Annotated in this window: 53 protein-coding genes and 4 tRNA genes (2 of these 57 only partly in view); 45 read left to right on the top strand and 12 right to left on the bottom strand. The window is 54.3% G+C overall.

Annotated features, from left to right (window positions below):
- From argS to C5F52_RS21975, 8 genes are all read left to right on the top strand, one after another.
- Positions 1–1,270, top strand: partial view of an arginine--tRNA ligase gene (argS, locus tag C5F52_RS21940; protein WP_104800490.1) — the 3' portion only. The gene continues 440 nt to the left of window position 1, outside the view; the window shows 1,270 of its 1,710 coding nt (coding positions 441–1,710); the start codon falls outside the window, past its left edge; the stop codon is at positions 1,268–1,270.
- A gap of 20 nt (positions 1,271–1,290) precedes the next feature.
- On the top strand, positions 1,291–1,977 hold the full coding sequence (locus C5F52_RS21945; protein ID WP_104800491.1) for an SPOR domain-containing protein: 687 nt from the start codon (positions 1,291–1,293) through the stop codon (positions 1,975–1,977).
- 18 nt (positions 1,978–1,995) lie between these two features.
- A complete protein-coding gene (locus C5F52_RS21950) occupies positions 1,996–2,652 on the top strand; it encodes a thiol:disulfide interchange protein DsbA/DsbL (protein ID WP_104800492.1) in 657 nt (218 codons plus the stop codon).
- Between the two features lie 75 nt (positions 2,653–2,727).
- Positions 2,728–3,285, top strand: coding sequence for a lipopolysaccharide transport periplasmic protein LptA (gene lptA, locus C5F52_RS21955; protein ID WP_236657963.1), 558 nt, complete (start codon positions 2,728–2,730; stop codon positions 3,283–3,285).
- Complete coding sequence (gene lptB, locus C5F52_RS21960; RefSeq protein WP_104800494.1) at positions 3,282–4,064, top strand: LPS export ABC transporter ATP-binding protein; 783 nt, start codon at positions 3,282–3,284, stop codon at positions 4,062–4,064. Before lptA ends, lptB begins: the two co-directional genes overlap by 4 nt.
- Positions 4,065–4,066: 2 nt before the next feature.
- Positions 4,067–5,638: an RNA polymerase factor sigma-54 gene (locus C5F52_RS21965; protein WP_104800495.1), complete on the top strand. Its 1,572-nt coding sequence runs from the start codon at positions 4,067–4,069 to the stop codon at positions 5,636–5,638.
- Between the two features lie 8 nt (positions 5,639–5,646).
- Positions 5,647–7,074, top strand: coding sequence for a class I SAM-dependent RNA methyltransferase (locus tag C5F52_RS21970; RefSeq protein WP_104800496.1), 1,428 nt, complete (start codon positions 5,647–5,649; stop codon positions 7,072–7,074).
- Complete coding sequence (locus tag C5F52_RS21975; protein ID WP_104800497.1) at positions 7,071–7,529, top strand: putative toxin-antitoxin system toxin component, PIN family; 459 nt, start codon at positions 7,071–7,073, stop codon at positions 7,527–7,529. The genes C5F52_RS21970 and C5F52_RS21975 overlap by 4 nt, the downstream gene beginning before the upstream one ends.
- Positions 7,530–7,573: 44 nt before the next feature.
- On the opposite strand, the gene C5F52_RS21980 is transcribed toward C5F52_RS21975, so the two are convergent.
- The 3 genes from C5F52_RS21980 to C5F52_RS21990 are packed head-to-tail and all read right to left on the bottom strand — an operon-like array spanning position 7,574 to position 9,467.
- Complete coding sequence (locus C5F52_RS21980) at positions 7,574–8,089, bottom strand: CinA family protein (RefSeq protein WP_104800498.1); 516 nt, start codon at positions 8,087–8,089, stop codon at positions 7,574–7,576.
- Positions 8,086–8,574 carry a phosphatidylglycerophosphatase A gene (locus C5F52_RS21985; RefSeq protein ID WP_104800574.1) on the bottom strand — a complete coding sequence of 163 codons (489 nt, stop codon included), beginning with the start codon at positions 8,572–8,574 and terminating at the stop codon, positions 8,086–8,088. Before C5F52_RS21985 ends, C5F52_RS21980 begins: the two co-directional genes overlap by 4 nt.
- Positions 8,568–9,467 carry a LysR family transcriptional regulator gene (locus C5F52_RS21990; RefSeq protein ID WP_104800499.1) on the bottom strand — a complete coding sequence of 300 codons (900 nt, stop codon included), beginning with the start codon at positions 9,465–9,467 and terminating at the stop codon, positions 8,568–8,570. Before C5F52_RS21990 ends, C5F52_RS21985 begins: the two co-directional genes overlap by 7 nt.
- A 356-nt stretch (positions 9,468–9,823) precedes the next feature.
- Here C5F52_RS21990 and C5F52_RS21995 point away from each other — a divergent pair, with 356 nt between their 5' ends.
- The gene (locus tag C5F52_RS21995; protein WP_104800500.1) at positions 9,824–10,225 is read left to right on the top strand and encodes a tautomerase family protein; all 402 of its coding nucleotides are present in this window, start codon (positions 9,824–9,826) and stop codon (positions 10,223–10,225) included.
- Here C5F52_RS21995 and thiL read toward each other — a convergent pair.
- Positions 10,222–11,211 (bottom strand): thiamine-phosphate kinase, encoded by a 990-nt coding sequence (gene thiL / locus C5F52_RS22000; protein ID WP_104800501.1) that lies wholly within the window; start codon positions 11,209–11,211, stop codon positions 10,222–10,224. The two genes, C5F52_RS21995 and thiL, sit on opposite strands and share 4 nt — an antisense overlap.
- An 11-nt stretch (positions 11,212–11,222) precedes the next feature.
- Complete coding sequence (apaG, locus tag C5F52_RS22005) at positions 11,223–11,615, bottom strand: Co2+/Mg2+ efflux protein ApaG (protein ID WP_104800502.1); 393 nt, start codon at positions 11,613–11,615, stop codon at positions 11,223–11,225.
- A 55-nt stretch (positions 11,616–11,670) separates the two neighbouring features.
- Here apaG and rpe point away from each other — a divergent pair, with 55 nt between their 5' ends.
- The 3 genes from rpe to C5F52_RS22020 all read left to right on the top strand — a co-directional run bounded on the left by rpe (position 11,671) and on the right by C5F52_RS22020 (position 15,240).
- Entirely contained in the window at positions 11,671–12,360 is a 690-nt protein-coding gene (gene rpe / locus C5F52_RS22010) for a ribulose-phosphate 3-epimerase (protein WP_104800503.1), read from the top strand.
- 27 nt (positions 12,361–12,387) lie between these two features.
- Positions 12,388–12,783: a YkvA family protein gene (locus C5F52_RS22015; protein ID WP_104800504.1), complete on the top strand. Its 396-nt coding sequence runs from the start codon at positions 12,388–12,390 to the stop codon at positions 12,781–12,783.
- A 105-nt stretch (positions 12,784–12,888) separates the two neighbouring features.
- Positions 12,889–15,240 (top strand): TonB-dependent receptor, encoded by a 2,352-nt coding sequence (locus C5F52_RS22020; RefSeq protein WP_104800505.1) that lies wholly within the window; start codon positions 12,889–12,891, stop codon positions 15,238–15,240.
- Here the strand turns inward: C5F52_RS22020 and C5F52_RS22025 are convergent.
- Genes C5F52_RS22025 through C5F52_RS22045 form a run of 5 tightly spaced genes read right to left on the bottom strand, consistent with a single transcriptional unit; the run spans position 15,233 to position 20,444 of the window.
- Complete coding sequence (locus tag C5F52_RS22025) at positions 15,233–15,874, bottom strand: response regulator transcription factor (RefSeq protein ID WP_104800506.1); 642 nt, start codon at positions 15,872–15,874, stop codon at positions 15,233–15,235. The two genes, C5F52_RS22020 and C5F52_RS22025, sit on opposite strands and share 8 nt — an antisense overlap.
- Entirely contained in the window at positions 15,871–16,755 is an 885-nt protein-coding gene (locus C5F52_RS22030) for a sensor histidine kinase (protein WP_104800507.1), read from the bottom strand. The genes C5F52_RS22025 and C5F52_RS22030 overlap by 4 nt, the downstream gene beginning before the upstream one ends.
- Positions 16,752–17,315 carry a cytochrome b gene (locus C5F52_RS22035; RefSeq protein WP_104800508.1) on the bottom strand — a complete coding sequence of 188 codons (564 nt, stop codon included), beginning with the start codon at positions 17,313–17,315 and terminating at the stop codon, positions 16,752–16,754. Before C5F52_RS22035 ends, C5F52_RS22030 begins: the two co-directional genes overlap by 4 nt.
- Positions 17,316–17,328: 13 nt before the next feature.
- Positions 17,329–18,276 carry a beta-propeller fold lactonase family protein gene (locus C5F52_RS22040; RefSeq protein ID WP_104800509.1) on the bottom strand — a complete coding sequence of 316 codons (948 nt, stop codon included), beginning with the start codon at positions 18,274–18,276 and terminating at the stop codon, positions 17,329–17,331.
- A gap of 35 nt (positions 18,277–18,311) precedes the next feature.
- The gene (locus C5F52_RS22045) at positions 18,312–20,444 is read right to left on the bottom strand and encodes a TonB-dependent receptor (protein ID WP_104800510.1); all 2,133 of its coding nucleotides are present in this window, start codon (positions 20,442–20,444) and stop codon (positions 18,312–18,314) included.
- 214 nt (positions 20,445–20,658) lie between these two features.
- Between C5F52_RS22045 and C5F52_RS22050 the strand changes: the two genes are divergently transcribed.
- From C5F52_RS22050 to C5F52_RS22080, 7 genes are all read left to right on the top strand, one after another.
- Positions 20,659–22,731 (top strand): 4Fe-4S binding protein, encoded by a 2,073-nt coding sequence (locus C5F52_RS22050; RefSeq protein ID WP_236657964.1) that lies wholly within the window; start codon positions 20,659–20,661, stop codon positions 22,729–22,731.
- Positions 22,728–23,729: an FAD:protein FMN transferase gene (locus C5F52_RS22055; protein WP_104800512.1), complete on the top strand. Its 1,002-nt coding sequence runs from the start codon at positions 22,728–22,730 to the stop codon at positions 23,727–23,729. Before C5F52_RS22050 ends, C5F52_RS22055 begins: the two co-directional genes overlap by 4 nt.
- A gap of 303 nt (positions 23,730–24,032) precedes the next feature.
- The gene (locus tag C5F52_RS22060; protein WP_104800513.1) at positions 24,033–25,742 is read left to right on the top strand and encodes a PQQ-dependent methanol/ethanol family dehydrogenase; all 1,710 of its coding nucleotides are present in this window, start codon (positions 24,033–24,035) and stop codon (positions 25,740–25,742) included.
- Positions 25,743–25,829: 87 nt separating this feature from the next.
- Positions 25,830–26,168, top strand: a complete 339-nt coding sequence (locus tag C5F52_RS22065; RefSeq protein ID WP_104800514.1) for a c-type cytochrome — start codon at positions 25,830–25,832, stop codon at positions 26,166–26,168.
- Positions 26,168–26,986, top strand: a complete 819-nt coding sequence (locus C5F52_RS22070; RefSeq protein WP_104800515.1) for a tetratricopeptide repeat protein — start codon at positions 26,168–26,170, stop codon at positions 26,984–26,986. Before C5F52_RS22065 ends, C5F52_RS22070 begins: the two co-directional genes overlap by 1 nt.
- A 160-nt stretch (positions 26,987–27,146) precedes the next feature.
- On the top strand, positions 27,147–28,667 hold the full coding sequence (gene adh / locus C5F52_RS22075; protein ID WP_104800516.1) for an aldehyde dehydrogenase: 1,521 nt from the start codon (positions 27,147–27,149) through the stop codon (positions 28,665–28,667).
- Between the two features lie 70 nt (positions 28,668–28,737).
- The gene (locus C5F52_RS22080; RefSeq protein WP_104800517.1) at positions 28,738–29,121 is read left to right on the top strand and encodes a DUF779 domain-containing protein; all 384 of its coding nucleotides are present in this window, start codon (positions 28,738–28,740) and stop codon (positions 29,119–29,121) included.
- A gap of 14 nt (positions 29,122–29,135) precedes the next feature.
- Here the strand turns inward: C5F52_RS22080 and C5F52_RS22085 are convergent, their stop codons facing one another.
- A complete protein-coding gene (locus tag C5F52_RS22085; RefSeq protein ID WP_104800518.1) occupies positions 29,136–31,160 on the bottom strand; it encodes a sigma-54-dependent Fis family transcriptional regulator in 2,025 nt (674 codons plus the stop codon).
- A 269-nt stretch (positions 31,161–31,429) separates the two neighbouring features.
- Here C5F52_RS22085 and pedF point away from each other — a divergent pair, with 269 nt between their 5' ends.
- From pedF to C5F52_RS22110, 5 genes are all read left to right on the top strand, one after another.
- Positions 31,430–31,864, top strand: a complete 435-nt coding sequence (gene pedF, locus C5F52_RS22090) for a cytochrome c-550 PedF (protein WP_236657971.1) — start codon at positions 31,430–31,432, stop codon at positions 31,862–31,864.
- A gap of 124 nt (positions 31,865–31,988) precedes the next feature.
- A complete protein-coding gene (locus C5F52_RS22095; protein ID WP_161499750.1) occupies positions 31,989–32,756 on the top strand; it encodes an ABC transporter substrate-binding protein in 768 nt (255 codons plus the stop codon).
- Between the two features lie 88 nt (positions 32,757–32,844).
- On the top strand, positions 32,845–33,975 hold the full coding sequence (locus tag C5F52_RS22100; RefSeq protein ID WP_104800575.1) for a Re/Si-specific NAD(P)(+) transhydrogenase subunit alpha: 1,131 nt from the start codon (positions 32,845–32,847) through the stop codon (positions 33,973–33,975).
- Between the two features lie 13 nt (positions 33,976–33,988).
- Positions 33,989–34,312, top strand: a complete 324-nt coding sequence (locus tag C5F52_RS22105; protein ID WP_104800521.1) for an NAD(P) transhydrogenase subunit alpha — start codon at positions 33,989–33,991, stop codon at positions 34,310–34,312.
- The gene (locus C5F52_RS22110; protein ID WP_104800522.1) at positions 34,309–35,760 is read left to right on the top strand and encodes an NAD(P)(+) transhydrogenase (Re/Si-specific) subunit beta; all 1,452 of its coding nucleotides are present in this window, start codon (positions 34,309–34,311) and stop codon (positions 35,758–35,760) included. The genes C5F52_RS22105 and C5F52_RS22110 overlap by 4 nt, the downstream gene beginning before the upstream one ends.
- Positions 35,761–35,766: 6 nt before the next feature.
- On the opposite strand, the gene C5F52_RS22115 is transcribed toward C5F52_RS22110, so the two are convergent.
- Positions 35,767–36,390: a hypothetical protein gene (locus C5F52_RS22115; protein WP_146100139.1), complete on the bottom strand. Its 624-nt coding sequence runs from the start codon at positions 36,388–36,390 to the stop codon at positions 35,767–35,769.
- 237 nt (positions 36,391–36,627) lie between these two features.
- Here C5F52_RS22115 and C5F52_RS22120 point away from each other — a divergent pair, with 237 nt between their 5' ends.
- The 21 genes from C5F52_RS22120 to rsmB all read left to right on the top strand — a co-directional run.
- Positions 36,628–37,350: a phosphoglycolate phosphatase gene (locus tag C5F52_RS22120; protein WP_104800524.1), complete on the top strand. Its 723-nt coding sequence runs from the start codon at positions 36,628–36,630 to the stop codon at positions 37,348–37,350.
- A gap of 216 nt (positions 37,351–37,566) precedes the next feature.
- Positions 37,567–39,078, top strand: coding sequence for an anthranilate synthase component I (gene trpE, locus C5F52_RS22125; RefSeq protein ID WP_104800525.1), 1,512 nt, complete (start codon positions 37,567–37,569; stop codon positions 39,076–39,078).
- On the top strand, positions 39,075–39,644 hold the full coding sequence (locus C5F52_RS22130; RefSeq protein WP_104800526.1) for an aminodeoxychorismate/anthranilate synthase component II: 570 nt from the start codon (positions 39,075–39,077) through the stop codon (positions 39,642–39,644). Before trpE ends, C5F52_RS22130 begins: the two co-directional genes overlap by 4 nt.
- A 9-nt stretch (positions 39,645–39,653) precedes the next feature.
- The gene (gene trpD / locus C5F52_RS22135; protein WP_104800527.1) at positions 39,654–40,703 is read left to right on the top strand and encodes an anthranilate phosphoribosyltransferase; all 1,050 of its coding nucleotides are present in this window, start codon (positions 39,654–39,656) and stop codon (positions 40,701–40,703) included.
- Between the two features lie 28 nt (positions 40,704–40,731).
- Positions 40,732–41,523: an indole-3-glycerol phosphate synthase TrpC gene (gene trpC, locus C5F52_RS22140; RefSeq protein WP_104800528.1), complete on the top strand. Its 792-nt coding sequence runs from the start codon at positions 40,732–40,734 to the stop codon at positions 41,521–41,523.
- Between the two features lie 9 nt (positions 41,524–41,532).
- The gene (locus tag C5F52_RS22145) at positions 41,533–42,330 is read left to right on the top strand and encodes a uracil-DNA glycosylase (RefSeq protein ID WP_104800576.1); all 798 of its coding nucleotides are present in this window, start codon (positions 41,533–41,535) and stop codon (positions 42,328–42,330) included.
- 60 nt (positions 42,331–42,390) lie between these two features.
- A tRNA-Tyr gene (locus C5F52_RS22150) sits at positions 42,391–42,476 on the top strand.
- A gap of 63 nt (positions 42,477–42,539) precedes the next feature.
- Positions 42,540–42,613, top strand: a tRNA-Gly gene (locus C5F52_RS22155).
- 39 nt (positions 42,614–42,652) lie between these two features.
- Positions 42,653–42,727: transfer RNA gene (locus C5F52_RS22160), tRNA-Thr, on the top strand.
- 37 nt (positions 42,728–42,764) lie between these two features.
- The gene (tuf, locus tag C5F52_RS22165) at positions 42,765–43,955 is read left to right on the top strand and encodes an elongation factor Tu (protein ID WP_104796798.1); all 1,191 of its coding nucleotides are present in this window, start codon (positions 42,765–42,767) and stop codon (positions 43,953–43,955) included.
- Between the two features lie 24 nt (positions 43,956–43,979).
- Positions 43,980–44,053 (top strand) — tRNA-Trp (locus C5F52_RS22170).
- A gap of 99 nt (positions 44,054–44,152) precedes the next feature.
- Positions 44,153–44,536, top strand: a complete 384-nt coding sequence (gene secE / locus C5F52_RS22175; RefSeq protein ID WP_104800529.1) for a preprotein translocase subunit SecE — start codon at positions 44,153–44,155, stop codon at positions 44,534–44,536.
- Positions 44,536–45,132, top strand: coding sequence for a transcription termination/antitermination protein NusG (gene nusG / locus C5F52_RS22180; protein WP_104800530.1), 597 nt, complete (start codon positions 44,536–44,538; stop codon positions 45,130–45,132). Before secE ends, nusG begins: the two co-directional genes overlap by 1 nt.
- A gap of 112 nt (positions 45,133–45,244) precedes the next feature.
- Positions 45,245–45,676, top strand: coding sequence for a 50S ribosomal protein L11 (gene rplK / locus C5F52_RS22185; RefSeq protein WP_104800531.1), 432 nt, complete (start codon positions 45,245–45,247; stop codon positions 45,674–45,676).
- 1 nt (position 45,677) lies between these two features.
- A complete protein-coding gene (rplA, locus tag C5F52_RS22190; protein ID WP_104800532.1) occupies positions 45,678–46,373 on the top strand; it encodes a 50S ribosomal protein L1 in 696 nt (231 codons plus the stop codon).
- Positions 46,374–46,636: 263 nt separating this feature from the next.
- Complete coding sequence (gene rplJ, locus C5F52_RS22195; RefSeq protein ID WP_104800533.1) at positions 46,637–47,137, top strand: 50S ribosomal protein L10; 501 nt, start codon at positions 46,637–46,639, stop codon at positions 47,135–47,137.
- 39 nt (positions 47,138–47,176) lie between these two features.
- The gene (gene rplL, locus C5F52_RS22200) at positions 47,177–47,548 is read left to right on the top strand and encodes a 50S ribosomal protein L7/L12 (RefSeq protein WP_104800534.1); all 372 of its coding nucleotides are present in this window, start codon (positions 47,177–47,179) and stop codon (positions 47,546–47,548) included.
- Positions 47,549–47,806: 258 nt separating this feature from the next.
- Entirely contained in the window at positions 47,807–51,919 is a 4,113-nt protein-coding gene (gene rpoB / locus C5F52_RS22205) for a DNA-directed RNA polymerase subunit beta (RefSeq protein WP_104800535.1), read from the top strand.
- A gap of 28 nt (positions 51,920–51,947) precedes the next feature.
- Positions 51,948–56,174: a DNA-directed RNA polymerase subunit beta' gene (gene rpoC, locus C5F52_RS22210; protein ID WP_104800536.1), complete on the top strand. Its 4,227-nt coding sequence runs from the start codon at positions 51,948–51,950 to the stop codon at positions 56,172–56,174.
- A gap of 74 nt (positions 56,175–56,248) precedes the next feature.
- On the top strand, positions 56,249–56,806 hold the full coding sequence (locus C5F52_RS22215) for a LemA family protein (RefSeq protein WP_104800537.1): 558 nt from the start codon (positions 56,249–56,251) through the stop codon (positions 56,804–56,806).
- Positions 56,803–57,267: the start of a 16S rRNA (cytosine(967)-C(5))-methyltransferase RsmB gene (gene rsmB / locus C5F52_RS22220; protein ID WP_104800538.1), read on the top strand. It continues 876 nt past the right edge of the window; the window shows 465 of its 1,341 coding nt (coding positions 1–465); it begins with the start codon at positions 56,803–56,805; the stop codon falls past the right edge of the window. The genes C5F52_RS22215 and rsmB overlap by 4 nt, the downstream gene beginning before the upstream one ends.

Genomic DNA, 57,267 nt, shown 5'->3' on the forward strand with positions numbered 1-57,267 from the left:
GATTTGTAATTTGTTTGCCACCCAAGGCTTCAACGTTTACCGCGAGTTTTATTACAACGACGCGGGCGTGCAGATCAACACCTTGGCCAAGAGCACGCACTTTCGCGCTCAAGGCATCAAGCCTGGCGATGCCAGTTGGCCGGTGGACCCCGAGAACCCAGAGAGCAAAGCGTTCTACAACGGCGACTACATTCAAGACATCGCCACCGATTTCTTGGCGGGCAAAACTGTCAAGTCCGACGACCGCGAATTCACCGCCAGCGGCGATGTGAGCGATGTCGACGGCATGCGCGAATTTGCCGTGGCCTACCTGCGCCACGAGCAAGACCTCGACTTGAAAGCTTTTGACGTCAAGTTCGATAACTACTACCTCGAAAGCAGTCTGTACACCAGCGGCAAAGTAGCCGATGCGGTGAGCCGTTTGCAAGCTGCTGGTAAAACCTACGAGCAAGACGGCGCGTTGTGGCTCAAGTCCACCGACTACGGCGACGACAAAGACCGTGTGATGAAAAAGACAGACGGCACGTACACCTACTTTGTGCCGGACGTGGCCTACCACATCACCAAGTGGGAGCGTGGTTTTGCCAAGGTGGTCAACATCCAAGGCACAGACCACCACGGCACGATTGCCCGCGTTCGCGCAGGTTTGCAAGCGGCCAATGTGGGCATTCCCGAGGGCTACCCCGACTACGTGTTGCACACCATGGTGCGCGTGATGCGCGGTGGCGAAGAAGTGAAAATTTCTAAGCGCGCCGGCAGCTACGTGACCCTGCGCGATTTGATCGAGTGGACCAACAAAGACGCGGTGCGTTTCTTCTTGCTGAGCCGCAAGCCCGACACCGAGTACACCTTCGACGTGGACTTGGCCGTGCAAAAGAACAACGACAACCCCGTGTACTACGTGCAATACGCGCATGCCCGCATCTGCTCGGTGTTGCGCGCATGGGTCGACAAAGATGGCGGCGATGTGGCGACGCTCAAAGACGTGGACTTGTCTGCGCTCGAAAGCCCACAAGCCCAAGCTCTGATGTTGCAACTGGCCAAGTACCCCGCCATGCTCAGCGCAGCATCGGCCGACTTTGCGCCACACGATGTGACCTTCTACTTGCGCGACCTCGCGGCCAGTTACCACAGCTACTACGATGCCGAGCGCATTTTGGTGGACGACGAAGCGGTCAAAAAAGCGCGTTTGGCGCTGGTGGCTGCCACTGCGCAGGTGCTGCACAATGGCTTGGCGGTGTTGGGTGTGTCAGCCCCCGCCAGCATGTAAATACGACGGAGATTTTGAGCATGAATCAGCAACGCGGGAGCACTTTGGTGGGCTTCATCATTGGTTTGGTGGTGGGCCTGGCCGTGGCCTTGGGCGTCGCGGTGTATGTGACCAAAGTGCCCATACCGTTCATGAACAAAGGCCAAACGCGCTCTGCCGACCAAGATGCAGCGGAAGCTGAGAAGAACAAAGACTGGGACCCGAACGCGCCGTTGTACGGCAAGAAGGGCAGCAAGTCAGGCGACAAAACCGACGAGCCGAAGACTGAACCTAAGCCAGACGCTGCGGTCAAAGTCGATCCTAAGAGCGCAGACCCTTTGGGTGATTTGGTTAAGTCGAAAACCGCCGAGCCTAAACCAGAGGCCAAAGCCAAGCCTGAGGTGAAAACACCTGAGGCCAAGCCCGCAGAAACCAAAGCGCCTGAGCCCAAAGCTGCTGAACCCACCGCTGAGGCTAAAGCAGCCATTGCAGATCCGTTCATTTACTTCGTTCAAGCCGGTGCTTACCGCAGCAATGAAGAAGCCCAAGCACAACGCGCCAAAACTGCATTGCTGGGCTTAGACGCCAAAATCAGCGAGCGTGACCAAGGTGGTCGTACGGTTTACCGCGTGCGTGTGGGCCCACTCGACAAAGTCGAAGCCGAACGCGTGCGCGCCAAACTCGAAGCTGCGCATATTGATTCCGCCATGGTGCGGGTGCAACGTTAAACACCAAGAGGTCAACCTATGAAACGACGTGATTTTTCTTTGGCTGCCATCAGTGCCGCTACTGTGACTGGTTTGCCTTTGGCTGCACAAGCCCAAGGCCCTGGGGCTAAAAAACCTGTCGAAGGTACTGACTATTTGTCGCTCGACAAGCGTGTGCCCACCGATGTGGGTGCAGGCAAGATTGAGTTGATCGAGTTCTTTTGGTACAGCTGCCCGCACTGCAATTCTTTTGAGCCTCAGTTTGCTGCTTGGGTCAAGGCGGCGCCCAAAGATGTGGTGGTAGTGCGTGTGCCTGTGCGTTTCCGTGACGACTTTGAGGCGCAACAACGTGCGTACTACGTGTTTGAGTCGCTCAACATGGTTGACGCCATGCACGGCAAGTTGTTCCACGCCATTCATACCGAGCGTCAGCAGCTCAATACAGCACCCGCATTGGCGGCTTGGGCCAATAAAAATGGTTTACCTGAGAAGAAGTTCCTTGACACCTTCAACAGCTTTGGCGTGGCCACCAAGGCACGTCGTGCGACTCAGTTGCAAGAGGCGTTCAAGGTTCAAGGCGTGCCCGCTTTAGGCGTGGCTGGTCGTTTTTACACAGACGGCTCATTGACCCAAACCATGGACCGTGCCTTGCAGGTTGCCGAGTATTTGATTGGCGAAGTGCGCCGCGGCCGCTAACGCCTGCCAAGTCAGCACGGAAATTGCTATCTTGATGGTTAGAATGCCATCAACTTAACGAGCAATATTCGTGCCTTGACTTCATTTGCTTCTTTCTTACTCACGTTACTGATGGCCATCGTGCCGGTAGCGGCGTCCGCAGAAAAAGCAGACCGTGAGAAACCCACCAACATTGAGGCCGATCATTTGGTGCACGACGAGCTGAACCAAGTCAGCATCTTCACGGGGCGTGCTGTGTTGACCCGAGGCACCATGGTCATGCGCGGTACCCGCATTGAAATGCACGAAGACGCCGACGGTTATCAATTTGGCGTCATCCTTCCCGAAGCTAACAAGCGTGCTTTCTTTCGTCAAAAACGTGAAGGCAACGATGAATTCATGGAAGGCGAAGCCTCACGCATCGAGTTCGATGGCAAGGCGGATCGCATCAAACTCATTGACCAAGCCGAAGTGCGTCGCTACCGTGGCGCTGTGTTGAACGACACGATGACCGGCAAGCTCATCATTTATGAAAACCTGACCGATGTGTTCACCATTGACGGTCAGGGGCGCGAAGAAGGTGGCAAGGCCAGCAGTGGTCGCGTGAAAGCCGTCTTGTCACCGCGCAGCAAAGCATTGGATAAAAAACCGTGATCGAAACGCTTTCACCTGCACACCCTGTTGACACGACGGAGAGTCGCTTAGAAGCACGTCATTTGCAAAAGTCTTATGGCAGCCGCAAGGTGGTGCACGACGTGTCCATCTCGGTGAAAAAAGGCGAAGTGGTGGGGTTGCTGGGCCCCAACGGCGCAGGCAAGACGACCTCGTTCTACATGATCGTGGGTTTGGTGCGTGCGGATGGTGGCAGCATCACGATTGATGGTCAGCCCGTGGCGCATTTGCCGATTCACCGCCGCTCGCGTTTGGGTTTGAGTTATTTGCCGCAAGAAGCCTCCATCTTTCGCAAGCTGAATGTGGAAGACAACGTGCGCGCGGTGCTGGAGTTGCAACGCGACGAAAACGGCAAGCCGCTGCAACATGACGAGATTGAAAAACGTTTGACGTCTCTGTTGCAAGAGTTGCGCGTAGACCACTTGCGTGCCTCGCCCTCTGTGGCGCTGTCGGGCGGTGAACGTCGGCGCGTGGAAATTGCACGTGCTTTGGCGACCAACCCCCGCTTCATTTTGTTGGATGAGCCGTTTGCAGGTATTGACCCGATTGCGGTGATTGAGATTCAACGCATCATTGGTTTCTTGAAGGCGCGTGGCATGGGTGTGCTCATCACTGACCACAACGTGCGCGAAACCCTGGGCATTTGCGACCACGCCTGCATCATCAGCGACGGCCGTGTGCTGGCGCAGGGTACGCCGCGCGAAATCATCGAGAACGCGGATGTGCGACGCGTGTATCTCGGCGAACATTTCCGAATGTGATCATGAAGCAAGGCTTATCACTCCGTGTCTCCCAACATCTGGCGCTCACGCCCCAGTTGCAGCAGTCGATCCGACTGTTGCAGTTGTCGACGTTGGAGCTGAGCCAAGAGATTGAGCAAATGCTCGACGAGAACCCGTTTCTCGACAAAGAGTTTGAAGAAGCCCCGCGCGAAGAGTTCGGCCTCGATAAAGCCGATACACCGAGCCGCGACGAAGAGGTTGAGCCCATGCGCGAAGTGCCGTCGATGGACGGCGGCATGTCTGAAATCAGCGTAGACAACACGGCCAGCGATACCGAACCCAGCGTGGACGGCATTGCTGAAAGTTGGGATGGCGATGGCAGTGTGGAGTTTTCTGCCGACGATTCCGAGTGGGGCGGCGATGCACCCGCCAGCAATAACAACAACACCGCTGACAGTGACACCGCCGACGCCACTGAGTTGGCGCGCATGCAAGAGTCGCTCACCTCGCATTTGCACCGCCAAGCGCTGTCGCTGCGCCTCAGCCCCACCGACACCGCTGCGCTGCGCTACTTGATTGAAAACCTCAACGACGATGGTTATCTTGAAGACACCTTGCGCAGCTTGGCCGAAGGTTTGGGCGGGGACGACGAAGAGCAAATCGAAGAGCTAGAACATCGCTTTCAAGTGGCCTTGTCGTTGTTGCAAAGCCTCGAGCCCGTGGGTGTGGGCGCGCGCGATTTGGCCGAGTGCTTGACGCTGCAACTCAAAGCGCTAGAGCCCAAGGGCGAAGAAGCTTTGCAGATTCGCGACACCGCCATTCTCATGTGTAAGCAGCCGATGGAGATGTTGGCCAAGCGCGACTTCAAACGTTTGGCGGTCATCGTGGGCGACAGCGAAACCAACGTCAAAGTAGCGATTGCTCTCATTGGTCGGTTAGAGCCTAAGCCCGGCCGCCGCTTTGCTGACGTAGAGCGCCATGTGGTGGTGCCCGATGTGTTGGTGACCCGCGTGGGCAAATCCACCATCGCACCCAAGTTCAAGGTCGCGCTCAACCCCGATGTGATGCCGCGTTTGCGTGTGCACGACATTTACGCTAACGCCCTCAAAGGCGGCAAGGGCGATAACCACGCGGGCTTGCAACAGCGTTTGCAAGAAGCGCGTTGGTTCATCAAAAACATTCAGCAGCGTTTTGACACCATCTTGCGCGTGAGCAATGCAATTGCCGAGCGCCAGAAAAACTTCTTCATCCACGGCGAACTCGCCATGCGCCCTATGGTGCTGCGCGAGATTGCCGAAGAGTTGGGGCTGCACGAGTCCACCATCAGCCGTGTGACCACCAACAAATACATGAGCACGCCTTTTGGCACGTTTGAGCTCAAGTATTTCTTTGGTTCGGGGCTAGAGACCGACAGCGGCAATAACGCCTCCAGCACAGCGGTGCGCGCGCTCATCAAGCAATTTGTGGCGAGCGAGAACCCCAAAAAGCCGCTGTCGGATAATCAGCTCTCCGAAATGCTCAAAGAGCAAGGCATTGAGTGCGCACGCCGCACCGTGGCCAAATACCGTGAGGCGTTGCGTATTGCGCCCACGACATTGCGCAAAGCGCTTTAAAGAATCCTATGAATCAATTACATCTCTTCTTGCCCTGTGCGGCAGGCGTTGAATCCTATTTGGCCGAGGAAGTGCGTCGCATCACTGGCGTGGGTGACGACGACTTGCGCGCCTTTCGTGCGGGTGTGATGGTGCGCGCCTCGTGGCGCGATGTGTTGTTGCTCAACCTGCACAGTCGCTTGGCGCAACGCGTGCTGGTCGAGTTGTCGCACACCATGTATCGCCAAGAACAAGACTTGTATCGCGCTGCGGGCGAGGTGGCGTGGGAGCTGTGGTTCTCGCCCAAAGAAACCTTCAAGATTGAAATCACCGCGCAGCACAGCCCGTTGAAGAGCTTGAACTTTGCGGCACTCAAAATCAAAGATGCGGTGGCCGATCGCTTCCGCCACAAGTTTGGCGTGCGCCCTGATGTCAACACGCAGTGGCCCGATGCACGCATCTACGCCCACCTGACCACAGAGAGCTGCACGCTCTACATCGATACCTCGGGCGAGCCTTTGTTCAAACGCGGCTGGCGCGCTGACAAAGGCGATGCGCCGTTGAAAGAAACCCTCGCTGCAGCCATGTTGGCTGCGAGCGGCTGGAGCCAAGGCGATGGCACCGCCGCCAACCCCGATGGCCTCGTTGCCCAAGGTGTGCCGCTGTATGACCCCTGTTGCGGCAGCGGCACCATTGCGATTGAAGCGGCACAAATTGCCTGCAACATCGCGCCGGGCTCGATGCGTAAATTTGGTTTTCAAAAACTCATCCCTTACCAAGAGCACGTGTGGCACGGCTTGCTAGACAACGCTCGTGCACAAGAGTGCGAGCCACGTGCTGAAGTGTTTGGCAGTGATGTGGCCTTCCGTATGGTCGACTTCGCGCAACGCAACGCCGAGCGCGGTGGCGTTGCCCATGCCGTGCAGTTGCGCGGTGGTGACGCATTGCAACGTATGCCCCCCAGCGATGTGCCGGGCGTGATGTTGGTTAATCCACCCTATGGCGAACGTATCGAAGCCGCTGGTATTGCGGGTGCAGCCCGCCGTGCGCGCTACTCACCGCCCACCGAATATGTGTCGCCCTACGAAGATGTGAATCAAAACGGCGATGCCGGTTTTGATGACGAAGCGCATGGTGGTGGAAATAGCAACGGCATGCTGCGGGACGACGTGCCGCGCTTTGGCGCACGCGACATTGCACAGACTGAAGACGGTGGCGATTTCTTTGCGCAGCTCGCCAGCCACTGGAAGAAGAACTACGCCGGTTGGACCGCATGGATGTTGACGCCTGACCTCAAGCTGCCAAGCCGCATGCGCTTCAAGGAGTCACGCCGCGTACCCATGTGGAACGGGCCGATTGAATGCCGCATGTTCCGCTTTGACTTGCGTGCGGGTTCGATGCGTAACAAGCCAAATGATGCTCAGCCCACCGAGGGCAACGGGCCAGCGCAGCCGTGAGCGTCGCGTTGACTGCGGGTGAGACTGCAGCACCTGTGCGTGTGGTGCTCGACACCAACATCGTGCTCGACCTGTGGCTTTACAAAGATGTGGCTACGCCTGCATTGCTTGAGGCGCTTGAAACAAAGTCGGTGCAATGGCTGGCCACGCAAGTCATGCGTGACGAGCTTGAGCGCGTGTTGGCCTACACCCACATCGTCAAGCGCTTGGCGTTCAGTCAACTCACGGCTGAAAATATCTTGGCGCAGTTTGATGCACATGTGCAGCTCATGCCTATCGCCGCCAAAGCACTTTATGTGTGCAAAGACGGCGATGACCAAAAATTCATCGACTTGGCAGCACAACACCAAACTCAACTCATCAGCAAAGACAAAGCGGTGTTGACCATGCGCAACCGCATGGCGCGCTTGGGTGTGGCGGTGGGTAAAGCGTTTCCTGCTGCATTGCCTGCTTAAAAAGACGACAACGCTTTAAGCGCCATGTGAAGCGCGTGCATGTTTCAGTGCTGTTGCAGCAAATCCAGCAAAGTTTTTAATGCATGCTGTGTGGCCGCTTCGCGCACGGCAGCACGGTCACCGCTGAAGTGCATCACCTCGGTTTTGACCCATGCTGTTTCTGCCCCCAGTGTGGGGCCCGCATCACTGGGTGTCGCCCATGCAAACCAAACTGTGCCCACGGGCTTTTCGGTTGAGCCGCCTGTAGGTCCAGCCACGCCAGTGACAGCCAATGTCACTTGCGCATGTGAGCGGCGCATCGCACCCAGCGTCATGGCTTGCGCCACAGCTTCGCTCACTGCGCCATGCTCAGCAATCAAGGCCGAGTCCACGCCCAGCATGTCGTGCTTGGCTTCGTTGGAGTAGGTGACAAAGCCGCGTTCAAACCAATTGCTTGAGCCTGATAAATCAGTGCAGTTGGCGGCGATCATGCCGCCTGTGCAGCTCTCCGCCGTGGCCAACATCCAGCCGTGTTGTTGCAGCACGTCGGCCAGTTGCTCTGTCAAAGAATGTGAACTCATAGCGACCTCCAAATGGCGATGACCAACAAGGTACAAAACGCAGCCACCAAGTCATCAAAGATGATGCCCCAGCCTCCGCGCCAACCAAACCCTTTGAACAAGCTGTCGGCCCAACGTACAGGGCCAGGCTTGGCTGCATCAAAGTAGCGGAACAACACAAACGCGCTCAGTTGGCCCCAAAACGTCGTGGGCGTCACCAGCCACAGCACCAACCAAAACGCAATCACCTCGTCCCACACAATCGCGCCGGGATCAGCCACGCCCATGTGCTGTGCGGTGATGGTGCAAGCCCACCAACCGACCAGCGTGGACGCGGCAATCAGCACGCCCATTTGTAGCGGGGTCAGCCAAATTTGCAAGAGCAAAAACACGGCCCATGCCCATAAGGTGCCTGCTGTGCCTGGTGCCAAACGCGACAAGCCTGAGCCTGCGCCAAGCGCGATGAAGTGCGCTGGGTGTGAGAGTAGAAAGCGGCGGTTCAGCATGTCGGTGATGTGTTGTGCAGCCACTGAGCCCAGTGGTCAATACAGGCGCGAATTTTAGGCAGGCGGTGGCGCCCGGCGAGCATAAAGGCACTCAAAGGAATGGGTGCCTCGTCCACCTCCTCAGGCAGGATGGCAACAAGTTTCCCCTGTAAGACCAAGGGTGTTGCAACGACCGAGGTGATGCGTGCAACGCCTAGGCCTGCGATGCACATAGAGGCAACCGTGGCGGTGTTATCTGCACTGAAAGGACCTTCGGCGTGAATAGGTGTCGAATTCTTGAATTGCCACACATTCAAGTGCTCGTGTTGGCTGTTGGCAATTAGGGCGTGATGCCTTAACTCGTCCACAGATAAAGGGATGCCTCGTTGTTTGATGTAGTTGGGGCTTGCATAGAGGCGTCGTGTCAGTTGGCCGATACGGCGCACAACAAACGTGTCAGAGTGAGGCTCTCCCGTACGGATGGCGATGTCAATGCCATCACGTGCCATATTAACCAGGGCGTCATCCACGCGAAAGTCCACACGCAAATTCGGATGAGCAACGTGCAGAAGCGGCAAGCTGTCGACCAGCAAATGCTGAGCAATGACCGCACTCATGCTGACGCGTACCAAGCCCGAAACTTTTTCGCGTACTTGTCCGAACTCAGCATCCATTGCATCCACTTCACCCAAGATGCGTATGGCGTAGCTTTGCAGAATTTCCCCTTCGGGGGTGAGCGATAAACCGTGCGTTGTTCGAAGCACCAGCTGCGTGCCGTAGGCTGCTTCGATGCGTTGTAGTCCGCGTGAAATTTGACTAACCGGTGCATTGCGCTCGCGGGCGACAGCTGACAACGTACCCAGCGCAGACACGCGTGAAAACAGCCGCAAATCGTCAAAGCTCAAGTCAATCATGTGTGCATGGTAATGGAGTGGCCTTGCAGTTTGTGCAACACCAATTTGCGCTCGGTGGTGTTTCGCGCAAGGAGGTGAAAACCTAAAGTTATCTCACCGATTCATCAAATGGAGAACTGAGATGCGTAATCCCCCAGCAGGCTATGAGCCCCTCGACCGTGCCGCTTTGATTGCCCAGGCCAAGCAACAGGCGCGTCACTTGCGTCGCCAAGCTGTTCCGAATTTTTGGGAGGATGTGGATGCAAGCTGTGCAAAAGCAACAAGAAGTTTGTCACTGTTTTTGAGTCGTTTGGCTCGACACCATCAGTCACGCGTATCCATGTGCACGGACAGTTCAAAGGCAAAGGTGGTTTGAGATGCCCATTTTGACCCTCAAGCTATCCGCCCATGCGCAGCTCACCGATGCCCAAGCTTTGGCGCGAGCGTTGACCGCGCTCAGCACGCAAGTGCTGCATAAACGCTCGGATGTGACCTCTGTGATCTTTGAACGTATCTCCGCAAATGACTGGTGGGTGGGCGGTGAAGTGTCAGCTCAAGTGCTGATGCAGCTAGACATTCGCATCACGCACGGGACGAACTCAACCACCGAGAAAGCTGCGTTCGTTGCAGCTGCGTTTGCTTTGTTGCCGCTGCATTTGGCGCAGGGCCAGCGGTTGCATGCCACCAGCTACATCAGTGTGCAAGAACTGGCGGCTACGGATTGGGGCTATGGTGGTTACACGCAGCAACAACGCCGCGAGATGGCACAGACGCTTTAAGCAAAGTGATCAAACGACGCAAAGCGTTTGGCAATGGGCTGACCTTGCGGGTCCAGTACCACCAAGCCTTGCTCTTGCATGATGCGACCAATACGCGTGACGGGCGTGTGGGTTTCCCATGCAGCAGCGTGCACCAGTTCGCGTTGGTTCACCGGTGCGGTGAAGCACAGCTCGTAATCGTCACCACCCGAGAGCGCGAACTCTAGGCGTTTGTTCCAAGGCAAGTCAGCCATGACGGTGGAGATACCTGCGGCTAAGCGTGCTTCGCCAAAGTGGCCAGCGGTTTGCAGCCATGTGGTGTCAATTTGTGCGCCCACGCCTGAGCGTTTGAGGATGTGACCTAGGTCGCCCAACAAACCATCGCTCACATCAATGGCAGCATTGGCCACGGCGCGAAGTGCAGTGCCTAGTTCGACGCGTGGTGTGGGTTGCTCCATACGCAAACGGGCTTGCTCAAAAGCCTCGCCCGAAAGCGTGTGCGTGCCGCGAAACACTTCGAGTGCCAAGCGGGCGTCGCCCACGGTGCCGCTGATGTAAATGTCGTCGCCCACTTGTGCGTTTTGGCGCAGCAGCGCGTCGCCGGGGGGCACTTCGCCAAACACCGTGATGCAAATGTTTAGCGGGCCTTGCGTGGTGTCGCCGCCCACCAGCTCGCAGCCGTGGGCGTCTGCCAAACGCAACAAACCCATGGAGAAGCCAGCCAGCCATGCTTCGTCCACGCGGGGCAGCGACAGGGCGAGGGTGAAGGCCAAAGGCTCTGCGCCCACGGCTGCCAAATCGCTCAGGTTCACTGCCAAGGCTTTGTGACCCAAGCGGGTTGGGTCGACCGTGCTTAAAAAGTGGCGGCCTTCCACCAGCATGTCGCTAGACACTGCCAGTTGCATGCCTTCGGTGGGGCGGAGCAGCGCACAGTCGTCGCCCACGCCCAGTGCGGCTTTGTGTGTGGGGCGCTTGAAGTAGCGCTCGATCAGGTCAAATTCACCCATGGTGTGTGGCCTCAGTGCAGCTTGCGACTGCCTGGCTCATCGCTGAGCGCGTCGAGCACAAACATGGGAATGTCCACATCAAACTTTTCACCGTCTTCGGCCACGCAAAAGTAGCTGCCGTGCATGGTGCCTGTGGGCGTGCGCAGGCGGGTGCCGCTGGTGTACTCAAATTGTTCACCCGGCTGCAGCAAGGGTTGGTGGCCTACCACGCCTAAGCCTTTGATCTTTTCGTGCGTGCCGTTGGCATCGTTCACATTCCAAGTACGCGATATGAGCTGTGCCGCCACATTGCCCACGTTGGTGATGGTGATGGTGTAAGCGAAGGTGTACAAACCGCCGTCTGGGTCGGACTGCTCAGACAGGTATTGCGGGTGGACTTCGACTTGGAATTTGTAACGCAGCATGGGGTGATTTTGGCCTAAGCTGAAAACCCTGCTGAAGGGGTGAAATAATCACCCCATGACTAGCCCACGCACCCCATTCAATATCGCTCCCTCCATCTTGTCTGCCGATTTCGCCCGTTTGGGCGACGAGGTGAAAAACGTCATCGCCGCAGGCGCTGATTGGATTCACTTTGACGTGATGGACAACCACTATGTGCCCAACCTCACGTTCGGCCCCATGATCTGCCAAGCTTTGAAGCCACACGCCAAAACGCCTGCTGGCGTGGCTGTGCCGATCGACGTGCATTTGATGATTTCGCCGGTCGACGCTTTGGCCGCTTCGTTTGCCGAAGCTGGCGCGGACTACATCAGCTTTCACCCCGACGCGAGCGCCCATGTGCACCGCAGCATCCAAGCCATCAAGAGCAAAGGCGTGAAAGCCGGTTTGGTGTTCAACCCCGCCGAGCCGTTGGACGTGTTGGAGTGGACGATTGACGAGATTGACCTCATCCTCATCATGAGCGTCAACCCTGGCTTTGGTGGTCAAAGCTTCATTGACTCAGCTCTGCGCAAAGTCGAGATGGCGCGCAAGTGGATTGAGCGCAGTGGCAAAGACATTCGCCTTGAGGTGGATGGCGGCATCAAGCCCGACAACATTCGCCAAGTGGCCGATGTTGGTGCAGACACTTTTGTGGCGGGCAGTGCTATTTTTGGCAAGCCCGACTACAAGGCGGTGATTGACCAGATGCGTGTGGCCTTGGCCTAAGCGCAAGGCATACCACGCATTGTTGATATGACTGATCCAGCGCCGCCACAAGCTTCGGTTGTCAGTCGGCTGAAGACATGGGCGCGTGGCATCAAGCGCGATGTGGTGACGGTGTATTTTGCTGCTCGCGATCCTCAAGCCCCCATGCTGGTGCGTATCTTGGCTGGCTTGGTGGCGGCCTATGCGCTCAGCCCGATAGACCTGATTCCAGACTTCATCCCCGTACTGGGTTATTTGGATGATTTGCTCATCGTGCCATTGGGCTTGTTGTTGGTCATGCGACTGATGCCAAAAGAGGTGATGGCGAATGCTCGAGCCAAAGCGGACACCGTGTTGGCCAAGCCGCGCAGCTGGCTGGCGGCTGTGTGCTTTGTGGCAATCTGGTTAGTGCTCGGGTTTTACCTAGTGCTTTGGCTGTGGTGAGCGGGATTAATTCCCTACAAATTTTGAGACGAACTGTCTAAATTAAGAACCATGTTTTGAAGGTGCAACACCTTCACTGTTTGGCTTTGATTTTGAAAAGTTCGTATGCAAAATATCCGCCCCACATTAGTTTCATTGGCAGTTCTGGCTGTCTGTACAAGTACAGGAGCCCTGGCGCAAGCGGTTGAACAGTTACCGGTGGTGACGGTTGTTGGCACGATGCCAATCCCTGCGATTTCTCAGCCTTTGTCGGAGATTCCATCGGCCGTTCAAACTGCCAACAGCTCGGATCTCGCGAATAGCCAAGCTTTGGATTTGTCTAGTTTCATGAACCAGCGCATGGGCGGTGTGTATGTGAACGAGGTGCAAGGAAACCCACATCAAATGGATGTGAACTACCGTGGCTTCACAGCCTCCCCCTTGCTTGGCACGCCTCAAGGCTTGTCTGTGTACATGGATGGTGTGCGCATGAACCAACCCTTTGGCGACGTGGTGAGCTGGGATTTGATTCCAAGATCCGCCATCAGCAGCATGACCTTGATGCCTGGCTCAAACCCGTTGTTTGGCCTCAACACGCTGGGTGGCGCACTGGCTGTGCAAACCAAGTCCGGTCTCACGCATGCAGGGACTGCTGTGCAAACCACGATCGGCTCGCACCAACGTCGTGCTGTCGAGTTGGAGCATGGTGGGCGCAATGACAAAGGCTTGCATTGGTTTGTCACGGGTAATGTGTTTAACGAAGATGGCTGGCGCGATGCTTCGCCCTCACGCGTACGCCAAACCTTTGGCAAGCTGGGCTGGAAAGATGGCCCGACCGATGTCGCTTTGACGCTGAGCCATGCCAACAACGCACTCACCGGAAACGGTCTGCAAGAACAGCGAATGCTCGCCAACGACTACCGCAGCATCTACACCAAACCCGACGAAACGCATAACCGGTCTACGTTGCTTAACTTCACGGGTAAGCATGTGATCAATGACAACACCTTGTTTGCTGGCAATGCGTATTACCGCTCGATCAGCACGCGAACGCTTAATGGCGATGTGAATGACGACGCGTTGGAAACCGCTCCGGGCCTGTTGGGCGGCGGCGTATTTCCAAATTCCGCATGCCTTGCTGCTGCGGATGATGACGATGCAGAGCCAGTTTGTACTGGCTTGCTCAATCGCAGCACAACCAAGCAAAAAAACTATGGTTTCTCAGGTCAAGTCACTTTGCTCGAAAAATTGGCGGGATACAAGAATCAGTTCACCACGGGCCTTGCCTATGACACCAACCGCACTGACTTTAAACAGTCCAGTGAGTTTGGCTACATCAATCCAGACCGAAGCGTGACCGGCACACAAGTGTTTGCTGACGAGTTGGATCCGAATGTTCACTTGAAGGGCAAAGGCAGCACGTGGAGCGTGTTTGCCACGGACACCATTTCTTTGCATGACCGTTGGCATGTGACGATGTCTGGGCGTTACAACCGCTCGCGCATCATCAACGAAGATCAAATTCTGCCCGGGGGTGGTGCGGGCTCATTAGATGGCAACCATGTGTTCCAACGCTTCAATCCAGCAATCGGAACCACTTACGCTTGGACACCCGCACTCACAGCTTACCTGGGCTATAACGAAGGTAACCGCACGCCTACCTCTATCGAGTTGGGTTGTGCCGACCCCGCCAATCCATGCAAACTGCCGAATGCAATGGCGGGCGATCCACCATTAAAGCAAGTGGTCACAAAAACATGGGAAGCGGGTTTGCGTGGCGCACTGTCTAAGCAAACGCAGTGGACAGCTGGCCTGTTTCACGCACAAAGCACAGATGACATTTTGTTTGTCGCCGCGCCAGATGTCAGCTCATTTGGCTATTTCAAGAACTTCGGCAAGACACAGCGACAAGGCATAGAGCTCGGCTTGAATAGCCAGCAAGGGGCTTTCAAGTTTGCAACTCACTACACATGGCTGCAAGCAACGTATCAAAGTAGTGAGGTGTTGGGTGGTGATTCAAACAGCACGAATACGGGTGGCAATATCGCTATTCAGCCAGGCAACACGATTCCGTTGACGCCTAAACACATTTTGAAAATTCATGCTGATTACGCTTGGTCGCCAGTGTGGAGCACAGGTCTGGGCATGGCGGCGTTTAGCGGCGTGTATGCCCGTGGCAATGAGAACAACCAACACCAACCCGATGGTGATGAGCACTTAGGTTCGGGAAGAACGGCAGGCTATGCCGTGTTCAATGCGAACGCACGCTACGCCTCTAGTAAAAATACGCAATGGATGTTGAACGTGATGAACTTGTTCGATCGTCGCTATGCATCAGCCGGCCAGTTGGGCCCTGCTGCATTCAGCGCTAATGGGCAGCAGTTTGTGTCAAGCTCAACGCGCGAGCAACATTCGATGTCAGTCGCGCCAAGTGCGCCACGCAGTGTGTGGCTGAGCATGCGTCACAGTTTTAATTAAGCACGGCATCAATCAACTGATGGCGTTGGGCCATATGGACCAACGCCGCTGTGTTGTTGACAGCAAGCTTTTCTTTGATTTGCGTTTGGTTATTGGCCACCGTTTTGAGGCTGATGTTCAAACGCTCAGCGCATTCCGCTGGCGTACAGCCTCGGGCCAGCAAGCGCCAAATTTCTAACTCGCGCAAAGTGAGTTGGGCAATGCGATCGGCTTCGTCATCCGCCGTATGTTCGAATTGGTTGAGCGACAAGTCGTCGCTCAAGTAACGTTGCCCGTTGTGGGCGGACTTCACACCAGTGACCAAGTTTTCAGGTGGAGAGTTTTTGGTGACAAAACCAATCGCACCACCATCCAAAGCACTGCGTACCAAGTTGCGGCCGTCATACATGCTGCACATCAATACCTTTGCGCTCGCATCACGCAGTTTAATTTTTCGCAGTAACTCAAGCCCGCCTACTGTGGGCATGGAAATGTCGGAGATGGTCACGTCGGGCTGATACTGCAAGTACGAGATGTAACCAGAAGTGGCGCAGCCAGCTTCGGCCACAACGGTGATGTCGCCTTCTTGCTCCAGAAAGCGTGCGTAGCCTGCACGAACGACAGGGTGGTCATCGACCAATAAGACACGAATCATGAAGTCACCTGTGTGATTGGAAGTTGGACGTGAATGCGCAGGCCGGGCTGTGCGTCTTCAAAATGAATGTGTCCTTGCAAGCTGGCAATGCGTTCACGCATGCCTGTAAGGCCAAGGCCATGCGAACCGCTTGGCGTTGGATGCAAACCTTGTCCGTTGTCGGAGATGGAAAGAGTCAGCACATCTTGGCTGCCATCTAGACTGATCCAGACCTGGCTGGCGTTGGCATGTTTGGCGATGTTGGTCAACGCCTCTTGGGTGACACGATAAATGGTGGTGCTGAGCGCATCTGGCAGATCATGCGGCAAAGCATTGATCAGTGTGTGACATTGAATGCGGCAGTGCTGTTCCCAACTGCTGCAGAGTTCTTTCAGACTTTCTTCTAGACCCAAACTGTCAAGGTTTGGGGGACGCAAGCGCTTGAGCATGTCACGTGCAAGGCTGTGCATGCGCAGTGAAGACTGGTCAATTCGCTTAGCGGATTCAAGTGCTGCGTTGGGGTTGTTGTGAATTGCTTTGCCAATGTAGGCTGCCTCAATGCGGAGTGCTGTGCAAGTTTGACCTACTTCGTCATGCAACTCCTGGGCAAGGATGCGACGTTCATCTTCTTGTGCGCTGATCAAGCGCTGTGTGAGATGACGGTTGGCTTCGAGTAGTGCAGACACTTCGTGCATGCGCTGAAAGGCGAACCAAGCCAAGCCGAGAGACAAGGCCAACAGAGTCAGGGGGATTTCGTCCAACTGAAAACGTTCATAACTTTGCAGCCAGTGTGCAAGTTTTTCAGATAGCTCCCACTGCATTGCCATAGCCCAAAACAACGCGACCACCACCAACACGCGAAGCAAGTCGCGCCAAGCGGGCGTCGTGGCTTTGGGTGTCATGGCAGCATGCGTTTGGCAATGCCATCTCGTCGCATCATGTGCAACACAGCTGCCAAGATGTGTATGGCAATCATCAGCATGAACAGGTAGCTACATGCCGTGTGGATGCCACTAAATATCTCTTTCAAATCAGCCGAGGCTTCCCAAAGTCTAGGGAGCGGTGTGCCAAAAAACTTGATGGGGTAGGCCGTGAAGCTAGAGCCCAAGAAGCCACTCACAGGCATAGCCACCATACAGATATAGAGCACGGCATGGCTTGCGTTCGCCGCCCATGTTTGCCACAGAGGCATGGAGTCTGGGAGTTCTGGGGGGCGATGCGTCAAACGCCAAAGCCCGCGCAACACAATGAGCAAGCCCAACACAATGCCAACAGATTTATGCCAGTTGAACCACTCCGCACGCAAGCCAGGTGGCGTTTTAGGGATGTCGCCCATCCACATGCCTAACCAGAGTTGGTAAATCAGGCCGATGGCCAGCAGCCAATGCAGGGCAATGGCAAGGCCTGTGTAGCGCGACGGTTGATCGTGTAATTCAGCGACTTCTGCGTTGTTCTCTTCCATGAGTTGCTTTCGTTCAGTTGGCAGCAGCGCCCCAGGGCAGCTTGCCTACCGGCACGGTGCTGATAGGCGTAAAGGTATGGGCGTCCACAACGGTCACGGCATGGCTGCGACCTGCAGCCACATACAGTTTGCTGCCATCAGGTGTGATGGCCATGTTCCATGGGCGCAGACCTACTGGCACTTTGGTGTGAACGGTGAAGCTTTGCGTGTCGATGACCGCCACATTGGCATCGCCCCCGTTGCTGGCAAACAACCACTTGCCGTTGGGGTGCATGGCCAAGCCGTTGGTGCGTGCGCCAACCGCCAGCGTCGCTTTGACAGTGAGTTTTTGCATATCAATCGCAGCCAGCAAGCTGTCGTTTTCAACAGCGACATAAGCCATGTTGCCATCGGGGCTGAACGCGATACCGCGCGGACGATTCCCCACGCGAATGCTGGCAATTTGTTTGCGTGTTTTGAGGTCAAGCACGTCAACTTGATCGGCTTCTTCGGCGGACACCAGCATGCGTTGGCCATCAGGGCTGAACACCGCATGCTCTGGGTTCTTGCCTGACACCACGATGTCAAACATCAGCTTCCATTGGGCAATGGATACAAAGCTCACACTGTTGCTGCCCTCATTGGCAATGGCCAGCCATGCGCCATCGGGTGAGCAATACACGGCCTCGGGCGAGTCGCCGAGTGTCAGCGTCTTGGCGATGTTGCCGGAGTGTGTGTGGATGGCTTGCAGTTGCGAGTCTTTTTGGTTGCTCACATACAAGTGCACATCGTTCTTGCACAAAGCTAAACCGCGTGGCTTGCCGCCCGTGACGATGGTTTGACTCACGGCCTGCGTCTTTGCATTGATGACAGAAATATCAGCGCTGCCTTCGTTAGTGACAAAAACTTGGTCTGCACCAAACGCTGAAGATGCGACTGCGGCAAACAGACATAGGCTGGCAATGCGGAGATGGGTTTTCATGGGTGAATGAACTTCAGATGAAACGTATGAAACGCTTAGAGTGGAATTTGACTTTGCACACCAATCACCCAAGAGCGGGGAAGGCCGGGTTCGAAGTATTGTTTAGAAAATTGGTTGATGATGACTGAGCCAACCGTATCTTTGTTGGTTAAGTTGTCCACGCCCACAAAAGCTTCAACACGAGCGGAGCCGATTTGGTAGCGTTGACGAACGCGTGCATTGAGCAAGGTATGGCTAGGGGCCAAAGCATAGTTTGCGCTGGTGGCAGTGTTCGCATCATTGGCCCACATACTCGACCGGTACACCACATCTAAGCCAGCTTCCAAGCCCATCTTGGGTTTTTGGCCTGCTTGCGCAAAACCTTTTTCAGACCACTGTACCGAGGCGAAGAGTTGCTGTTTTGGGATGGCAGGCAGGCTGTTGCCATTAGGTGGGCTGTAGCTTGCGCTGCCAGCTTGGTAAGTGGCATTGATCACTGAAGCCGAAGCTTGTGAACGCCAGTTGGATGTGTGTTGGTTGCGAATCGCCAACTCAAAACCGTCGCGTTTGGTTTGCGCTGCGTTGTCGTAGGCTGTCTTACCGTTAGAAGACAATGCCGCAACGATTTCGTTGGTCGTGTCAATTTGAAACCATGCCGCATCAATTCTTGTGCTTGGTGTTGCCAACCATTTGGAGCCTATCTCTAAGTGCTTGCTGCGGGAAGCTTGCAAATTAGGATTGAACTTTTCAACAAAATTGTTGTTGCTGTCGCGAGAGTAAGCGGCCTCTACCATGGTGGGTGTTTCAAAACCTTTACCTTGGTTGATGTACAGGTTCAGATTGTCTTGTGCATGCCACGTCAGACCCAGTACAGGGCTGGTGGCTTTGTAGGTGACAGAGCCTGAGCCATCTACTGGCGTAGGCAAGTCGTCTCGGCTTTTCAGTGTGACTTCGCTTTGGCGTGCGCCTGTGGTTAAGGTGTAGCGCTCGCTCAAAGACCAGTTGGCTTGTGCAAAGTAGTCGCGGTTGCTGGCTTCATTGAGCTCGTTACGAGTGGGTGCGCCAGATTTTTCCCCGGCTGAAGCAGCGCCTGCCTGGCGCTGTTCTTGCGCGTGATCAATGTCTGTGCCCACAACCCAGTTCATGGATCGGCCATTGAACAAAGAAGTTTTACCATTTGCCTGCAAGCCAAAGCCTTCATATCTGCGTTCAAGTCCTGTCCATGCATTAGTGGCTTGATATTGCAAGTTACTGCGAGTGCCGCCGTAAATTCTGGCTTGTAGTTTGAGGTCACTGCTCACGCGGTGCTCGGCCACAGCACCCACTTGTTCTTGTTTGACGGTTTTACGTGTTCTGCGAGCAAGCGCGTTGGTGCCAGCCTGCGAAGGATCTGATGCTAGTTGTGCAGCGGTTAATCCCAAAGGATCGTTCGCGATGGGCATATCAAAAATATTCACGATGAACTTGAAGCGTGTATCGGGTTTGGCATCAACCGTGATGACGCTGTTGAGTTGCTTGCGTTCAGCCGAGCTGTTGGCCCGATAGCCATCAATTGAGAAGGTGCTGTAGTCAGCCACTAGTCCAACATTGCCAGAGCGTTGGCTGATTTGCCAATCGGTGCGTTGCAATCCAAACGAGCCCGTGTACAAACTCACTTGTGCTTCTGGTTTGTCGCCGGCTTCACGCGTAAAGGTCTGAATCACACCACCGGAAGCATTGCCATACAACTGTGCGAGTGGACCTGTTAGAACTTCCATGCGGTCAGCAGAAGTCATGCTCACGGTCGATGCTTGACCTTGCCCATCAGGCATCGATGCGGGAATGCCATCGGTAATGAGGCGGATGCCGCGCATGCCAAACGCAGCGCGTGACCCAAACCCACGAATTGAAATTTGCACATCTTGTGCATAGTTGTTGCGGTTGAGTGCCACCACGCCTGGTGCGCGGTTAAGCACATCAGAGATGTTGACCTGCGGTCCTGAGTTGCGCAGGGTGTCAGCATCGATGGTGTAAATCGATGCTGGCGCGTCAAATTGTTTTTGTTCCAAACGCCCGCTTTGCACAATGATTTCTTTCAAATCATTGCTGGTGGTTTGCGCATACAGGCCCGAGCTAGGGAAAACGCTGAGGCAAAGGAGCGCGCCGACGGTCAGTGTGTGATGGGGAGTGTTGCTTTTATTAAATTTCATGGTTCGCGCAATTTTCAAAATTCGATGAATCAGTTGTCTCTTAGATTAGTTAGCAAAACCCATTCCACCCAAAAGTGTTCCATTGACGATGGCATCGTTCGTGCTACTTCAGTTCTATTCAAAAACTAGGTGTACCAAGGTTGATCAATTGATAGTTCGTGTGTTGACGCATCTTCTAACAAGCGTGGTGGTGTTTCTCTCAGGGTTGTTCCTGATGAGTGCACATGCGGGGGTGATGACGCGCGAGGCGATGGAGCTGGCGTTCCCAGCTCCGTTGGTGGTGGGCGAGAAAGATCGTGATTTGCCTGTGTGGCCGATTTATCGGCAAGAGCTCACGTCCACCACGATTGCAGCCTATGCCTTTGAATCGCAAGATTTCGCCAGCATTCCCGGCTTTTCAGGCACGCCCTTTAATTTGCTGATTGCGTTGGACCCCAATGGGCAGTTCATGGATGTGCGCGTGCTGTCGCATCACGAACCCGTGTTTTTAGAGGGGTTGGGCGAGAAGCCGTTGTTTGCGTTTGTAGAGCAATACAAAGACTTGTCTTTGAAGCAAAGCATCAAGATCGGTACTGGTCAAAGTAAGAGTGGCAAAGAAACGGGCGCCAATGTCTATATTGATGGCGTGACCAAGGCCACAGCCTCTGTGCGCATCCTGAACCAGACGCTGTTGGCGGCTTCGCTGAAGGTGGCGCGAGCCAAGTTGGGTTACAGCGAAGGGCGCGACCCGGACCAGATCGCCAAAATTCGCCCTGACGTGTTTAAGTCCATGGATTGGGCAGGCTTGCGCAAAGCAGGCTTGATACACCACGCCACATGGAAGAACAGTGACATTGAGAAGGCCTTCAAAGACACCGCCGGTGAAGGGGTAGATGCGGAGGCACTGCAAAACCCAAGCGATTTGTTTGCTGAGTTATATGTTGCACATTTGAGCGTTCCCTCTGTCGGTAAAAACCTGCTGGCAGCTGACAAATGGGCTTACTTGCAGCAGCGTCTTGACCCTGGCGACCATGCCTTGTTGATTTTGGCCAAGGGGCGTTACGCGCTGATGGGCGAAGACTTTGTGCGCGGCACGGTGCCTGATCGTGTGTCGCTGAATCAGCAAAAGTTACCCATCGAAATACGCGATCTAGATTTGGACGTGGCCTTAAATTTACCTCCCGAATTGGCTGATGCGCAATGGTTGGCTGTGCGTGTCATAGCCCCCGCAGGCCTAGATCCCGCACAGGCGTTGAACTACGAACTGCATGTCACGCGAAGCAAGGGCATATTGTTTCCGGAGTTGGTGACCAAGAGTTTTACTATCGCCGCCGAGCTGCCGCACGATTACGTGGAGATGGCTGAATCAGATCAGAAGACATGGCATGGCATTTGGCTAGACCGCTGGTGGGAGCTGGCCGTGTTGCTCAGCGCCTTGGTTGTGTTGGTGTGGGCGCTGCGTGAGCCGCCGTGGCTGGTGCGGCATCCGCAGCGCATGGCCTGGTTTCGTCGTGGTTATTTGTTGTTCACTTTGTGCTTCATCGGCTGGTTCGCGCAGGGGCAGTTGTCTATCGTGAACCTCACTGCGGTGGTGCAGGCCGCAGTGGCGGGGCAGAGCCTTGAGTTTTTCATGTATGACCCCATGACCGTGGTGTTGTGGGTGTTTGTAGTCTTCACCTTTTTTGCGTGGGGCCGTGGCACGTTTTGCGGATGGCTCTGCCCGTTTGGTGCGTTGCAAGAGTTGATCAGCCAAGTGACTAAGCGCTTTGGCTTGTCTTGGCAGAGAGTGCCGCAGCGATGGGACACGCAGCTGAAGAAGGTGAAATACGTGGTGTTGGCAGGTTTGCTGCTGAGTGCGGCGGTGTCTGTGACGTGGACTGATCGATTGGTGGAAATTGAGCCATTCAAAACCAGCATCACGCTTAACTTTGTACGTGCCTGGCCGTTTGTGTTGTGGGCTGTGGCGATGGTGCTGCTGAGTGCGTTTGTTTACAAGGGTTATTGCCGTTATCTGTGCCCCTTGGGTGCAGGCATGGGCGTGTTGGGCAAGCTACGCCGCTGGGATTGGATTGCGCGTCGCAGCGAATGCGGCCAGCCTTGTCAGCGTTGCCGCAACGACTGCGCATATCAGGCCATCGACAAGCAAGGCGCGGTGGATTACGACGAGTGCTTCCAGTGCATGGATTGCGTGGTGATTTACGAGAGTGACAGTTTGTGTGTTCCACGTATTCTGGAAACTCGAGAGCAACGCGCCGTCATTCCAATTCAAGCGGCCGTCGCTGATGTGGCAGACAAGGGGCAGAGATGAAGCGCCGTCAATTTATTCAGTCCAATCTGGGTAGCGGTTTGCTCTTTGCAGCCCATGACGCCGTACAGAGTGCTACGCCTGCCAGTGGCCTTTATTGGAGGGACACCACATTTTCAGGCTTGGGCACGACCCTGTCGATTCGTGCGGCACATGCTGATGCGCAAGCTTTGGCGCTGGCGCTGCAGCGTGCTCGGCAGGTGGTTGCGCATGTAGAAGATGAAATGAGTTTGTTTCGCCCGAACAGCAAGCTTAGCCAACTCAATCAAACCGGCGTGTTGCACCGTCCATCGCCAGAGTTGTTGCACGTGTTGCAACTGAGCCAGCGTGTCGCGCAGCAAAGCCGAGGTGCATTTGATGTGACCGTGCAGCCGCTTTGGCAGCTCTATGCGCAGGCACAGCAAGTAGGCCGATTACCTCGACCTGAGGAGGTGGCCAAGGCGCAGAGATTCGTCGGGTGGCAGCATCTACAAGTTAGCGCGACACAGGTCTCACTGGCCAAGCCCGGGATGGGCGTGTCTTTGAATGGCGTGGCCCAAGGTTATGCCGCAGATTTGGTGCGTGCGAGTTTGAGCCGCGATGGTGTGGCGCATGCCTTGATCAACACGGGAGAGTGGTCATCGATTGGATTGGCCGATGGCCAACGGCCGTGGATTTTGAGCGTGAGCGATCCCCGCGCAGCAGACCAATGGCTGGCACGGGTGGCCATGAACGGTTTGAGCATTGCCACGTCGGCAGATGACCAATGCACCTTCAGTGATGACCGCAAGCACCATCACATCTTTAATCCACACACAGGCTATTCGCCGCTAGACATTGCCAGCGTCACTGTGGCTGCCCCGACCTGTGCGATGGCAGATGCTTTGACCAAGGTGCTATTTGTAGGCGGTTACGAGCGTTCGTTGCAAATTGCCAAGAGCTGGGGCGTGTCGGCACTGGTCGTACAAAAGAATGGGGAATGGAAAGCGTCCCATTCGTTGCCGCGTGTTGCAGGGTCATGATGTGCAACACCAGACTGTTCCAAATGTGAACAGTTGTCACAGTCGTATGTCACATGCAAGGGTTGATATGCCCAGTTTAAGCAAGGGTAATTACTGAGTTTGGGATGGATTCCCGCAATAGATTTCTTGAGTCTCATTAGTGACGAGTTGGCATGTGTATTGCACACACGTTTTGTACGGATAAGTGGGCGTGGAAGAGGCTGCTGGTTCCGCAACGATTCAAGCAACGTGTGCGCACGTTGATTTATTAATTGAAATTACAGGAGAAAAGCTGTGAAAAGAAAACTTCTAAGCGTGCTCGTCATGCTCGCCACGGCGCATGCAACGGCCCAAGTTACTGACGCCATGATTGCCAAAGATGCAGCCGACACAGAGTCTGTGTTGAGCTGGGGTATGGGTACACAAGGTCAGCGCTTCTCGCCCTTGAGCACCATCAACACCAAAAACGTCAACAAACTCGTGCCCGTGTGGTCGATGTCCTTTGGTGGCGAGAAACAGCGCGGCCAAGAATCGCAGCCCTTGGTTCACAAAGGCAAGATGTTTGTCACGGCTTCTTATTCCCGCATTTTTGCGGTGGATGTGAAAACAGGTCAAAAGCTTTGGAAATACGAACACCGTCTGCCAGAAGGCATCATGCCTTGCTGCGACGTGATTAACCGTGGCGCTGCGCTGTATGACAACTTGGTGATCTTTGGTACCTTGGATGCACAGTTGGTGGCCTTGGATCAAAACACCGGCAAAGTGGTGTGGCGCGAAAAAATTGAAGACTACACCGCAGGCTACAGCTACACAGCGGCACCTCTGATCGCTGAAGGCATGTTGCTCACCGGCGTTTCAGGTGGCGAGTTTGGTGTGGTGGGTCGTGTGGATGCGCGCGATCCAAAGACCGGCAAGTTGCTGTGGACACGTCCGACCGTTGAAGGCCACATGGGCTACAAAGACGGCAAAGAAAACGGCATTAGTGGCACAACCAACGCCACATGGCCCGGCGAGACATGGAAGACCGGTGGTGCTTCTACTTGGTTGGGCGGTTCATATGACGCATCCACTGGCTTGGCTTACTTCGGTACAGGCAACCCCGGTCCATGGAATAGCCACGTGCGTAAAGGCGACAACTTGTATTCATCGTCCACCGTGGCGATCGATGTCAAGACTGGCAAGATTGCATGGAGCTACCAAAACACGCCCAACGACGCTTGGGACTTTGATGGTGTGAACGAGTTTGTGACCTTTGACATGGACGGCAAGCGCGTCGGTGGCAAGGCTGACCGCAACGGCTTCTTCTACGTGAACGATGCCAAGACCGGTAAGCTCATCAATGCTTTCCCATTCGTCAAGAAGGTCACATGGGCTTCAAGCATTGACATCAAAACAGGTCGCCCAGTGTTTGATCCAGCCAATCGCCCTGGCGATCCAACAGCAAGTTCTGACGGCAAAAAAGGCTCATCGGTATTTGCAGCACCCGGCTTCTTGGGTGGCAAGAACCAAATGCCAATGGCTTACAGCCCCAAGAGTCAACTGTTCTATGTGCCTACCAACGAATGGGGCATGGACATTTGGAACGAGCCAATCAGCTATAAAAAAGGCGCTGCCTACTTGGGCGCAGGCTTCACGATGAAGCCATTGTTTGACGATCACATTGGCTCCTTGCGTGCCATCGATCCTAAGACAGGCAAAGTGGCTTGGGAAGTTAAGAACAACGCGCCTTTGTGGGGCGGTGTGCTGACAACCGCTGGCGACTTGGTGTTCTGGGGTACGCCTGAGGGTTACCTTAAAGCAGCCGACGCCAAGACTGGCAAAGTCTTGTGGCAGTTCCAAACTGGCTCTGGCGTGGTGGCTCCTCCCATTACTTGGAACGATGGCACTGACCAATATGTGAGCGTTGTCTCTGGTTGGGGTGGTGCTGTGCCTCTGTGGGGCGGTGAAGTTGCCAAGAAGGTCAACTTCCTCGAGCAGGGTGGTTCTGTTTGGACATTCAAACTGCCATCGTCAACCAACGTAGCTTCAAAGTAATGACCTAACCAGTTATTGCGTTGATCCATGAAGGGGTTTTAGATGGCGCAAGCCCTCTGAAGCCCCTTTTTAATCAAGGTGAACTTTATGAAAAAAATCACACTCTTTTTGATGATGGCCTGTGGGCATCTGGCATATGCATCGCCTGCATTGAGTGCCAAAGAAACGGCAGCTGCCGCTGACTTGGCCAAGAGCAATGGTTGCTTAAGTTGTCATGCCATGGACGAAAAAATTGTTGGTCCTGCTTATTCAAAAATAGCCGCCAAATACAGTGACGACAAAGATGCAGCTGCATCTCTCGCTCAGTCCATCCGCAACGGCTCATCTGGCAAGTGGGGGCGTATTCCTATGCCTGCACACGGCAATATGAATCAAGAAGATATCAACCTCTTGGCGCGCTGGGTGTTGACCATCAAAGGTAAGTGATGCCCTACAAAGCCTGGGTGCGGATATGCCTCGCCATGCTGTGGGGCAGTATCTTGGCATCGAGTGCGCTGGCGCAAGACAGTGATCGTCAAGACTGGTTGCGCAACCCTGCCATGGGCAATTACAAGGCCTATGCAGAATTCAAAATGACACACTACGCCAAGGCCCGTGAGGTATGGGAAACCTTGGCAGAGGTGGGCAACGGCGACGCCTTGTTTAACTTAGGTGTGATGGCCGAAGATGGCTTGGGTGAACCTCGCAATATGGCCAAAGCCGAAGCGCTCTATGTGAGCGCAGCAAATGGCAATAACTTCAAAGCTCAATACAGACTTGGCCTGCTTTACAGCACAGGTGGGCTATTGGCCAAAGACGCGACTAAAGCGCGTGTGTATCTCACCCTGGCTTCCCAGCATGGTGACAAAGATGCAGCATCGTTGTTAGCGCAACTCAGCGATCCATCACAAGCACCCACGCCACTTCAACAAGCAGATTTACTCAGTGCACAAGGGCAGCACATGCAAGCGGCCAAGCTTTACAGCGCTCTTGCTGATAAAGAGGATGCCACAGCACAAACCCGTTTGGCTTGGATGTACGAGGCAGGCCGTGGCGTTTCACAAGACTTGAGTGAAGCCGCGCGACGCTTTGAGATTGCCGCCAACGCAGGTCATGCAGAAGCGCAGTATGCGTTGGCAGTGATGTTGCGCACGGGGCGCGGCCGAATGCGTGACGATGCGCAAAGCTTGGTATGGCTCAAACGTTCTGCCGCGCAAAACTATCCTTCTGCAGTGGCAGCGGCGCATTCTTTGCATGACCTATGAAATGATTTTCATATTGTGACAAGTTGGAGCATGTGTGTCCTTGCGGAACACAACACTGTGACAAGACGACACGAAATCACTGAGATAGGCCTGGTACAGCTCTTGCGAAATCAGAAATACCCGAGAGGGAAATTCTTGATGTTCAAAAAATGGAGATGACATGATTTACGCAAACCCAGGCGCAGCCGGTGCAAAAGTGCAATACAAGGCTCACTACGACAACTTCATTGGAGGCAAGTTTGTCGCCCCAGTCGAAGGCCAATACTTTGATGTGATCACACCTATCACGGGCAAGGTGTACACCAAAGCTGCGCGTTCAGGTGCAAAAGACATCGAGTTGGCATTGGACGCTGCACACAAAGCAGCTGATGCATGGGGTAAAACATCGCCAACAGATCGCGCGAACATCTTGCTCAAGATTGCAGACCGCATCGAAGCCAATCTCGAAATGTTGGCTTATGCAGAAACTGTAGACAACGGCAAAGCTATTCGCGAAACACTCAATGCCGATATTCCATTGACAGTGGACCACTTCCGTTACTTCGCTGGCTGCGTACGTGCCCAAGAAGGCGCACTGTCTGACATCGACGAAAACACCGTGGCTTACCACTACCACGAGCCTCTGGGTGTGGTTGGTCAAATCATCCCTTGGAACTTCCCCATTTTGATGGCCGCATGGAAATTGGCCCCAGCCTTGGGCGCTGGCAACTGCGTGGTGTTGAAGCCCGCTGAATCCACACCAATTTCTATCTTGGTGTTGGCTGAGCTCATCGCCGATCTGTTGCCGCCCGGCGTGTTGAACATTGTCAACGGCTATGGCCGCGAAGCTGGAATGCCATTGGCTACCAGCACACGCATTGCCAAAATCGCGTTCACAGGCTCAACCACTACAGGTCGCGTGATTGCACAAGCCGCAGCTAATAACTTGATTCCAGCCACCTTGGAGTTGGGTGGTAAGTCGCCCAACATCTTCTTTGCCGACATCATGGACAAGGACGATGGTTTCTTTGATAAAGCCATTGAAGGCTTGGTGCTGTTTGCATTCAACCAAGGTGAGGTGTGCACATGTCCATCACGCGCCTTGATTCAAGAGAGCATCTATGACAAGTTCATGGAGCGCGTGCTGAAGCGCGTGGCCGCCATCAAGCACCAAAACCCATTGGATACGGATAGCATGATGGGAGCGCAGGCTTCTAAAGAGCAGCTGACCAAAATCTTGTCATACCTCGACTTGGGCAAGCAAGAAGGCGCGGAAGTTTTGGCCGGTGGCGCACAAGCCCATCTGGGTGGTGACCTCGAAGGCGGCTACTACGTGCAGCCGACGCTGTTCAAAGGCCACAACAAAATGCGCATCTTCCAAGAAGAGATTTTTGGTCCTGTGTTGGCTGTGACCACATTCAAAGACGAAGCAGAAGCCTTGGCCATCGCCAACGACACGCTCTACGGTTTGGGTGCAGGTGTGTGGAGCCGTAACGGCAACGTGGCTTACCGTATGGGCCGTGCCATCAAAGCGGGCCGTGTGTGGACCAATTGCTACCACGCCTACCCAGCACATGCAGCTTTCGGTGGCTACAAAGAGTCAGGCATTGGCCGTGAAACACACAAAGTCATGCTCGACCACTACCAACAAACCAAAAACTTGTTGGTCAGCTATAGCGAAAGCAAGTTGGGCTTTTTCTAAATCCAACGCCTAAGGGTAAGGGTTGCGCGTGGCGAGGAATTGCCACGCGCTTTTTGCATAGGAGCACACGATGGTCGAAAAAGTAGTGGCAACCCCAGCTGCATTAGAGCTGGTGGATTTCTTAAAGAAGAAACACGGTACGTTGATGTTTCATCAGTCCGGCGGTTGTTGTGATAACAGTGCTGCCAACTGTTACTTGCCAGGCGAAATTACGATGGGTGCAGGTGATGTGTTTTTAGGACGGATTGGTGAGTGCGATTTCTACATTGGCCGCAATCAATACCAAACCTGGAAGCACACGCAACTCATCATTGATGTGATTGAAGGCACTGGCGGAACCTTTTCATTAGAAGGGCCAGAGGGCAAAGCCTTTCACACGCGTTCTCGCGTATTCACGCAAGAAGAGCTAGATGAGTTGGCTGCAGAGGAAGCGCAGGCGTCGCAAAAGTCCTGAGGTTATGCCGCTGATCAGTGCCATGCCGCGTCAGGCAGCAGGTGCTTTTTGCGATAAATCGTGTTGCGCGAGACGCCCAAAAGTTTTGCGGCGGCAGATACATTGCCTTTGGATGTCCGTAATGCTTGAACGATGGCGTCAATGGCCACATTTTCTAGAGTGAAAGCTTGCGTGGGGTGCGTTGTAAACGTAGGTGTTGACGCTTGTGGTTGAACTGGTGAAGCCACGGGCTCAAGCGGCTCGATACGAGCTTGTAGCGGTGCGATTTGTTGAATTTCAGATAAGAAATCATCAGGCAAATGGTGCATCTGAATGTCACCTTCGCATTCGGCCATGACCACGGCAGTGCGCAGCAAGTTGTAAAGCTGTCGGAAGTTGCCAGGCCAAGCATAGCGATGAAATACCTCCATGACATCTGGAGAGATGCCAATGAGTTTGTCGGCGCTGCATAAGCTTGCCAAGATCTTCTTGGTCACCACATCTAAGTCTTTGCGGTCTCGCAAAGCGGGTAACTTAACCACGAGGCCGTTGAGTCGGTAGTACAAATCCTCTCTGAATGTGCCGTTGGCGATCATTTCTTTGAGATTTTTGTTGGTGGCGCAGACGACAGTGACATCGACATCAACTTCACGGCCTGAGCCTAGTGGGTTGACTTTGCGCTCTTGCAGCACGCGCAACAAGCGGGCTTGCAGGTGCAAAGGCATATCGCCAATTTCGTCCAAGAACAAAGTGCCTTCGTGGGCAAACAAAATTTTGCCTGTTGAGCCTTTACGCTTGGCGCCAGTGAACGCACCTTCTTCGTAGCCAAACAGTTCTGATTCGATGAGGTTTTCAGGAATAGAGGCGCAATTCACAGACACAAAGTTTTTATGGCTGCGCGTGGAGTCGTTGTGGATCGCTTGAGCCAACAAGTCTTTGCCCGTGCCAGTCTCTCCCAAAATCATGATGGGAATGTCGCGCCCTTGAATGATGCGAAGTTTTTGCACAACGGACGCAACTTGTGGATCTCCAGTGTCCAGATAGCGCAAGCTGGAGAGAGGGATCTTTTCTTCCTTTCGTCTCTTATAAGCAGGATTGGGCTGTTTCAAGTCGCCGCCTAGATGTGACAGTTGTGAAATAGTGCTGTTGAATTTAAGTTCACTTTTGCAACATACGCTCACGCCATCGTGCAGACACAGACGAAAGTGTTGACCATTGGCAGATCGTGCATGGTCAAAAAACTGCGAAATGCCAATGCCAAAAAGCGATGAGAACGTGTGTGCACGAAGCGCGTTGATGGACATCCCGAATTGGAATTGAGCGCTGCGGTTGGCAGATAAGAAACGACCGTCGGTCGTGAAAACAGCAATGCCTTCAACGATCGTGCCAATGAACTCTGGGCGCGCATGAAAGTGGATGCGCACCTCGGTGGGGAACACGTCAGCAAACATATGATTTTCAATCATCTGCGCCGACATGCGTGCCAAGGCCATGGTGTGCTGGTGATAGCTGCGGTAGTCACCCGTCACGTCAAGGGCTCCAATGACATCGCCGTGAGGGTCAAGAATGGGCGTGCAAGAACAGGTAAGGAATTGATTCGCTTGGAGAAAATGCTGACTGCCATGTACAACCAGCGCTTGGCCTTCTTTCAATGCTGTGCCTATGGCATTGGTACCTTTGCTCTTTTCGGACCAATCTACGCCTGGCGCTAAGGCAACTTGCGATGCCTTTTCTAAAAAGTCAGCATCACCAAGCGAGTGAAGAATTGTTCCTGTGCGGGTGGTCAACAGCACCATGCTATGCGTGTTGGCAATTTGTTCGTACAGCGTTTCCATGACGGGTGCTGCATGCTGGTACAAAAAGTGGTTTTCTTCTAGCAACGTGTCTACGCAACATAAGGTCGTGCCACTGTAGTCTGGGCTGTATGTTGGGGTTAGCCCGTAGTTTCGTGAGCGTTCTTGTGACGACGCAATGATGGCGGCATGTTCAGGGCTGTTGTACGAGGCACTTTGCGGGTAGGCCTGCATCACGCCACGGGTCGAAGGTTGACTGGTATTCATGATTTAAAACCCGTGAAGTGCGGCTGGCATTTGTTCGTTTAAGTTGTAAATATTTTCAGCGCGGCGATGTGATCCAGCAGATAGTTGTTTCCCTAGGATGTTGCAAATAAGTGTTTCAAATTGAAACACTTGGGGCCAAATATCAATGGCTTGGTAATTGCTTGTTGCTTCATCACAATTCATTCACTCAATAAAACCGAGGCCCGCAAGTTATGTCTATCGTTCGCCAATCTTCCTCCCGTCCATTGATTGCTGCCTATTTCGCGCTGATGCTCACGCTTACAGCGCAACAAAGCTGGGCGCATGGCGATGTTGTGCCTCAATCTGTTGATACATCCACCTTGCCACAGCTGGGCGCAAAGTGGCTAGATAACAACCCGTACTCAAGTGGTGCAGCGAACAAGGAAGCGTTGCGAATTGGTACATCTGCCTACAACCAAAATTGCGCACGTTGTCATGGACTTGAAGCTATTTCTGGTGGCATCTCACCCGACTTGCGCAAAATTGACAACGACTGTGCTGATTTGGCAGATGCAGCCAAAAAGAATGCCTGCTACCAAGAGATCAGCGAATACTTTGTAGCCACTGTGCGTCGCGGTCGCGTTCGCGATGGCCGTGTTTACATGCCTCCGTTTGAGGGCACACTCTCGCAAGAAGCGATTTGGTCAATCAAGACCTACCTCGAAACACGCCGTGAGCGTTAAGGAGCCCCTTTTGAAAGTTCTCAAATCGAACGAGCGATCAGGCTTGTCGCGTCGACAAGTGTTGGTGGCTGCGCCACTTTTGTTTGGCGTGAATGGATTGGTTGCTGCGCAAGAGCCAAGTCCCATGGAGAAGATTAAATCTAGGGGCGTGCTTAAGGTCGCGGTTTACAAAGACAACGCGCCATATTCCAGCGGGCCTAATGCTGACATTCAGGGTTTAGATGTGGCACTCGCCAGGGCGCTAGCTGCAAAGTTAAATTTGCAGTTGGCCTTGCTCCCCTTTGATGCGGGCGAAAACATGAATGATGATTTGCGCAACATGGTTTGGAAAGGTCATTACTTAGGCTACGGACCGGCCGATGTGATGATCCATGTGCCTGTAGATCGTTACTTAATGAACGAGAACAAGCAGGTGTTGATTTTTGGCTCTTATGTGCGTGAACATTTGGTGGTGTTGCACAGCGTTACAAAGCTGCCTCATGTGCAAAATCCAGAAGACCTACAAGGGAAAACGATAGCTGTAGAAAAAGGCAGTGGTGCGGCCAGTGCGTTGATGGGTTATCGCGGCGGCATGTTGCGTGAAAAGATTTCTATTTTCAAAGACGGTGTGGATGCTGCCAAGATGGTGACGACCGGTCAATTTGATGCAGCTTATGTGAGTCGTGCACAGGCAGAAGCCGCTGTGCATGCGGCTTCGGATAAATCGGCATGGGTTTTATCCTCGGTCGCATTGCCAGGTGTGATGCCCGCTGGATGGCCGTTGGGTTTGGCGGTCAAAGCCGACAACAAGGAGTTGGCCACTGCATTGGATGGCGCCTTGTCAGCATTGCGTCAGAGTGGCGAATTGTTGAAGTTATTTCAATCTCACGGATTGACGTTAGCCGCACCTTAAAGGCATACCATGCCCTCTTTAATAAGTCATGACTGATTTAATGATTGGTCGTGTTATCTAGGCTTCGCTCATGGAAAATCGAAAATCACTGGTCATCGGTGTACCTGCCGAGACTGCAGCAGGTGAGTCGCGCGTTTCAATAACGCCTGAAACAGCTAAAAAATTAATTGCGCAAGGCCATGTGGTCCGCATGCAGTCAGGTGCTGGCGTTGCTGCTAGCGTGCCCGACGATGCTTATGCGGCTGTGGGTGTTGAGCTGGTAGGTGCACAAGCTGCATGGTCGAGCGATTTGGTGCTCAAGGTGCGTGCGCCTGAGGCCGCAGAAGCTTCTAGCATCAAAACTGGCAGCACCGTGGTGGGTATGTTGGAGCCGTTCAATGCCGAAGGTTTGCAACGCTTGGCCTCTGCCGGTGCGACTGGTTTTGCGCTTGAAGCCGCACCGCGCACCACACGTGCACAAAGCATGGACGTGCTCTCTAGCCAAGCCAACATCGCGGGCTACAAAGCCGTCATGCTGGCGGCAGACAAATACCAACGTTTCTTCCCCATGCTGATGACGGCTGCGGGCACAGTTAAAGCTGCGCGCGTGGTCATCCTCGGTGTGGGCGTGGCGGGCTTGCAAGCCATTGCCACCGCCAAGCGTTTGGGCGCGGTGATTGAAGCCACCGATGTGCGCCCTAGCGTGAAAGAGCAGGTGGAGTCACTCGGCGCGAAGTTCATCGACGTGCCGTTTGAAAGCCAAGACGAAAAAGATGCGGCCGAAGGCGTTGGCGGTTATGCCCGCCCTATGCCACAAAGCTGGCTCGACCGTCAAAAGGTCGAAGTGGCCAAACGCGTGGCATTGGCAGACATCGTCATCACCACAGCACTCATCCCCGGTCGCGCAGCACCTGTGCTCGTGACCGAAGACATGGTCAAGGCCATGAAGCCAGGTGCAGTCATCATCGACATCGCTGCAGGCAAAGGTGCTGATGGCGTAGGCGGCAACTGTCCTTTGACTGAAGCTGGCAAGACTGTCATCAAACACGGTGTGACGATTGTGGGTGAGACCAACTTACCTGCATTGGTGGCAGCAGATGCAAGTGCACTGTATGCGCGCAATGTGTTGGACTTTTTAAAGCTCGTCATCAACAAAGAAGGTGCTTTGCACATTGACATGGAAGATGACATCGTGGCCGCATGCTTAGTCACCCGCGACGGCGCGGTTGTGAAGAAATAAACGAGATACAAAAATGGATGCAGTTTCCCCCACCCTCGTCAACCTGATTATTTTTGTACTGGCCATCTACGTGGGTTACCACGTGGTGTGGACAGTCACACCCGCACTACACACGCCTCTGATGGCGGTGACCAATGCGATTTCCGCCATCGTGATCGTGGGGGCTATGTTGGCCGCTGCGATGACTGAAACCACTTTGGGTAAAACCATGGGCGTACTCGCTGTGGCTTTGGCCGCAGTGAACGTGTTTGGTGGCTTCATGGTCACGCGTCGCATGTTGGAAATGTTTAGAAAAAAAGAGAAGCCAGCTAAAGCAGCTGCAGGAGACAAAGCATGAACTTAGACTTTGTTTCAATGAATTTGGTCACCTTGTTGTACTTGGTGGCGAGCGTGTGTTTCATTCAAGCGCTCAAAGGCTTGAGTCATCCCACCACATCCATTCGCGGTAACGTGTTTGGCATGACAGGTATGACGATTGCGGTCATCACCACCGCGGCCTTGATCGTCAAGTTGTCGGGCTCGGGCATGGGCATGAGCTGGGTGTTGCTGGGCCTCGTGATCGGCGGCGGCGCTGGCACGATCATGGCGCAACGCGTCGAAATGACCAAGATGCCTGAGCTGGTCGCTTTCATGCACAGCATGATTGGTTTGGCTGCGGTGTTTATCGCCATTGCCGCCACGGTTGAACCGGCTGCCTTTCAAATTGTTCAGAAAGCAGCAGACGGAACTGTGCCCGCAATCCCAGCTGGTAACCGTTTAGAACTGTTCTTGGGCGCTGCGATTGGTGCGATCACCTTCAGTGGCTCTGTCATTGCGTTTGGCAAGCTATCTGGCAAGTACAAGTTCCGCTTGTTCCAAGGCGCACCGGTGACGTTTGCAGGTCAGCATCAATTCAACTTGGTGTTGGGCTTGGCTACTTTAGGTCTGGGCCTGGTCTATACCGTCACGCAAGACATGAACGCGTTTTACGCCATGTTGGCACTGTCGTTTGTGATGGGTGTGCTCATCATCATCCCAATTGGCGGTGCAGATATGCCCGTGGTGGTATCTATGCTCAACAGCTATTCAGGCTGGGCGGCAGCAGGCATTGGTTTCTCGCTTAACAACAGCATGCTCATCATTGCCGGCTCATTGGTTGGTAGCTCTGGCGCGATCCTGAGCTACATCATGTGCAAGGCGATGAACCGTTCGTTCTTCAGCGTGATCTTGGGCGGCTTTGGTGCTGAGGCCGTCACGGCTGTTGGCGGCGCACAAGAGCAACGCCCTGTGAAGAGTGGCAGCGCAGATGACGCCGCCTACATCTTGGCTAACGCCGAGACCGTGGTGATCGTGCCTGGCTATGGTTTGGCCGTGGCGCGTGCGCAGCATGCGGTGAACGAGTTGGCTGAGAAGTTGATGCACAAAGGCATCAGCGTGAAGTACGCCATTCACCCTGTGGCAGGTCGTATGCCTGGCCACATGAACGTGTTGTTGGCCGAGGCCGAAGTGCCCTACGACCAAGTGTTTGAGATGGAAGACATCAACGGCGAATTTGGCCAAGTGGATGTGGCCATCGTTTTGGGTGCGAACGACGTGGTGAACCCCGCTGCGTTGGAAAAGGGCAGCTCGATTTACGGCATGCCGATTTTGGAAGCCTACAAAGCCAAGACGGTCATCGTCAACAAACGAAGCATGGCCTCCGGTTACGCAGGTTTGGACAACGAACTGTTCTACATGGACAAAACCATGATGGTGTTTGGCGATGCCAAAAAGGTCGTCGAAGACATGGTCAAGGCAGTGGACTGATTGGACTTAGTCCAAATCTAAGTTCACACCAACCTTCAGCACCCATTTGTCAACACTGCCACCTGATGGATTCAAGGGCTTGCCTAGTCCTAGGTTCCATCGGCTGCTGGCAAATTTTTCATCCCACACCCAATAAATCGTTTCGTCTCGTTCGCGTTGTGGACGAATGGCTGATATTGCGCCCCAGCCGCTGAAGTACTCCAGCCCCAATTGAGTTGTGCCGTTGATTCTTCTCGCGAGTTTGGCCGAGAGCTGAAATTGCGTTTGCTTGTTTAGACCGCTTAGCGGTATTTCAATCGACGGGTTCACCACGATGTGCCAAGTCGCCCAGCGGTAGCCAAAGATGGGGTTGATGTCTATGCTGTTATTGCCTTGTGATTCATACGCACTGGAGCTGTAACCCACGTCGCTGCGTACGCCCAAATAGAAACCATGGTGTGCATTGTGTTCGGCGACATACTGGGCTTCTACTTTGAGTCCATTGAGCTTGTCGTGTCCTTCAGCGCGTGACATCGGCAGTTCTAGGCCAATACTCCAGCCATTGCCAAGGCCGTAGCCATACTCCACCAATGTTTGAAAAACTTGACCATGCGGCGCTTCATCCATGAGTTTGGGCTTGGCAACGCTCATGATCAGCTCAATTTCAGCCTCACCTTTGTTCGGGATGTCGTCAGAGTAGACGCGTAATTCATACGGAGCAGCCCAAGCTGAAGACGAGCATGCCAAGCAAGTGATGAGTGTTCTGCTTGCTGTAGCTATAAGAGACAAGGTGCTGCTAAATCGCATGGTGAGGAGTGGCGTGAGCGTGTGAATGCATTGTCATTGAATCTTTAGAATTGCAGTGATTCAAAAGGCGGTTATTTCTTCATGCAGATCCACGGACACACATTACAAGCCGCCATCGTCGACCTCGACGGCACCATGGTCGACACCTTGGGTGATTTTGAAATTGCCCTCAATCGTTCGTTGACCGATTTAGATTTGCCGCCCGTGACGCGTGCCTTGGTTGAGCGCACGGTGGGCAAAGGCTCCGAGCATTTGATTCGCTCGGTGCTGGCACATCAGTTGGCTTTGCCAGAAGTCAAAGGTCTCGCCAACGTGTGCGATGCGCGCAGTGCCGAGAATTTGTATGAGCCTGCTTGGCAGCGTTACCAGCATCACTACCTCGCCATCAATGGCGAATTTGCCGCGGTGTATCCGGGTGTGGCGGAAGGTTTGCAACAGTTGCGCGATGCGGGTTTGCAGCTAGCGTGTTTGACCAACAAGCCCTTGTCGTTTGCCAAACCTTTACTGCAAGCCAAAGGGCTGGATTCGTTTTTCGCACATGTGTTTGGCGGCGACAGCTTTGAACGTAAAAAGCCAGACCCGTTGCCGCTGCTCAAAACCTGTGAAGCCTTAGGCGTCAAACCCTCCCAAGCCTTGATGGTGGGTGACTCAAGCAACGACGCCCAAGCCGCCCGTGCCGCGGGCTGCCCTGTGGTGTTGGTGCGCTATGGCTACAACCACGGCGAGCCCGTGGACGGCGTGGATGCCGATGCTCACGTAGATTCCCTGACGCAAATCCCACAAGCGCTGGTCGGCAAGGTCTGAGCCTTTGCTAAACTGCAGTCATGTTCATTCACCGCAGCACTGTCACAGGTTGTCACGACCGGGGAGCTTGGCCCTGGCGTACGCCGTCGTCTGCGCTTGTCTAAAAGCACGCTCAGGTTCACTGATGCCGTGCCCGCGCTGAAGCACACGCTAGCTGCTCAGCACTTGTCCGAATGAACGCCCCAGTGCGATGGGGTCGAGCTGTGGAGGCTCACAATGACTGAAACCGAATTCAAACAACTGGCCCAAGAGGGCTACAACCGCATCCCGTTGGTGGCCGAGGCCTTTGCCGACTTAGAAACCCCGCTCTCGCTGTATCTCAAGCTGGCCCATGTGCAAAACAAGGGCGAGCGCAGCTTCTTGCTGGAGTCTGTGGTGGGTGGCGAGCGCTTTGGGCGTTACAGCTTCATTGGTTTGCCCGCTCGCACGTTGTTGCGTGCCAGTGGTTTTGGCGAAGCGGCCAAGACCGAGGTGGTGACCGATGGCGTGGTGGTTGAAACCCACGCAGGCAACCCGCTCGACTTTGTGGCCGATTACCAAAAGCGTTTCAAAGTGGCATTGCGCCAAGGGTTGCCGCGTTTTTGTGGCGGCTTGGCTGGCTACTTTGGTTACGACACGGTGCGTCACATCGAAAAGAAGTTGGTCCACTCGTGCCCGCCCGATGATTTGGGTATGCCCGACATCTTGCTGCTGCAAACAGAAGAGTTGGCGGTGATTGACAACCTCTCAGGCAAGCTTTCGCTCATCGTCTATGCAGACCCCGCACAGCCCGATGCCTACCCACAAGCGCAGGCGCGTCTGGCTGAATTGAAGCAGCGCTTGAAAGCCCCTGCGCAAGCGCCATCGATTGCGCCTTGTACCAGCCATCCCGCTGAGCGCAGCTTTGCGAAAGACGATTACTTGGCGGCTGTGCTGCGTGCCAAAGACTTGATTGCAGCGGGTGACTTCATGCAAGTTCAAGTGGGCCAGCGCATTCACAAAAAATTCACGGCCAGTCCGCTGTCCTTGTATCGTGCGCTGCGTTCGTTGAACCCCAGCCCGTACATGTATTACTACAACCTCGGCGATGCCCATGTGGTGGGCGCATCGCCTGAGATTTTGGTGCGTCAAGAGTCCACACCCGAAGGGCAAAAAGTCACCATCCGTCCCTTGGCTGGTACGCGTCCACGCGGTGCAACGCCTGAGGCAGACAAGGCGGCAGAGGTTGAGCTCATCAACGATCCCAAAGAACGCGCCGAGCATGTGATGTTGATTGACCTTGCTCGCAACGACATTGGTCGCATTGCCAAGACAGGCAGCGTCAAAGTGACCGAGGCCTTTGTGGTGGAGCGTTACAGCCACGTGATGCACATCGTGAGCAACGTGGAAGGTTTGTTGCTCGACGGCGCAGATGGCCAACCGCTCACCAGCATGGATGTGCTCAAGGCCACATTCCCTGCGGGCACGTTGACCGGTGCGCCCAAAGTGCACGCGATGGAATTGATTGACCAGCTCGAACCCACCAAGCGCGGCTTGTACGGCGGCGCTTGTGGTTACCTCAGTTTTGCAGGCGACATGGATGTGGCGATTGCCATTCGCACGGGCATCATTAAAAACGACACGCTCTATGTGCAAGCTGCCGCCGGTGTGGTGGCCGATTCGGTGCCTGAGTTGGAGTGGCGAGAAACCGAACACAAAGCGCGCGCCTTGTTGCGTGCCAGCGAATTGGTTGAGGAGGGCTTGGAATGAGCAAGATCAAACTTCTCATGGTCGACAACTACGACAGCTTCACCTTCAACATCGTTCAATACTTTGGTGAGTTGGGTGCAGAGGTCGAGGTGTTTCGCAACGACGAAATCACACTCGAAGGCATCGCCGCGCGCAAGCCCGACCGCTTGGTGATTTCGCCTGGCCCATGCTCACCCGCTGAGGCGGGTATTTCGGTGGCGGCCATCCAGCACTTTGCTGGCAAGCTGCCTATCTTGGGGGTATGCCTGGGGCATCAAAGCATTGGCGCCGCATTTGGCGGCAAGATCATTCGTGCGCAAGAGTTGATGCATGGCAAGACCAGCATCATCACCACCACGCAAGAGGGCGTGTTTGCAGGGCTGCCCGAGAAGTTCACGGTCAACCGCTACCACTCGCTGGCGATTGAGCGTGCGTCTTGCCCCTCGTGCCTCAAGGTCACGGCGTGGACGGATGACGGCGAAATCATGGGCGTGCGACACACCGAGCTAGACATTCAGGGCGTGCAGTTCCACCCCGAATCCATCCTCACTGAGCATGGTCACGCCATGCTGAAAAACTTTCTGTAAAGGCTGGCGATGACAACCACTATCCATGCAATCACGCCCCAAGAAGCGTTACAGCGCGTCATCGAGCATCGTGAGATTTTTCACGACGAGATGCTGCACATCATGCGCCTCATCATGTCGGGCGAAATGTCTCCGGTGTTGATGTCGGCGTTCATCGCTGCTTTGCGCGTGAAGAAAGAAACGATTGGAGAAATCACTGCTGCAGCACAAGTGATGCGCGAGTTCTCCACCAAGGTGGATGTGCCCGACCGCACGCACATGGTGGACATCGTGGGCACAGGTGGTGATGGTTCGCATACCTTCAATATTTCGACTTGCTCGATGTTCGTGGTGGCCGCTGCAGGCGGCAAAGTCAGCAAACACGGTGGCCGCAGCGTGAGCAGCAAAAGCGGCAGCGCCGATGTGTTGGAGAGCTTGGGCGTCAACATCAATTTGCCGCCAGCGCAAATTGCCAAGTGCATTGCCGATGTGGGCATTGGCTTCATGTTTGCGCCCAACCATCATCCCGCGATGAAAAATGTGGCTCCGGTTCGCAAAGAGCTGGGCGTGCGCACCATCTTCAACATCTTGGGTCCACTCACCAATCCTGCCAGCGCTCACAATATTTTGATGGGTGTGTTTCACCCCGACTTGGTGGGTATCCAAGTGCGCGCTTTAGAGCGTTTGGGTGCCGAACACGCGTTGGTGGTGTACGGTCGCGATGGTCTGGACGAGGTGTCCTTGGGTGCGGCCACCTTGGTGGGTGAGCTCAAAGACGGCCAAGTGCGCGAGTATGAAATTCACCCCGAAGACTTTGGCTTTGCCATGAGCAGCAACCGCGCTTTGCGCGTGGAAACGCCAGAGCAATCGCGTGCCATGTTGCTGGGCGTGTTGGACAACCAAGCTGGTCCTGCACGCGACATTGTGGTGCTCAATGCTGGCGCGGCTTTGTATGCGGCCAATGTGGCTGACAGCATCGAAGCTGGCATTGCCCTTGCACGTCAAGTGCTGGCTTCGGGTGCAGCCAAGGCCAAGCTGGATCAATTGGTCACCGTGGCGCATCAGCTCACTGCTGCATAAATAAGCGCTTGGCGCAAGAAAGAAACACATGTCAGACATCTTGAACAAAATCGTGGCCGTCAAACACCAAGAGGTGGCAGCGGCCTTACAGCGCAAATCATTGGCGGCCATGCGTGCTGATGCCGAAAGCCGTGTGCTCACGCGTGACTTTGTGGGCGCGCTGCGCGCCAAGATTGCTGCGGGCTTGCCTGCGGTGATTGCCGAGATCAAAAAAGCCAGTCCATCCAAAGGTGTGATTCGTGAGGACTTCATTCCTGCCGACATCGCCCAAAGCTATGCCGAACATGGCGCAGCGTGTTTGTCTGTGTTGACTGACAAAGACTTCTTCCAAGGCCAAGTGGATTACCTCAAGCAAGCCCGCGCATCATGTGACTTGCCTGTGCTGCGCAAAGACTTCATGGTTGACCCGTATCAGGTGTACGAAGCGCGCGTGATGGGCGCGGACTGCATCTTGCTGATTGCCGCTTGCTTGACCGATACGCAAATGGCGGAGATGGAAGCCATTGCGCGCAACTTAGATATGGCTGTGTTGGTGGAAGTGCATGACGCGGCTGAGTTGCAACGCGCGCTCAAACTCAAAACGCCGTTGGTGGGCATCAACAACCGCAACTTGCGCACCTTTGAGGTGTCGCTCGACACGACGATTGGCATGCTCAAAGATGTGCCGGCTGACCGTTTGCTGATCACTGAGAGTGGCATCTTGCAGCGCAGCGATGTGCAAAAAATGCGCGATGCGAATGTGCATGCGTTCTTGGTCGGCGAGGCGTTCATGCGTGCCGCTGACCCCGGTAAAGCTTTGGCCGAATTGTTTGCTGCTTAACTGCGCATGATGGGTGACTTGTTTGGCGAAACGTTGCCGGCAGAGGTTGGTGCGCCGCATTTGACCCGTTGGTCGCCAGCTGATTGGGCTGTCCAGTCTGATTGGCAGCCTGTGCTCGATGCGTTTTGGCGCAGCGCACAAGGCATGTCATTGGCAAGTTTTGTGCAATCGCGCTTAGATGCTGGCGCGGTGGTGTATCCCAAGCATCCTTTGTGGGCGTTGCAGCTGACGCCTTTGTCCCAGGTGAAAGTGGTCATCTTGGGGCAGGACCCTTATCACGGGCCGCACCAAGCGCAAGGTTTGTCTTTTTCAGTGGCGCCTGGCGTCAAGATTCCGCCCTCGTTACGAAACATTTTCAAAGAGCTTCAACGTGACTTGAGTCAACCCGCGCCAACCAGTGGCTCTTTAGAGGCCTGGGCCAAGCGTGGGGTTTTGCTACTCAACACCAGTTTGACGGTGGAAGATGGCCAGCCCGCCAGTCATGCCAAGCGCGGGTGGGAGCAGTTGACGGATGCCTTGTTGACCGAGGTGGCGCGCACCGCGCCTGCGTGCGTGTACATGCTCTGGGGTGGTCACGCCCAAGCCAAGGCTGAATTGATTGAGCGCGAAACCTGTGCCCAGTCGACAGGTTTTCTGGGTTTGCGTGATGGCGCACCTCTCAAACGCGAGGCTTTGGTGCTCAAGGCTAACCATCCCTCGCCGTTGTCGGCCTTGCGCCCGCCACGGCCCTTCATCGGTTGCGGTCATTTTTCGCAAGCCAAGATTTGGTTGGCGCAGAAAAACCTGAGCTTGGAATGGAATTTGTGAGCCATTTGGGTCCGAAGACTCGCGAATACCCTAAAACTCTGCTATAGTTCGCGATTCGCCGGAGGGGTGCCCGAGTGGCTAAAGGGGGCAGACTGTAAATCTGTTGGCTTACGCCTACACTGGTTCGAATCCAGTCCCCTCCACCAGCGAAAACCAACAAGTAGAAGTGCCGGTAGGCCTGCAACTGTGACGATCTTTTCTGATCTGATGCGGGAGTAGTTCAATGGTAGAACCCTAGCCTTCCAAGCTAATGACGCGGGTTCGATTCCCGTCTCCCGCTCCACCTGTGGTTTTCGATGGATTGATTGGCGATCAATGATTTGCCCTTGTGGCTCAGTGGTAGAGCACTCCCTTGGTAAGGGAGAGGTCGCGGGTCCGATTCCCGCCAAGGGCACCAGAATTTTTGTGATTGACCTATTTTTTGGAGTCGAAAGATGGCAAAAGGAAAATTTGAACGTACCAAGCCGCACGTGAACGTGGGCACCATTGGTCACGTTGACCACGGCAAAACAACTTTGACAGCTGCGATCACCACGATCCTGTCTTTGAAGTTTGGCGGCGAAGCTAAGGCTTACGACCAAATTGACGCGGCTCCAGAAGAAAAAGCGCGCGGTATCACGATCAACACCGCTCACGTTGAGTACGAGACTGAAACACGTCACTACGCACACGTGGACTGTCCTGGTCACGCCGACTATGTGAAAAACATGATCACTGGCGCTGCTCAAATGGACGGCGCTATTTTGGTGTGTTCAGCTGCTGACGGCCCAATGCCACAAACTCGCGAGCACATCTTGTTGGCTCGTCAGGTGGGCGTGCCTTACATCATCGTGTTCTTGAACAAGTGCGACATGGTGGACGACGCTGAGTTGTTGGAATTGGTCGAAATGGAAGTTCGCGAACTTCTCGAGAAATACGACTTCCCAGGTGACGACACCCCAATCATTCAAGGTTCAGCTAAGCTGGCCCTCGAAGGCGACAAGGGTCCATTGGGTGAAGAAGCTATCCTGAAATTGGCTGCTGCTTTGGACAGCTACATCCCTACGCCTGAGCGCGCAGTGGACGGTGCTTTCTTGATGCCAGTGGAAGACGTGTTCTCGATCTCTGGCCGCGGCACTGTGGTGACCGGTCGTATCGAGCGCGGCATCATCAAAGTCGGCGAAGAAATCGAAATCGTGGGTATTGTTGACACAGTCAAGACCACTTGTACCGGCGTGGAAATGTTCCGCAAATTGCTGGACCAAGGCCAAGCTGGTGACAACGTTGGTATCTTGTTGCGCGGTACAAAGCGCGAAGACGTGCAGCGCGGTCAAGTGCTGTGCAAGCCAGGTTCAGTCAAGCCACACACACACTTCACAGCTGAGATCTATGTGTTGTCTAAAGACGAAGGCGGCCGCCACACACCATTCTTCAACAACTACCGTCCCCAGTTCTACTTCCGTACGACTGACGTGACAGGTGCTATCGAGTTGCCAGAAGGCAAAGAGATGGTGATGCCAGGTGATAACGTGTCGATCACTGTGAAGTTGATCCACCCCATTGCGATGGAAGAAGGCTTGCGCTTCGCTATCCGCGAAGGCGGTAAGACTGTTGGCGCCGGTGTGGTTGCCAAGATCATTGCTTAATTCACAAATTTAAGCGCTAGATTTAGGGGCGTAGCTTAGTGGTAAAGTTGCGGTTTCCAAAACCGTCGATGGGGGTTCGATTCCCTCCGCCCCTGCCACTAAAGTTTTAAAGCTCTGTGGTTTACCAAGCCCGCCAAGATGGCGGGCTTCGGTGTCTTAATCAACGCATAAAAAACGGTACAGGAAAACCCTCATTCATGTCTGCAGCAAATATTGAAACCGTCTCGACGACGGCCGACAAAGCAAAACTTGTCTTGGTGGTGGGGTTGGTCGTGGCTGCGTTGGCAGGTTTTTACATGCTGCCTGCGCAAGGTGCTATCGTCCAATGGCTGACATTGGTCGGTGGCTTGGTGGCTGCGGTGGTGGTTTTCTTGTTGTCTTTGCCTGGTCGCCAGTTGGTGGCTTTTGGTAATGACGCGTGGCGCGAAGTTAATAAGGTCGTGTGGCCAACTCGTAAAGAGTCCACGCAAATGACTCTGTATGTGTTTGCCTTTGTGGTGATCATGGCGCTGTTCTTGTGGTTGACCGATAAGACCCTCGAATGGGTGTTTTACGACCTGATTCTGGGCTGGAAAAAATAATGAGCGACATCATCGACAACGCCGCCGCTGACGCGGCTTCAACGCCACCTGCTTACGTGAATCCTGATTTGCGTTGGTATGTGGTTCATGCTTACTCCGGCATGGAAAAAGCCGTCGAGCGCAACATTCGCGAAAGCATTGCGCGCGCTGGCATGGAAACCAAATTTGGTCGTATCTTGGTGCCAACTGAAGAGGTGGTTGAGATGAAAAACGGCCAGCGTCGTACCGCTGAGCGCAAGTTTTTTCCGGGCTACGTGTTTGTTGAAATGGTCATGGATGACGAGTCATGGCACTTGGTGAAGCACACCAACAAGGTGACAGGTTTCGTGGGGGGGGCTAAGAACCGTCCTGCGCCCATCTCTGAAGCTGAAGTTCAGAAAATCGTGAGCCAAATGCAAGACGGTGCTGACAAGCCTCGTCACAAGGTGGAATTCATGGTGGGCGAGTTGGTGCGTGTCAAAGAAGGCCCGTTCACCGACTTCAATGGCTCCGTCGAAGAAGTCAACTACGAAAAGAGCAAGGTGCGCGTCTCGGTCACCATCTTTGGTCGTGCAACGCCAGTCGAATTGGAATTCGGTCAGATCGAAAAGACCTGATCGGTTTAAAAAGTTTGTGGTTTGGCGCTTCCCGACTCGGTGCCAAACATTAGAAGAGAGTCGTTAACCCCGGGGAGTTCGAAAGAACGTTTGTACCCGCAAGGAGAAAAGCATGGCGAAAAAAATCGTCGGTTTTATCAAGCTGCAAGTTCCAGCAGGTAAAGCTAATCCATCGCCACCTATTGGCCCAGCATTGGGTCAACGTGGTTTGAACATCATGGAATTCTGCAAGGCGTTCAACGCCCAGACCCAAGGCGTTGAGCCAGGTCTGCCATTGCCAGTGGTCATCACTGCATTTGCGGATAAGTCATTCACTTTCATCATCAAGACGCCTCCAGCGACCACCTTGATCAAGAAAGCTATCAAGTTGGACAAGGGTTCTGCCCGTCCACACGTCGACAAAGTTGGCAAGATCACTCGCGCTCAGCTCGAAGAGATCGCCAAAACCAAGATGGAAGACTTGAATGCTGCCGACTTAGACGCGGCTGTTCGCATCATCGCCGGCTCTGCCCGCTCGATGGGCGTGACTGTGGAGGGCGTGTGAGATGGCCAAGTTGACTAAAAAACAAAAAGCCTTCGAAGGCAAAGTTGAAAGCACCAAGCTGTACGCTTTGGTCGATGCCTTGGGTATTGTCAAAGAGTGCGCCACTGCCAAGTTCGATGAGTCCATCGACGTTGCAGTGCAACTCGGTATCGACGCTAAGAAATCTGATCAAGTGGTGCGTGGCGCCGTGGTCTTGCCTAACGGCACTGGTAAAACTGCTCGCGTGGCTGTGTTCGCACAAGGCGCAAAGGCTGAAGAAGCCAAAGCCGCTGGTGCTGACATCGTTGGTATGGACGACTTGGCCGCTATGGTCAAAGCCGGCGACATGCCTTTCGACGTGGTGATCGCTGCCCCTGACGCGATGCGCGTTGTGGGTACTTTGGGTCAAATCTTGGGCCCACGCGGTCTGATGCCTAACCCCAAAGTCGGCACCGTCACACCAGACGTCGCGACTGCTGTGCGCAACGCCAAAGCTGGTCAAGTCCAGTTCCGCGTTGACAAAGCCGGTATCGTGCACGGCACCATCGGCCGTCGTTCATTCGACACAGACAAATTGCAAGGCAACTTGGCTGCACTGATCGAAGCTTTGAACAAGGCCAAGCCTGCTTCAAGCAAGGGTGTTTACCTGCGCAAAGTCGCCGTGTCCTCCACCATGGGTGTGGGCGTGCGCGTTGATTTGCAAACTGTTGGCGCTTAAGGCGACGACTTTGAATCTGAGCGCGCAAGTCGCGCTCAAAAATCCGAACCACGTGAAAGCGTGGTTCAGAGTGGTGGGCTGAGGCAGCTTTTCGGAGTTGCACAGGCCATCCAAGACCGTTGGTGCGGGGCTTGCCCCGCTTAATTTGATTGACCAACGCAGATGGCGATCCCGCTCGACGGAATTCTTCCTGACAGTTAGGTCGCTGCAAAAGTGGCGTGTTGAAGGGCAAAAGCCTGACAACACATTTAAAGGAGTAGACCTTGAGTCTTAATCGCAGTGAGAAAGAAGCGGTCATTTCAGAAGTGACCACGCTCGCCGCCCAAGCTCAAACGCTGGTGATTGCGGAATACCGCGGCATCACGGTCGCTGACATGACCAAATTGCGCAACCAAGCGCGCAGCAACGGTGTGACCCTGAGCGTGTTGAAAAACACACTCGCACGCCGTGCTGTGACTGGTAGCTCATTTGAAGTTGTCGCCGACCAGATGACCGGCCCGCTGATCTATGGCTTCTCTGTTGACGCAATTGCTGCCGCTAAGGTGGTGGCTAACTTCGCGAAAACCAACGACAAGTTGGTGATCCGCGCTGGCGTTTACGGTGGTAAAGCTTTGGACGCGAACGGCGTTAAGCAATTGGCAAGCATCCCTTCGAAAGAAGTGTTGTTGGCTCAGTTGTGTGGCTTGTTGATGTCGCCTATGTCTCGCACCGCAGTGGTGTTGGGCGCTTTGGCTGCTCAAAAAGGCGAAACAGCTGCCGCTTAATGCGCAGCTTGTGTTTTAACTAATTGTTAGGAAATAAAAATGGCATTCGATAAAGACGCATTTTTGACCGCGCTCGACAGCATGACGGTCTTGGAACTCAACGAACTGGTGAAAGCCATCGAAGAGAAGTTTGGCGTGAGCGCTGCCGCTATGGCCGCTCCTGCTGCTGCTGGGGGCGGTGCCGCTGCTGCAGAAGAGAAGACTGAATTCAACGTCATGTTGATGGAAGCCGGCGCAAACAAAGTGTCCGTGATTAAAGCAGTTCGCGAAATCACCGGTCTGGGCTTGAAAGAAGCCAAAGACATGGTTGACGGCGCTCCAAAGGCTGTGAAAGAAGGCGCTTCTAAGGCTGACGCTGAAGCCGCTAAGAAGAAGCTCGAAGAAGCTGGTGCTAAGGTTGAACTGAAGTAATTCGGTTTCCCTTCAAGGCTGGAGTGTCCCGAATAGGGCCTCCAGCCTTCTGTGCTTACAGAGCGCACCCAAAAGCAGGTCGAAATTAACCTTCTTTTGAGTGTCTTCTGACCCCAACTGCAGAAGATGCCTTGGTTCGGGTTGCGTGCAATGCGCAACCGTCCGCCAACGCTGGTAGAGGCCAGCCGCCAAGCCTGATGTATGGGACGTGATGTCTCATGCAGAAAACAGTTCTGAAAGATCAAGCCCGGAGATCTCATGGCCTATTCATACACCGAACGCAAGCGTATCCGCAAGAGTTTCGGCAGCCGCGACAGCGTGCTGGAAATTCCTTATTTGTTGCAAATGCAAAAAGACGCGTATACCGCGTTTTTGCAAGCTGACGTCATCCCTAAAAAGCGTACCAACGAAGGTCTGCAAGCTGCTTTTGAAGCTGCATTCCCGATCGTGTCGCACAACGGTTTTGTCGAGATGAAATATCTCGAATACAACTTGGCCAAGCCCGCTTTTGACGTGCGCGAATGCCAAACCCGTGGTTTGACTTTCTCCTCAGCTGTGCGCGCACGCGTGCAACTCATCATTTACGACCGTGAGTCTTCGACGCCACAGTCCAAAGTGGTCAAGGAAGTGAAAGAGCAAGAGGTCTACATGGGCGAAGTGCCTTTGATGACTGACAAAGGTTCCTTCATCATCAACGGTACCGAGCGCGTGATCGTGTCTCAGTTGCACCGTTCACCTGGCGTGTTCTTCGAACACGACAAGGGCAAGACACACAGCTCTGGCAAATTGTTGTTCAGCGCGCGCATCATCCCCTACCGCGGTTCATGGCTCGATTTCGAATTCGATCCCAAAGACTTGCTGTATTTCCGCGTCGACCGTCGTCGCAAGATGCCCGTGTCTATTCTGTTGAAAGCCATCGGCTTGACACCAGAAACCATCCTCGCGAACTTCTTCGTGAACGACAACTTCCGCTTGATGGACAGCGGCGCACAAATGGAATTTGTGGCCGAGCGTCTGCGCGGCGAAGTGGCTCGCTTTGACATCACTGACAAAGCAGGCAAAGTGATCGTTGCCAAAGACAAGCGCGTGACTGCACGTCACACCCGCGAGTTGGACGAAAGCAAAACCACGCACATCAGCGTGCCAGAAGATTTCTTGATTGGCCGCGTGCTGTCCAAGAACATCATCGACAGCGACACCGGCGAATTGATTGCCCGTGCCAACGATGAGTTGACAGAAGCCTTGCTCAAGAAATTGCGCGAAGCCGGCGTGCAAGAACTGCAATGTATCTACACCAACGAACTCGACCAAGGTGCGTACATTTCGCAAACGCTGCGTACAGACGAAACCGTGGACGAATTCGCTGCACGCGTGGCCATCTATCGCATGATGCGCCCTGGCGAGCCGCCAACTGAAGATGCGGTGCAAGCTTTGTTCCAACGCTTGTTCTACAACCCAGACACGTACGATTTGTCGCGCGTGGGTCGTATGAAGTTCAACGCCAAAGTGGGTACTGCTGAATCTACAGGTCCTATGGTCTTGACCAACGACGACATCTTGTCAGTTGTGAAGATCTTGGTGGACTTGCGTAACGGCCGTGGCGAAGTCGATGACATCGACCACTTGGGTAACCGTCGCGTGCGTTGCGTGGGCGAATTGGCCGAAAACCAATACCGCACAGGTTTGGCACGTATCGAAAAAGCTGTGAAAGAGCGTTTGGGCCAAGCCGAGCAAGAGCCGCTCATGCCTCACGACTTGATCAACTCCAAGCCAATCTCTGCTGCGCTCAAAGAATTCTTCGGCGCATCACAGTTGTCACAGTTCATGGACCAAACGAACCCATTGGCCGAGATCACGCACAAGCGTCGCGTCTCTGCTTTGGGCCCAGGCGGTTTGACGCGCGAACGTGCAGGCTTTGAAGTGCGTGACGTGCACGTGACCCACTACGGTCGTGTGTGTCCCATCGAAACGCCAGAAGGTCCAAACATTGGTTTGATCAACTCTTTGGCTTTGTACGCCCGCTTGAACGAGTACGGTTTCATCGAAACCCCATACCGTCGCGTGGTCGATGCCAAAGTGACGATGGACATCGATTACTTGTCCGCCATCGAAGAAGGCAAATACGTCATCGCTCAGGCCAACGCGGCTTTGGATAAAGACGGCAAGCTGACTGGCGACTTGGTGTCTGCCCGTGAAAACGGCGAATCCATTTTGTGCGGCGCAGAGCGCATCCAGTACATGGACGTGTCTCCAGCTCAGATCGTGTCAGTGGCGGCCTCTTTGGTTCCGTTCCTCGAGCACGATGACGCGAACCGCGCGTTGATGGGTGCCAACATGTCACGCCAAGCCGTGCCTGTGTTGCGTCCAGAAAAACCAATGGTCGGTACCGGTATTGAGCGCGTTGCTGCGGTCGACTCAGGCACTGTGGTGACTGCTACTCGTGGCGGCGTGGTTGACTATGTTGACGCAACGCGCGTTGTGGTTCGCGTGAACGACGCTGAAGCCACAGCTGGCGAAGTGGGCGTGGACATCTACAACCTCATCAAGTACCAACGTTCGAACCAAAACACCAACATCCATCAGCGTCCAATCGTCAAGCGTGGCGACAAGATTGCTAAGGGTGACGTGGTGGCTGACGGTGCATCAACTGACCTGGGTGAAATCGCCATCGGTCAAAACATGTTGATCGCCTTCATGCCATGGAACGGCTACAACTTCGAAGACTCGATCTTGATCAGCGAGCGCGTGGTGGCAGAAGACCGCTACACCTCGATCCACATCGAAGAACTCGTGGTGATGGCGCGTGACACCAAGTTGGGTGCAGAAGAAATCACACGCGATATTCCAAACTTGGCTGAGCAACAACTCAACCGTTTGGATGACTCCGGCATCATCTACGTGGGTGCAGAAGTGCAACCCGGCGACACACTGGTCGGCAAGGTCACGCCTAAAGGCGAAACCACACTGACACCAGAAGAAAAACTGTTGCGCGCAATCTTCGGCGAAAAAGCCAGCGATGTGAAAGACACATCACTGCGCGTGAGCCAAGGTTCGCAAGGTACGGTCATCGACGTGCAAGTCTTCACTCGTGAAGGTATTGTTCGTGACAAGCGTGCTCAGCAAATCATTGATGACGAACTCAAGCGTTTCCGCCTCGACTTGAACGACCAGCTCCGCATCGTGGAAGCTGACGCGTTTGACCGTATCGAAAAACTCTTGAACGGCAAAACCGCCAACGGTGGTCCTAACAAGTTGGCCAAGGGCAGCAAGATCGACAAGGCCTATTTGGCTTCCGTCGAGAAGTTCCACTGGTTCGACATCCGTCCTTCTGATGAAGAAACTGCTGGCCAGTTGGAAAGCATCAAGAACGCGATGGAACAAACCCGTCACAGCTTTGACTTGGCCTTCGAAGAGAAGCGCAAGAAGTTGACGCAAGGCGACGAGTTGCCAGCAGGCGTGTTGAAGATGGTCAAGGTCTATTTGGCCGTCAAGCGTCGCTTGCAGCCTGGTGACAAGATGGCCGGTCGTCACGGTAACAAGGGTGTGGTGTCAAAGATCGTTCCGGTCGAAGACATGCCTTACATGGCCGACGGCACACCTTGCGACATCGTGTTGAACCCCTTGGGCGTTCCTTCACGTATGAACGTGGGTCAGGTGTTGGAAGTTCACTTGGGGTGGGCTGGTAAAGGTATTGGCCAACGCATTGGCAACATGCTCCAAGAGCAAGCCAAGGCCGCTGAAATCCGCGCCTTCATGGAAGAGTTGTACAACGGTTCTGGCCGCAAGGAAGACCTGAGCAAGCTCAACGACACGCAAATTGTCGAGATGGCTGGCAACTTGACCAACGGTGTGCCTTTCGCAACCCCCGTGTTCGACGGCGCTGCAGAAGAAGACATCCGCACCATGTTGAAGTTGGCTTACCCAGATGACATCGCCAAGGCTAAGGGTCTGACAGCTACACGTACACAAGCGAACTTGTTTGACGGTCGTACTGGCGAAGCTTTCGAGCGTCCAACCACCATCGGCTACATGCACTTCTTGAAGCTCCACCATTTGGTCGACGACAAGATGCACGCACGTTCTACCGGTCCATACAGCTTGGTCACACAGCAGCCGCTGGGTGGTAAGGCTCAGTTCGGTGGCCAGCGTTTCGGTGAGATGGAGGTGTGGGCTTTGGAAGCTTACGGCGCGTCTTACACATTGCAAGAAATGTTGACCGTCAAGTCCGACGACGTGCAAGGCCGTACCAAGGTGTACGAGAGCATTGTCAAAGGCGAGCACTCGATCGAAGCGGGCATGCCCGAATCGTTCAACGTGTTGGTCAAAGAAATTCGTTCATTGGGCATCGACATTGAGTTGGACCGCGCTTAAGCGGTTTGACGACATAAGGATTTAAAACATGAAATCATTACTCGACCTGTTCAAGCAGTTCACGCCCGATGAGCATTTCGATGCCATCAAAATTGGCATGGCTTCTCCTGAGAAGATCCGTTCATGGTCTTTCGGCGAAGTGAAAAAGCCAGAAACCATCAACTACCGTACCTTCAAGCCTGAGCGCGATGGTCTGTTTTGCGCCAAGATTTTTGGCCCTATCAAAGACTACGAATGCTTGTGCGGCAAATACAAACGCCTCAAGCACCGCGGTGTGATCTGCGAGAAGTGCGGCGTTGAAGTCACACAAACCAAAGTGCGTCGCGAGCGTATGGGTCACATTGACCTGGCCGCGCCTTGCGCCCACATCTGGTTCTTGAAGTCATTGCCATCACGTTTGGGCCTCGTGCTCGACATGACGCTGCGTGACATCGAACGCGTGTTGTACTTTGAAGCATATGTGGTGACCGATCCCGGCATGACACCTTTGAAGAAATTCGCCATCATGTCGGAAGACGATTACGAAGCCAAAGTGGTGGAGTACGGTGACGAATTCATCGCCAAGATGGGCGCTGAAGGCATCAAAGATTTGCTCGAAGGTCTCGACCTCGACGTTGAAATCGAGAAGCTGCGCAACGACCTGACCGGCTCTGAACTCAAGATCAAGAAAAACGCCAAGCGTTTGAAATTGATGGAAGCGTTCAAGAAGTCTGGCATCAAGCCCGAGTGGATGGTGTTGACCGTCTTGCCCGTGTTGCCACCTGATTTGCGCCCACTGGTGCCGTTGGACGGCGGTCGTTTTGCGACTTCCGACTTGAACGACTTGTACCGTCGCGTGATCAACCGTAACAGCCGTCTGCGTCGTTTGCTCGAGCTGAAGGCTCCAGAAATCATTGCACGCAACGAAAAGCGTATGTTGCAAGAAGCCGTGGACAGCTTGCTGGACAACGGCCGTCGCGGCAAGGCCATGACAGGCGCTAACAAGCGTGCCTTGAAGTCATTGGCTGACATGATCAAAGGTAAGAGCGGTCGTTTCCGTCAAAACTTGTTGGGTAAGCGCGTCGACTATTCGGGTCGTTCAGTGATTACCGTGGGCCCAACTTTGAAACTGCACCAGTGCGGTTTGCCAAAGTTGATGGCGCTCGAGTTGTTCAAGCCCTTCATCTTCTCGCGTCTCGAAGCCATGGACATCGCGACCACCATCAAGGCTGCGAAGAAAGAAGTCGAATCCGGTTCAGCCGTGGTGTGGGACATCTTGGAAGAGGTGATCAAAGAGCACCCCGTCATGTTGAACCGTGCGCCTACGCTGCACCGCTTGGGTATTCAAGCGTTTGAACCTATCTTGATCGAAGGTAAAGCCATTCAGTTGCACCCACTCGTCTGTTCAGCGTTCAACGCCGACTTCGACGGTGACCAAATGGCCGTTCACGTGCCTTTGTCTGTGGAAGCACAGATGGAAGCCCGTACCTTGATGCTGGCTTCGAACAACATCTTGTTCCCTGCCAACGGCGAACCTTCTATCGTTCCTTCACAAGACGTTGTGTTGGGCTTGTACTACGCCACCCGTGACCGTATCAACGGCAAGGGCGAAGGCTTGGTGTTTGCCAACTTGACCGAAGTGCAACGCGCTTTGGACGCTGGCGTGGTCGAGTTGACCGCTAAAGTGGCCGTGCGTTTGACCGAGTGGACCAAGGACAAAGAAACTGGTGAATTCGTGCCAACCACTAGCTTGGTAGACACAACAGTTGGCCGTGCTTTGTTGTCAGAAATCTTGCCTAAGGGCTTGCCTTTCTCGAACATCAACAAGTCGTTGAAGAAGAAAGAAATTTCTAAGCTCATCAACGTGTCATTCCGCAAGTGCGGTTTGAAAGAAACCGTCGTGTTCGCTGACAAGCTGTTGCAAAACGGTTTCCGTTTGGCCACACGCGCTGGTATCTCGATTGCCATCGATGACATGTTGGTGCCGCCAGAAAAAGGCGCCATCATCAGCGCGTCTGAAAAAGAAGTCAAAGACATCGAACAGCAATACGTGTCTGGTTTGGTGACTTCTGGCGAGCGTTATAACAAGGTGGTTGACATCTGGGGTAAGGCTGGCGACGCTGTGTCAAAGGTGATGATGGACCAACTCCGCAAAGAGAAGACCATCGACCGTCACGGCAAAGAAGTCGAACAAGAATCGTTCAACTCCATCTACATGATGGCCGACTCTGGCGCTCGCGGTTCTGCCGCTCAGATCCGTCAGTTGGCTGGTATGCGTGGTCTGATGGCCAAGCCTGACGGCTCCATCATTGAAACACCTATCACGGCGAACTTCCGTGAAGGTCTGAACGTGTTGCAGTACTTTATTTCCACCCACGGTGCACGTAAAGGTCTGGCCGACACGGCGTTGAAGACAGCGAACTCCGGTTACTTGACACGTCGTTTGGTTGACGTGACCCAAGACTTGGTGGTCACTGAACACGATTGCGGCACGACCAATGGTCAACTGATGCGCGCCATCGTTGAAGGTGGTGAAGTGATCGAATCCTTGCGCGACCGCATCTTGGGCCGTACAGCGATTGAAGATGTGCTGAACCCAGAAACACGTGCGGTGTTGGTCAAAGCTGGCGTCATGCTGGACGAAGACATCATTGACGAAATTGAAGCCGCAGGCGTCGACGAAGTCAAAGTGCGCACCGCATTGAATTGCGAAACACGCTTCGGCTTGTGCGCCATGTGTTACGGCCGTGATTTGGGTCGCGGCGGCCTGGTGAACAACGGTGAAGCTGTCGGCGTGATCGCTGCGCAGTCCATCGGTGAACCCGGTACACAGCTGACCATGCGTACGTTCCACATCGGTGGTGCAGCGTCTCGTGCGGCTGTCGCGTCTAGCGTCGAAGCCAAGTCGAACGGTGTGATTGGTTTCAACGCCACCATGCGCTATGTGTCCAACACCAAAGGTGAGTTGGTGGTGATTTCTCGCTCTGGCGAGATCGTCATCCACGACGAACATGGTCGCGAGCGTGAGCGCCACAAAGTGCCATACGGTGCGATCTTGGCCATCAAGCCAGACCAAACCATCAAGGCCGGCGTGATCTTGGCGAACTGGGATCCATTGACACGACCCATCATCACTGAATTCGCCGGTAAGGTGCAATTCGAAAACGTCGAAGAAGGCCTCACTGTGGCCAAGCAAATGGACGAAGTCACTGGCTTGTCCACCTTGGTGGTGATTGACCCGAAACGTCGCGGCTCTACCAAGGTGGTTCGCCCACAGGTCAAGCTGATCGATGCCTCTGGCAAAGAAGTCAAGATTCCTGGTACAGACCACGCGGTGACGATTGGCTTCCAAATTGGCGCGTTGCTGCAAGTGCGCGACGGCATGGATGTGGGCCCAGGCGAAGTCTTGGCACGTATCCCTGTTGAAGGTCAAAAGACCCGCGACATTACCGGCGGTTTGCCACGTGTGGCCGAACTGTTCGAAGCACGCTCACCCAAAGACAAGGGCATGTTGGCTGAGATGACTGGTACCGTGTCGTTTGGTAAAGAAACCAAAGGCAAGGTTCGTTTGCAGATCACTGACCCAGAAGGCAAAGTGTGGGACGAACTCATTCCTAAAGAGAAGAACATCTTGGTTCACGAAGGCCAAGTGGTCAACAAAGGCGAGAGCGTTGTGGACGGCCCAGCCGACCCACAAGACATCTTGCGTTTGCTCGGTATGGAAGAGCTGGCTCGCTACATCGTCGACGAAGTGCAAGACGTTTACCGTTTGCAAGGCGTGAAGATCAACGACAAGCACATCGAAGTGATCGTGCGTCAAATGTTGCGTCGTGTCGTCGTCGGTAGCGTGGGTGACTCTAACTACATCGCTGGCGAACAAGTTGAGCGTTCTGAAATTCTCAACACCAACGAAGCACTGCAACGTGATGGCAAAGTCCCCGCGACTTTCACCAACTTGTTGTTGGGTATTACCAAAGCGTCCTTGTCGACCGATTCGTTCATCTCTGCGGCTTCTTTCCAAGAAACCACACGTGTGTTGACCGAAGCGGCCATCATGGGCAAGCGCGACGAATTGCGCGGCTTGAAAGAAAACGTCATCGTCGGCCGCCTGATTCCTGCAGGTACCGGCATGGCTTATCACAAAGCACGCAAGGTCAAAGACGCGATGGACGACGCCGAGCGCCGCGCCATTGCTGAAGCCGAAGCTGCTGAGTTGGCTGGAGAATCTTCTGACGAAGAGACCCAAGTCGATCACGGCGCTGGCGAAGAAGCGTAAAGCGACCCCCTCAACAAAGGCCCGAAAGGGCCTTTGTTGTTTGGGCTCAACGGAGAAAGCACAAGGAGTTCAACATGCTTGATGCGTGGTGGTTTTGGCTGTTCGTGGCCGTGATGGTGTTTTGGAGCGTAGGTGCGTACCGCCGTTTGGTGGGCTTGCGCACGGCGGTGAACAAACAGTTTGCTGTGCTCGAAGAGCTCATGCTGCGTTACCAAGCGCTGGTGCAAGAGGCCACGACCGCGGCGGTCACTTCGCCTTCGGGTTGGCAAACCGCGGTGTCGCCCGAGCTGGGTGCCAGCCATTGGACGCGTTTGCAAGTTGCTGCCAATTTGTCGGCCATGGCCTTGGCGCGCATGCAAGAGCATCCCTTGGACCCTTCATCTTCTATTGCCTTGGTGGCTACGAGTCGTGACTTGCAAGATGCATGGGAAGCCCTCACGCACCCCGATGTGTATTACGTTTCTGTGCCTGCTGAATTGACGCAACGATGGGCCGAGCTGGGCATTGCGACACAGCCAGATTTGCAGCGCTTTAACCAAGCTGTGACCCATTACAACGAATCGATTGACATGTTCCCCGCTACTTTGATGGCGCGCTTGTTCAAATTCAAACCCGGACGCATATTGGAATGAATGATCACAAAAACACCTCTGTCCCACTGTGGCAGCAGCTGCAAGCTGTAGCCCAAGCCTTGGCGCAAGTGCGGCGTGGTGTGTCTGGCACGGCAGCCCTAGAGGCTGTGCCGTCAAGCTTGCGCCCTGGCGTGCAAGCCTTGCTGTTTCAGGCCTTGCGCCAGTTGGGGCGTGCGCAAGCCTTGCGTGCGCAACTGGCGTCGCGTGCGCCTGCACCTTTACCAGATGCCTTGCTGTGTACCGCACTGGCTTTGGCGTGGGACCCAGAGAATGCGCCTTACGAGCCCCACACCTTGGTCAACCAAGCTGTGGAAGCTGCCAAAAAAACGCGAAGCTTGCAAATGCAAGCCAACTTTTTAAACGCTTGCTTGCGCCGCTTTTTGCGAGAGCGAGATGCCTTGGTCAAAGCCACAGACAACGACGTGCACGCGCAATGGAATCATCCTGAGTGGTGGGTTAAG

This window comes from Limnohabitans sp. TS-CS-82, assembly GCF_002943475.1.

What these genes read in the sequence shown, in the direction of transcription:
- pedF (WP_236657971.1), top strand. Translation starts at nt 31,430, where the DNA reads ATGCTCACGCTTACAGCGCAACAAAGCTGGGCGCATGGCGATGTTGTG.
- C5F52_RS21995 (WP_104800500.1), top strand. Translation starts at nt 9,824, where the DNA reads ATGCCCATTTTGACCCTCAAGCTATCCGCCCATGCGCAGCTCACCGAT.
- tuf (WP_104796798.1), top strand. Translation starts at nt 42,765, where the DNA reads ATGGCAAAAGGAAAATTTGAACGTACCAAGCCGCACGTGAACGTGGGC.
- C5F52_RS22035 (WP_104800508.1), bottom strand. Translation starts at nt 17,315, where the DNA reads ATGGAAGAGAACAACGCAGAAGTCGCTGAATTACACGATCAACCGTCG.
- C5F52_RS21990 (WP_104800499.1), bottom strand. Translation starts at nt 9,467, where the DNA reads ATGATTGACTTGAGCTTTGACGATTTGCGGCTGTTTTCACGCGTGTCT.
- rplA (WP_104800532.1), top strand. Translation starts at nt 45,678, where the DNA reads ATGGCCAAGTTGACTAAAAAACAAAAAGCCTTCGAAGGCAAAGTTGAA.
- trpE (WP_104800525.1), top strand. Translation starts at nt 37,567, where the DNA reads ATGACTGAAACCGAATTCAAACAACTGGCCCAAGAGGGCTACAACCGC.
- rpoB (WP_104800535.1), top strand. Translation starts at nt 47,807, where the DNA reads ATGGCCTATTCATACACCGAACGCAAGCGTATCCGCAAGAGTTTCGGC.
- secE (WP_104800529.1), top strand. Translation starts at nt 44,153, where the DNA reads ATGTCTGCAGCAAATATTGAAACCGTCTCGACGACGGCCGACAAAGCA.
- C5F52_RS21970 (WP_104800496.1), top strand. Translation starts at nt 5,647, where the DNA reads ATGAATCAATTACATCTCTTCTTGCCCTGTGCGGCAGGCGTTGAATCC.
- C5F52_RS22115 (WP_146100139.1), bottom strand. Translation starts at nt 36,390, where the DNA reads ATGAGCGTTGCCAAGCCCAAACTCATGGATGAAGCGCCGCATGGTCAA.
- C5F52_RS22085 (WP_104800518.1), bottom strand. Translation starts at nt 31,160, where the DNA reads ATGAATACCAGTCAACCTTCGACCCGTGGCGTGATGCAGGCCTACCCG.
- C5F52_RS22215 (WP_104800537.1), top strand. Translation starts at nt 56,249, where the DNA reads ATGCTTGATGCGTGGTGGTTTTGGCTGTTCGTGGCCGTGATGGTGTTT.
- C5F52_RS22050 (WP_236657964.1), top strand. Translation starts at nt 20,659, where the DNA reads ATGAGTGCACATGCGGGGGTGATGACGCGCGAGGCGATGGAGCTGGCG.
- C5F52_RS22015 (WP_104800504.1), top strand. Translation starts at nt 12,388, where the DNA reads ATGACTGATCCAGCGCCGCCACAAGCTTCGGTTGTCAGTCGGCTGAAG.
- C5F52_RS22040 (WP_104800509.1), bottom strand. Translation starts at nt 18,276, where the DNA reads ATGAAAACCCATCTCCGCATTGCCAGCCTATGTCTGTTTGCCGCAGTC.
- C5F52_RS21985 (WP_104800574.1), bottom strand. Translation starts at nt 8,574, where the DNA reads ATGCTGAACCGCCGCTTTCTACTCTCACACCCAGCGCACTTCATCGCG.
- trpC (WP_104800528.1), top strand. Translation starts at nt 40,732, where the DNA reads ATGTCAGACATCTTGAACAAAATCGTGGCCGTCAAACACCAAGAGGTG.
- rplL (WP_104800534.1), top strand. Translation starts at nt 47,177, where the DNA reads ATGGCATTCGATAAAGACGCATTTTTGACCGCGCTCGACAGCATGACG.
- C5F52_RS22025 (WP_104800506.1), bottom strand. Translation starts at nt 15,874, where the DNA reads ATGATTCGTGTCTTATTGGTCGATGACCACCCTGTCGTTCGTGCAGGC.
- C5F52_RS21945 (WP_104800491.1), top strand. Translation starts at nt 1,291, where the DNA reads ATGAATCAGCAACGCGGGAGCACTTTGGTGGGCTTCATCATTGGTTTG.
- C5F52_RS22105 (WP_104800521.1), top strand. Translation starts at nt 33,989, where the DNA reads ATGGATGCAGTTTCCCCCACCCTCGTCAACCTGATTATTTTTGTACTG.
- C5F52_RS22095 (WP_161499750.1), top strand. Translation starts at nt 31,989, where the DNA reads ATGGAGAAGATTAAATCTAGGGGCGTGCTTAAGGTCGCGGTTTACAAA.
- adh (WP_104800516.1), top strand. Translation starts at nt 27,147, where the DNA reads ATGATTTACGCAAACCCAGGCGCAGCCGGTGCAAAAGTGCAATACAAG.
- C5F52_RS21950 (WP_104800492.1), top strand. Translation starts at nt 1,996, where the DNA reads ATGAAACGACGTGATTTTTCTTTGGCTGCCATCAGTGCCGCTACTGTG.
- trpD (WP_104800527.1), top strand. Translation starts at nt 39,654, where the DNA reads ATGACAACCACTATCCATGCAATCACGCCCCAAGAAGCGTTACAGCGC.
- rplK (WP_104800531.1), top strand. Translation starts at nt 45,245, where the DNA reads ATGGCGAAAAAAATCGTCGGTTTTATCAAGCTGCAAGTTCCAGCAGGT.
- C5F52_RS22130 (WP_104800526.1), top strand. Translation starts at nt 39,075, where the DNA reads ATGAGCAAGATCAAACTTCTCATGGTCGACAACTACGACAGCTTCACC.
- C5F52_RS22080 (WP_104800517.1), top strand. Translation starts at nt 28,738, where the DNA reads ATGGTCGAAAAAGTAGTGGCAACCCCAGCTGCATTAGAGCTGGTGGAT.
- apaG (WP_104800502.1), bottom strand. Translation starts at nt 11,615, where the DNA reads ATGCTGCGTTACAAATTCCAAGTCGAAGTCCACCCGCAATACCTGTCT.
- C5F52_RS21980 (WP_104800498.1), bottom strand. Translation starts at nt 8,089, where the DNA reads ATGAGTTCACATTCTTTGACAGAGCAACTGGCCGACGTGCTGCAACAA.
- C5F52_RS22060 (WP_104800513.1), top strand. Translation starts at nt 24,033, where the DNA reads ATGCTCGCCACGGCGCATGCAACGGCCCAAGTTACTGACGCCATGATT.
- C5F52_RS22070 (WP_104800515.1), top strand. Translation starts at nt 26,168, where the DNA reads ATGCCCTACAAAGCCTGGGTGCGGATATGCCTCGCCATGCTGTGGGGC.
- nusG (WP_104800530.1), top strand. Translation starts at nt 44,536, where the DNA reads ATGAGCGACATCATCGACAACGCCGCCGCTGACGCGGCTTCAACGCCA.
- C5F52_RS22045 (WP_104800510.1), bottom strand. Translation starts at nt 20,444, where the DNA reads ATGAAATTTAATAAAAGCAACACTCCCCATCACACACTGACCGTCGGC.
- C5F52_RS22110 (WP_104800522.1), top strand. Translation starts at nt 34,309, where the DNA reads ATGAACTTAGACTTTGTTTCAATGAATTTGGTCACCTTGTTGTACTTG.
- rpe (WP_104800503.1), top strand. Translation starts at nt 11,671, where the DNA reads ATGACTAGCCCACGCACCCCATTCAATATCGCTCCCTCCATCTTGTCT.
- C5F52_RS22020 (WP_104800505.1), top strand. Translation starts at nt 12,889, where the DNA reads ATGCAAAATATCCGCCCCACATTAGTTTCATTGGCAGTTCTGGCTGTC.
- C5F52_RS22065 (WP_104800514.1), top strand. Translation starts at nt 25,830, where the DNA reads ATGAAAAAAATCACACTCTTTTTGATGATGGCCTGTGGGCATCTGGCA.
- C5F52_RS21965 (WP_104800495.1), top strand. Translation starts at nt 4,067, where the DNA reads ATGAAGCAAGGCTTATCACTCCGTGTCTCCCAACATCTGGCGCTCACG.
- rpoC (WP_104800536.1), top strand. Translation starts at nt 51,948, where the DNA reads ATGAAATCATTACTCGACCTGTTCAAGCAGTTCACGCCCGATGAGCAT.
- C5F52_RS22055 (WP_104800512.1), top strand. Translation starts at nt 22,728, where the DNA reads ATGAAGCGCCGTCAATTTATTCAGTCCAATCTGGGTAGCGGTTTGCTC.
- C5F52_RS22120 (WP_104800524.1), top strand. Translation starts at nt 36,628, where the DNA reads ATGCAGATCCACGGACACACATTACAAGCCGCCATCGTCGACCTCGAC.
- C5F52_RS22145 (WP_104800576.1), top strand. Translation starts at nt 41,533, where the DNA reads ATGGGTGACTTGTTTGGCGAAACGTTGCCGGCAGAGGTTGGTGCGCCG.
- thiL (WP_104800501.1), bottom strand. Translation starts at nt 11,211, where the DNA reads ATGGGTGAATTTGACCTGATCGAGCGCTACTTCAAGCGCCCCACACAC.
- C5F52_RS22030 (WP_104800507.1), bottom strand. Translation starts at nt 16,755, where the DNA reads ATGACACCCAAAGCCACGACGCCCGCTTGGCGCGACTTGCTTCGCGTG.